The sequence below is a fragment of the Lentzea albida genome (assembly GCF_900111005.1).
Lineage (GTDB): Bacteria > Actinomycetota > Actinomycetes > Mycobacteriales > Pseudonocardiaceae > Lentzea > Lentzea albida.
Genome location: NZ_FOFV01000007.1, coordinates 172731 through 229542 on the forward strand (window position 1 = coordinate 172731; position 56812 = coordinate 229542).

General features: G+C 71.7%; 51 protein-coding genes (1 of these 51 running past the window's edge). 20 read left to right on the forward strand and 31 right to left on the reverse strand.

The window, feature by feature from the left end:
* Positions 1–3949: the 3' portion of a SpoIIE family protein phosphatase gene (locus tag BMY74_RS19610; protein ID WP_245786244.1), read on the forward strand. It extends 257 nt beyond the left edge of the window; 3949 of the gene's 4206 nt are visible here — the last part of the coding sequence; its start codon lies beyond the left edge, outside the window; the stop codon is at positions 3947–3949.
* Positions 3882–4172 carry an STAS domain-containing protein gene (locus BMY74_RS19615; RefSeq protein ID WP_089917977.1) on the forward strand — a complete coding sequence of 97 codons (291 nt, stop codon included), beginning with the start codon at positions 3882–3884 and terminating at the stop codon, positions 4170–4172. The genes BMY74_RS19610 and BMY74_RS19615 overlap by 68 nt, the downstream gene beginning before the upstream one ends.
* Here the strand turns inward: BMY74_RS19615 and BMY74_RS19620 are convergent.
* The gene (locus tag BMY74_RS19620) at positions 4128–5066 is read right to left on the reverse strand and encodes an alpha/beta hydrolase (protein ID WP_143091628.1); all 939 of its coding nucleotides are present in this window, start codon (positions 5064–5066) and stop codon (positions 4128–4130) included. The genes BMY74_RS19615 and BMY74_RS19620 overlap by 45 nt on opposite strands.
* Before the next feature lie 125 nt (positions 5067–5191).
* A complete protein-coding gene (locus BMY74_RS19625; protein WP_089917979.1) occupies positions 5192–6223 on the reverse strand; it encodes an AraC family transcriptional regulator in 1032 nt (343 codons plus the stop codon).
* Between the two features lie 72 nt (positions 6224–6295).
* On the opposite strand from BMY74_RS19625, the gene BMY74_RS19630 reads away from it, so the two are divergent.
* The 4 genes from BMY74_RS19630 to BMY74_RS19645 are packed head-to-tail and all read left to right on the forward strand — an operon-like array spanning position 6296 to position 11001.
* A complete protein-coding gene (locus BMY74_RS19630) occupies positions 6296–7741 on the forward strand; it encodes a flavin-containing monooxygenase (RefSeq protein WP_089917980.1) in 1446 nt (481 codons plus the stop codon).
* Positions 7742–7744: 3 nt separating this feature from the next.
* Positions 7745–9457: an FAD-dependent oxidoreductase gene (locus tag BMY74_RS19635; protein ID WP_089917981.1), complete on the forward strand. Its 1713-nt coding sequence runs from the start codon at positions 7745–7747 to the stop codon at positions 9455–9457.
* Complete coding sequence (locus BMY74_RS19640) at positions 9447–10052, forward strand: acetoacetate decarboxylase family protein (RefSeq protein WP_089917982.1); 606 nt, start codon at positions 9447–9449, stop codon at positions 10050–10052. The genes BMY74_RS19635 and BMY74_RS19640 overlap by 11 nt, the downstream gene beginning before the upstream one ends.
* A gap of 52 nt (positions 10053–10104) precedes the next feature.
* On the forward strand, positions 10105–11001 hold the full coding sequence (locus BMY74_RS19645; RefSeq protein ID WP_089917983.1) for an alpha/beta hydrolase family protein: 897 nt from the start codon (positions 10105–10107) through the stop codon (positions 10999–11001).
* 51 nt (positions 11002–11052) lie between these two features.
* Here BMY74_RS19645 and BMY74_RS19650 read toward each other — a convergent pair whose 3' ends face one another.
* The 5 genes from BMY74_RS19650 to BMY74_RS19670 form a co-directional block, all read right to left on the reverse strand.
* Positions 11053–13062: a sigma-70 family RNA polymerase sigma factor gene (locus BMY74_RS19650; RefSeq protein ID WP_089917984.1), complete on the reverse strand. Its 2010-nt coding sequence runs from the start codon at positions 13060–13062 to the stop codon at positions 11053–11055.
* Positions 13059–13817 carry a trypsin-like peptidase domain-containing protein gene (locus BMY74_RS19655; RefSeq protein ID WP_089917985.1) on the reverse strand — a complete coding sequence of 253 codons (759 nt, stop codon included), beginning with the start codon at positions 13815–13817 and terminating at the stop codon, positions 13059–13061. The genes BMY74_RS19650 and BMY74_RS19655 overlap by 4 nt, the downstream gene beginning before the upstream one ends.
* Before the next feature lie 7 nt (positions 13818–13824).
* Positions 13825–14139: a CU044_2847 family protein gene (locus BMY74_RS19660; RefSeq protein ID WP_089917986.1), complete on the reverse strand. Its 315-nt coding sequence runs from the start codon at positions 14137–14139 to the stop codon at positions 13825–13827.
* Positions 14140–14443: 304 nt separating this feature from the next.
* Entirely contained in the window at positions 14444–15550 is a 1107-nt protein-coding gene (locus BMY74_RS19665; RefSeq protein ID WP_089917987.1) for a DNA alkylation repair protein, read from the reverse strand.
* Positions 15551–15590: 40 nt separating this feature from the next.
* The gene (locus BMY74_RS19670) at positions 15591–16619 is read right to left on the reverse strand and encodes an aldo/keto reductase (protein ID WP_089918295.1); all 1029 of its coding nucleotides are present in this window, start codon (positions 16617–16619) and stop codon (positions 15591–15593) included.
* Between the two features lie 86 nt (positions 16620–16705).
* Between BMY74_RS19670 and BMY74_RS19675 the strand changes: the two genes are divergently transcribed.
* A complete protein-coding gene (locus BMY74_RS19675) occupies positions 16706–17614 on the forward strand; it encodes an AraC family transcriptional regulator (protein WP_089917988.1) in 909 nt (302 codons plus the stop codon).
* A 52-nt stretch (positions 17615–17666) separates the two neighbouring features.
* Here BMY74_RS19675 and BMY74_RS19680 read toward each other — a convergent pair whose 3' ends face one another.
* Positions 17667–19007 carry a cryptochrome/photolyase family protein gene (locus BMY74_RS19680; RefSeq protein ID WP_089917989.1) on the reverse strand — a complete coding sequence of 447 codons (1341 nt, stop codon included), beginning with the start codon at positions 19005–19007 and terminating at the stop codon, positions 17667–17669.
* 63 nt (positions 19008–19070) lie between these two features.
* Between BMY74_RS19680 and BMY74_RS45120 the strand changes: the two genes are divergently transcribed.
* The 3 genes from BMY74_RS45120 to BMY74_RS19700 are packed head-to-tail and all read left to right on the forward strand — an operon-like array spanning position 19071 to position 21719.
* The gene (locus BMY74_RS45120; RefSeq protein ID WP_177229825.1) at positions 19071–19676 is read left to right on the forward strand and encodes a hypothetical protein; all 606 of its coding nucleotides are present in this window, start codon (positions 19071–19073) and stop codon (positions 19674–19676) included.
* Positions 19677–19684: 8 nt separating this feature from the next.
* Positions 19685–21040: a DUF2867 domain-containing protein gene (locus tag BMY74_RS44250; RefSeq protein ID WP_177229826.1), complete on the forward strand. Its 1356-nt coding sequence runs from the start codon at positions 19685–19687 to the stop codon at positions 21038–21040.
* Positions 21041–21047: 7 nt separating this feature from the next.
* Positions 21048–21719 carry an AIM24 family protein gene (locus BMY74_RS19700; protein WP_089917991.1) on the forward strand — a complete coding sequence of 224 codons (672 nt, stop codon included), beginning with the start codon at positions 21048–21050 and terminating at the stop codon, positions 21717–21719.
* Positions 21720–21762: 43 nt separating this feature from the next.
* Here the strand turns inward: BMY74_RS19700 and BMY74_RS19705 are convergent, their stop codons facing one another.
* Complete coding sequence (locus BMY74_RS19705; protein ID WP_245786245.1) at positions 21763–23784, reverse strand: MGH1-like glycoside hydrolase domain-containing protein; 2022 nt, start codon at positions 23782–23784, stop codon at positions 21763–21765.
* A gap of 232 nt (positions 23785–24016) precedes the next feature.
* Between BMY74_RS19705 and BMY74_RS19710 the strand changes: the two genes are divergently transcribed.
* Positions 24017–24661, forward strand: a complete 645-nt coding sequence (locus BMY74_RS19710; RefSeq protein ID WP_089917992.1) for a dihydrofolate reductase family protein — start codon at positions 24017–24019, stop codon at positions 24659–24661.
* A gap of 7 nt (positions 24662–24668) precedes the next feature.
* On the opposite strand, the gene BMY74_RS19715 is transcribed toward BMY74_RS19710, so the two are convergent.
* From BMY74_RS19715 to BMY74_RS19725, 3 genes are all read right to left on the reverse strand, one after another.
* The gene (locus tag BMY74_RS19715; RefSeq protein ID WP_089917993.1) at positions 24669–25169 is read right to left on the reverse strand and encodes a methylated-DNA--[protein]-cysteine S-methyltransferase; all 501 of its coding nucleotides are present in this window, start codon (positions 25167–25169) and stop codon (positions 24669–24671) included.
* A gap of 101 nt (positions 25170–25270) precedes the next feature.
* Positions 25271–25573: a hypothetical protein gene (locus tag BMY74_RS19720; RefSeq protein WP_143091630.1), complete on the reverse strand. Its 303-nt coding sequence runs from the start codon at positions 25571–25573 to the stop codon at positions 25271–25273.
* A 133-nt stretch (positions 25574–25706) separates the two neighbouring features.
* Positions 25707–25943 (reverse strand): hypothetical protein, encoded by a 237-nt coding sequence (locus BMY74_RS19725; RefSeq protein ID WP_089917997.1) that lies wholly within the window; start codon positions 25941–25943, stop codon positions 25707–25709.
* Positions 25944–26555: 612 nt separating this feature from the next.
* On the opposite strand from BMY74_RS19725, the gene BMY74_RS19730 reads away from it, so the two are divergent.
* Entirely contained in the window at positions 26556–27623 is a 1068-nt protein-coding gene (locus BMY74_RS19730) for a glycosyltransferase (RefSeq protein ID WP_245786246.1), read from the forward strand.
* A 40-nt stretch (positions 27624–27663) separates the two neighbouring features.
* Here the strand turns inward: BMY74_RS19730 and BMY74_RS19735 are convergent, their stop codons facing one another.
* The 4 genes from BMY74_RS19735 to BMY74_RS19750 are packed head-to-tail and all read right to left on the reverse strand — an operon-like array spanning position 27664 to position 31293.
* A complete protein-coding gene (locus BMY74_RS19735) occupies positions 27664–28890 on the reverse strand; it encodes a glycosyltransferase (RefSeq protein ID WP_089918302.1) in 1227 nt (408 codons plus the stop codon).
* A complete protein-coding gene (locus BMY74_RS19740) occupies positions 28887–29756 on the reverse strand; it encodes a DUF3152 domain-containing protein (protein WP_089918304.1) in 870 nt (289 codons plus the stop codon). The genes BMY74_RS19735 and BMY74_RS19740 overlap by 4 nt, the downstream gene beginning before the upstream one ends.
* Before the next feature lie 14 nt (positions 29757–29770).
* Complete coding sequence (locus BMY74_RS19745; protein ID WP_089918000.1) at positions 29771–30502, reverse strand: hypothetical protein; 732 nt, start codon at positions 30500–30502, stop codon at positions 29771–29773.
* Complete coding sequence (locus BMY74_RS19750) at positions 30499–31293, reverse strand: DivIVA domain-containing protein (RefSeq protein WP_089918003.1); 795 nt, start codon at positions 31291–31293, stop codon at positions 30499–30501. Before BMY74_RS19750 ends, BMY74_RS19745 begins: the two co-directional genes overlap by 4 nt.
* Before the next feature lie 171 nt (positions 31294–31464).
* On the opposite strand from BMY74_RS19750, the gene BMY74_RS19755 reads away from it, so the two are divergent.
* Complete coding sequence (locus tag BMY74_RS19755; RefSeq protein ID WP_089918005.1) at positions 31465–31824, forward strand: hypothetical protein; 360 nt, start codon at positions 31465–31467, stop codon at positions 31822–31824.
* 39 nt (positions 31825–31863) lie between these two features.
* Here the strand turns inward: BMY74_RS19755 and BMY74_RS19760 are convergent, their stop codons facing one another.
* The 3 genes from BMY74_RS19760 to BMY74_RS19770 form a co-directional block, all read right to left on the reverse strand.
* A complete protein-coding gene (locus tag BMY74_RS19760; RefSeq protein ID WP_089918007.1) occupies positions 31864–32388 on the reverse strand; it encodes a hypothetical protein in 525 nt (174 codons plus the stop codon).
* A gap of 115 nt (positions 32389–32503) precedes the next feature.
* Entirely contained in the window at positions 32504–33682 is a 1179-nt protein-coding gene (locus BMY74_RS19765; protein WP_089918009.1) for a putative glycoside hydrolase, read from the reverse strand.
* Between the two features lie 3 nt (positions 33683–33685).
* Positions 33686–34501: a lysozyme gene (locus BMY74_RS19770; RefSeq protein ID WP_089918011.1), complete on the reverse strand. Its 816-nt coding sequence runs from the start codon at positions 34499–34501 to the stop codon at positions 33686–33688.
* Between the two features lie 216 nt (positions 34502–34717).
* Between BMY74_RS19770 and BMY74_RS19775 the strand changes: the two genes are divergently transcribed.
* Positions 34718–37465 carry a penicillin-binding protein gene (locus tag BMY74_RS19775; RefSeq protein ID WP_089918012.1) on the forward strand — a complete coding sequence of 916 codons (2748 nt, stop codon included), beginning with the start codon at positions 34718–34720 and terminating at the stop codon, positions 37463–37465.
* A 46-nt stretch (positions 37466–37511) separates the two neighbouring features.
* Here the strand turns inward: BMY74_RS19775 and BMY74_RS19780 are convergent, their stop codons facing one another.
* The 8 genes from BMY74_RS19780 to BMY74_RS19815 all read right to left on the reverse strand — a co-directional run bounded on the left by BMY74_RS19780 (position 37512) and on the right by BMY74_RS19815 (position 47094).
* Positions 37512–38276: an SDR family NAD(P)-dependent oxidoreductase gene (locus BMY74_RS19780; RefSeq protein ID WP_177229827.1), complete on the reverse strand. Its 765-nt coding sequence runs from the start codon at positions 38274–38276 to the stop codon at positions 37512–37514.
* Positions 38277–38289: 13 nt separating this feature from the next.
* Entirely contained in the window at positions 38290–40110 is a 1821-nt protein-coding gene (locus BMY74_RS19785) for a glycoside hydrolase family 3 protein (protein WP_089918014.1), read from the reverse strand.
* A 14-nt stretch (positions 40111–40124) separates the two neighbouring features.
* Positions 40125–41705: a glucoamylase family protein gene (locus BMY74_RS19790; RefSeq protein ID WP_089918016.1), complete on the reverse strand. Its 1581-nt coding sequence runs from the start codon at positions 41703–41705 to the stop codon at positions 40125–40127.
* Between the two features lie 20 nt (positions 41706–41725).
* Positions 41726–42544: a carbohydrate ABC transporter permease gene (locus tag BMY74_RS19795; RefSeq protein ID WP_089918018.1), complete on the reverse strand. Its 819-nt coding sequence runs from the start codon at positions 42542–42544 to the stop codon at positions 41726–41728.
* Between the two features lies 1 nt (position 42545).
* On the reverse strand, positions 42546–43442 hold the full coding sequence (locus BMY74_RS19800) for a carbohydrate ABC transporter permease (protein ID WP_218159676.1): 897 nt from the start codon (positions 43440–43442) through the stop codon (positions 42546–42548).
* A complete protein-coding gene (locus BMY74_RS19805; RefSeq protein WP_089918020.1) occupies positions 43439–44716 on the reverse strand; it encodes a sugar ABC transporter substrate-binding protein in 1278 nt (425 codons plus the stop codon). Before BMY74_RS19805 ends, BMY74_RS19800 begins: the two co-directional genes overlap by 4 nt.
* A 37-nt stretch (positions 44717–44753) precedes the next feature.
* On the reverse strand, positions 44754–45782 hold the full coding sequence (locus BMY74_RS19810; protein ID WP_089918021.1) for a LacI family DNA-binding transcriptional regulator: 1029 nt from the start codon (positions 45780–45782) through the stop codon (positions 44754–44756).
* Positions 45783–46209: 427 nt separating this feature from the next.
* The gene (locus tag BMY74_RS19815) at positions 46210–47094 is read right to left on the reverse strand and encodes a LysR substrate-binding domain-containing protein (RefSeq protein WP_089918023.1); all 885 of its coding nucleotides are present in this window, start codon (positions 47092–47094) and stop codon (positions 46210–46212) included.
* A gap of 79 nt (positions 47095–47173) precedes the next feature.
* Here BMY74_RS19815 and BMY74_RS19820 point away from each other — a divergent pair, with 79 nt between their 5' ends.
* From BMY74_RS19820 to BMY74_RS19835, 4 genes are read left to right on the forward strand one after another with little or no spacing between them, the layout of a single operon-like run.
* On the forward strand, positions 47174–48388 hold the full coding sequence (locus tag BMY74_RS19820) for an acetyl-CoA C-acetyltransferase (protein WP_089918025.1): 1215 nt from the start codon (positions 47174–47176) through the stop codon (positions 48386–48388).
* Positions 48388–49143, forward strand: a complete 756-nt coding sequence (pcaD, locus tag BMY74_RS19825) for a 3-oxoadipate enol-lactonase (RefSeq protein WP_089918027.1) — start codon at positions 48388–48390, stop codon at positions 49141–49143. The genes BMY74_RS19820 and pcaD overlap by 1 nt, the downstream gene beginning before the upstream one ends.
* Positions 49140–49916 carry a CoA transferase subunit A gene (locus BMY74_RS19830; protein ID WP_089918029.1) on the forward strand — a complete coding sequence of 259 codons (777 nt, stop codon included), beginning with the start codon at positions 49140–49142 and terminating at the stop codon, positions 49914–49916. Before pcaD ends, BMY74_RS19830 begins: the two co-directional genes overlap by 4 nt.
* A 1-nt stretch (position 49917) precedes the next feature.
* Positions 49918–50571, forward strand: coding sequence for a CoA transferase subunit B (locus tag BMY74_RS19835; protein ID WP_089918030.1), 654 nt, complete (start codon positions 49918–49920; stop codon positions 50569–50571).
* Here BMY74_RS19835 and BMY74_RS19840 read toward each other — a convergent pair.
* The 4 genes from BMY74_RS19840 to BMY74_RS19855 all read right to left on the reverse strand — a co-directional run bounded on the left by BMY74_RS19840 (position 50552) and on the right by BMY74_RS19855 (position 55139).
* A complete protein-coding gene (locus BMY74_RS19840) occupies positions 50552–52081 on the reverse strand; it encodes a sensor histidine kinase (protein WP_177229828.1) in 1530 nt (509 codons plus the stop codon). The two genes, BMY74_RS19835 and BMY74_RS19840, sit on opposite strands and share 20 nt — an antisense overlap.
* A gap of 82 nt (positions 52082–52163) precedes the next feature.
* A complete protein-coding gene (locus BMY74_RS19845; protein WP_089918035.1) occupies positions 52164–52502 on the reverse strand; it encodes a DUF4387 domain-containing protein in 339 nt (112 codons plus the stop codon).
* Positions 52495–53865: an acyclic terpene utilization AtuA family protein gene (locus tag BMY74_RS19850; protein WP_089918037.1), complete on the reverse strand. Its 1371-nt coding sequence runs from the start codon at positions 53863–53865 to the stop codon at positions 52495–52497. The genes BMY74_RS19845 and BMY74_RS19850 overlap by 8 nt, the downstream gene beginning before the upstream one ends.
* A 23-nt stretch (positions 53866–53888) precedes the next feature.
* Positions 53889–55139, reverse strand: coding sequence for an MFS transporter (locus BMY74_RS19855; protein WP_089918038.1), 1251 nt, complete (start codon positions 55137–55139; stop codon positions 53889–53891).
* A 99-nt stretch (positions 55140–55238) separates the two neighbouring features.
* On the opposite strand from BMY74_RS19855, the gene BMY74_RS19860 reads away from it, so the two are divergent.
* Positions 55239–55961: a GntR family transcriptional regulator gene (locus tag BMY74_RS19860; protein ID WP_089918040.1), complete on the forward strand. Its 723-nt coding sequence runs from the start codon at positions 55239–55241 to the stop codon at positions 55959–55961.
* Between the two features lie 120 nt (positions 55962–56081).
* Positions 56082–56795, forward strand: a complete 714-nt coding sequence (locus BMY74_RS19865; protein ID WP_143091644.1) for an anti-sigma factor — start codon at positions 56082–56084, stop codon at positions 56793–56795.
* Positions 56796–56812 lie beyond the last annotated feature (17 nt).

Below are 56812 nucleotides of genomic sequence, written 5' to 3' on the forward strand. Positions count from 1 at the left end.
CCGCAAGTACCCCTGGGCGCTCGGCCGGCCCGCCGAACAGGTGTGGGCGGAGATCTGGGACGACATCGGGCCGAGGGTCGACACCGTGCTCACCACCGGACGGGCGACCTGGGACGAGGCCCTGCTGCTGTTCGTCGAACGCTCCGGTTACAGCGAGGAGAGCTACCACACGTTCTCCTACAGCCCGCTGCGCGACGAGAGCGGCGCGGTGGCGGGGATGTTGTGCGTGGTCAGCGAGGAGACCGAACGCGTCATCGGCGAACGGCGGATGGCGACGTTGCGCGACCTCGGCTCCGACCCCAGCGTGGCGCGCGAGGAGCAGGAGGTCCTGTCCTACGCCTGCGCCCAGCTCGACGGCAACCAGCGGGACCTCCCGTTCACCCTCACCTACCTCTTCGACGACGGGCACGCGCGCCTGGCCTGCGCCACCGGGACCATGGCGGAGCACCCCGCTGCTCCCCCGCTCATCCCGCTCGCGGACGAGTCGCTGTGGCCGGTCGCGGCGGCGCGGCGGGGCGAGTCCTCCGTGGTCGACCTGGAGGGGATCACCGGACTGCCGGGCGGGGCCTGGGAACGGCCGCCCACCAGCGCTCTCGTGGTGCCGTTGCAGCGGCCGGGCGGCGTGCCGCACGGCTTCCTGGTGGCGGGCCTGAACCGGCACCGCCCGCTCGACGACGGCTACCGCGGTTTCGTCGAACTGGTCGCGGGCCACCTCGCCGCCGGCGTGGCGGGGGCGCGGGACTTCCGCGCCCAGCAACGACGTGCGGAGGAGCTCGCCGAGCTCGACCGCGCCAAGACCGCGTTCTTCTCCAACATCAGCCACGAGTTCCGGACCCCGCTGACGCTCATCATGGGCCCGGTGCAGGACCTGCGGGACCGGCTCTCCCAGGGCGACCCGCAGGCGGGCCAGGAGCTCGAGGTCATCCACCGCAACGGGTTGCGGCTCGGCAAGCTCGTCAACACGCTGCTCGACTTCTCCCGGCTCGAGGCGGGCCGCATGCAGGCGGTGTTCCAACCCGTCGACCTCGCCGCGGCCACCGCCGAGCTCGCCAGCGTGTTCCGCTCGGCCGTCGAGAGGGCGGGACTGGACTTCGAGATCGACTGCCCGCCCCTGCCCCGGCCGGTGCACGTCGACCTCGGCCTGTGGGAGAAGGTCGTGCTCAACCTGCTGAGCAACGCCCTCAAGTTCACGATCGACGGTTCGGTGCGCGTGTCCGTCCGGGAGGCGGGCGGCAAGGCGGTCGTGACGGTCGCCGACACCGGGGTCGGGGTGGCGCCCAACGAGATCAGCCGGCTGTTCGAGCGCTTCCACCGCATCGAGCACACCTGGTCGCGGTCGCAGGAGGGCAGCGGCATCGGGCTCGCGCTCGTGCAGGAGCTCGTGCACCTGCACGGCGGCACCATCCGCGCCGACAGCACCGTGGACGAGGGCACCACCTTCACCGTCGAGCTGCCGTTCGGCACCGAGCACCTGCCCGCCGGGACGCTGTCGCAGGAGACCGGCCTCACGGCGGTGTCCGACATCTCCACGCCGTACGTGCAGGAGGCACTGCGCTGGCTGCCGGACGCGAGTGCCGCCGCCGAGGACCTGCTGCCGGGCACCGCCGCGGCCACCGCGCCGGAGGTCCCGGCCACGGTGCTGGTGGCCGACGACAACGCGGACATGAGGGAGTACCTGACCCGGTTGCTGCTCAGGGCGGGGTACGACGTGCGCGCCGTCAACGACGGCGTGGCCGCGCTGGAGTCGGCTCGTGCCCACCCGCCGGACCTCGTCGTCAGCGACGTGATGATGCCGCGGATGGACGGCCTGTCGCTGGTCACCGCCCTGCGTGCCGACCAGCGCACGATGGCGGTCCCGGTGCTGCTGCTGTCCGCCCGCGCGGGGCAGGAGGCCTCGGGCGAAGGCCTGCGGGCGGGCGCGGACGACTACCTCGTCAAGCCGTTCGCGGCGGCCGACCTGCTCGCGAGGGTGCGGGCGAACGTCGACCTGGCCCGGTTGCGCGGACGGCACGCCCGCTGGCGCGACGCGTTGATCGACTCGCTGCAGGAGGCGTTCTTCGTCTGCGACGAGGACGGCGCCGTCGTGGAGGTCAACGCGGCGTTCACCGAGATCCTCGGCTACGGGCCGGAGGGCCTGCCGTACGCCGTGCCGCACCCGTGGTGGCCCGACGAGCGCACGGACGCGGAGGCGCGCAGGCAGTTCGCGGAGGCGCTCGAGGCGAAGGCGGGCCGCGACCAGCGCGGGCGGACCCTGCCCGTCACCCACCGCGACGGCAGGCGGGTGTGGATCAGCGCCCTCATGAACCCCGCCCGCGACCCCGACACCGGCCGGACGGTGACCGTCGGCACGTTCCGCGACGCCACCGCGGAACACCACGTCCGCAGGCGAGAGACCGCGCTGGCCGAGATGAGCATGCGGCTGTCCCGCGCGACCAGCGCCGCCGACGCGCTGACCGGTGCGCTGGAGCAGCTCCAGGCCCTGTGGCGGATCGAGCAGGTCCTGGCCGTCGTCTTCGGCAGGGACTCGGCTCCCCGCGTCAGCGGCGCCGATCTCGGCTGGGCCGACCTGCCCGGGCCACAACGCGACATCCTCGCCGCGCTGACCGAGCACTCGGCGCTGATGCCGGTGTTCACCGGGGACGGCAGCATCGCCGTCACCGTCGAGCACCCGGACGGGCCGATGGTGCTCCTGCTGCGCCTGGACCCCGGCCACCAGTTCACGGAGCAGGACGAACTGCTGCTCTCGCTGCTCGCGGGTCACCTCACGCAGGGCCTGGCCCGCGCCCGCCAGATCGACCAGCAACGGGAGACGGCGCTCGCGTTGCAGCGCGCGATCCTCGGCCCGTCGCACCTGCCCGGCGGATTCGCCGTGCGCTACGAACCGGCCGCACGCCCGTTGGAGGTCGGCGGCGACTGGTACGACACCTTCGCCCTGCCGGACGGGCGGATCGGCATCGTCGTCGGGGACTGCGTGGGTCGCGGGCTCTCCGCCGCCGCGGTGATGGGCCAGCTGCGCAGCGCGTGCCGGGCCCTGCTCCTGCAGGAGATCGGACCGGCCCGCGCGCTGATGGCCCTCGACCAGTTCGCGGCTGGTGTGCCCGGTGCCCTGTGCACCACGGTGTTCTGCGGCGTCCTCGACCCCGACACCGGACACCTCGTCTACTCGAGCGCCGGGCACCCGCCCGCGATCCTCGCGCTGGTGGACGGCACCACCGAACTGCTCGAAGGCGGACGCTCCATCCCACTGGCGGTGAAGCTCGACGTGTTGCGCACGGAGGCGGAGTGCGTGCTGCCGCCCCGGTCCACGTTGCTCACCTACACCGACGGGCTCGTCGAACGCCGCAGCAGCTCGCTGAACGAGGGCATCGACAAGGCCGCGCACGCCGTCCAGGAGGGCCGCGTGAACGGCCTGGAGGACCTGGCCGGCCAGATCATGGCGGCCCTCGCCCCGTCAGGTGGCTACGACGACGACGTCGCCCTGCTGCTGTACCGGCACCCCGCGCCGCTGGAGGTCACGTTCCCGGCGGAACCCGGCGAGCTGCAGAGCGCCCGCGGCAAGCTGCGGACGTGGCTGCGCCAGTGCGGCTTCTCCACCGGCCACGCCCAGCGCGTCCTCGTCGCCGTCGGCGAGGCGTCCGCGAACGCCATCGAGCACGCGTACCGGGACGCGGCGCGTCAGGCCGTCCAGCTGCGCCTGGAGACCGTCGGCGACAGCGACCTGCACGTGACCGTGGTGGACACCGGCACGTGGAAGACGCCGAACTCCCCGCCGGACGCGAGTCGCGGCCGCGGTACGACGATCATGCACACCATGATGGACGAAGTCGCCATCCTCCCCGACCCGACCGGCACCACCGTGACGATGCAGGTGAAGATTCCCCATGACGCCACTGACCCTGACCACCACCACCGACCCGCAGGGCAGGCCCGTCCTCAAGGTGGCGGGTGAGATCGACCTGAGCAACACCGAGTCCTTCGAGAAGGCCCTCGCGGGCACGAAGGGACCTGTCGTCATCGACCTCACCGAGGTGCACTACATCGACAGCGCCGGCATGAGCGTGCTGTTCGCGCACGCCGAGCGCGTCGAGGTGGTCGCGACGTCGCTGCTCACGCCGTTGCTGGAGATGTCAGGGCTCACGTCCATGGCCACCGTTCGCGGTGTGGACCGCTAGGTCGCCGAGTGCCGCCGCCGTGAGTTCGACGATCTTCTCCTGGGCGTCGTCGCGGGAGGCGGACGGCACACCGTCCCCCGGCTGGTCGCCGTAGTCGCCGAAGAACGCGTGCACGGCCCCCGGCACCAGCTCGAACCGCGTGTCCGCCGGCAGCAGGCCCTTCGAGTCCTCGACGTCCTGCCGGGTCGTGAAGCCGTCCCGTTCGCCGCGGATCGACCACGCGCGGAGCCCGCCGCGGCCGGACAGGTCGTCGACCGGGTAGGACGCCCACAGCACCAGGCCCCGAACGGCCGGGTCAGCCGCGACGTCCCGTGCCGCCGCGACCCCGCCGAGGGAGTGCCCGCCGACCGCCCACACCGGCACCTCGGGGTGCTCGGCGCGCAGTGGTGCCGTGTCCCCGCTCAGCAGCGCGATGTTCAGCGGTTCCTTCACCACGACGACGAGGAACCCTTGCGCGGCAACGCGTCGCAGCAGCGGGAGGTACGCGCGGTAGTCGACCCTGGCGCCGGGGTGGAAGACGAGTCCCGCGCGCACCGGGCCGTCCGGCCTGAGCACCGTCGCGTCGTCACCGTCCTGAGTGGACGCGAACGGCTGGAGGTACAGCAGCGGGGCGACGAGGACGACGGTGAGTGCCAGGGCCGGCCACGGCGGGACCCGTCGCCAGACGGCCGCGGCCGTGCCGATGACGGCGACCGCGGCCAGCAGGAGCAGGTGGGCCGGGTGACCGGCGGTGAGCGGTCCCCAGGCGGTGGCGAGGAGGACCAGCGGGACGCCGACGCTGGCGACGGCGGCCAGACGACGGGTCCAGGTGGCGACAGGCGACCGGCTGGGCGAGGTGCCGGAGGACTGCCGGCGAGGCGAACGGCCGAGTGGCCACCGACGTGACCGGTTCACGACCCCACCGGGAGCTTCCGCACGCACCGCACGACCCGGCCGATCCACAAAACGTTCAGCATGCTGATCATTATGCGCGTGCCCGGCGCGACCGGCACGATGGCGTCACGTTCCGAAGAGGACGGTCAGACCCCGCGCGTCCGGGCGAAGTTCGCCGGCGTCGTGCCGTACCAGCGGCGGAACGCGTGGATGAAGCTCGCGGCCTCCGCGAACCCGAGCTCGGCCGCCGCCTGGTCCACCGACGCTCCCCCACGAGCGAGCAGCACGGCGGCGCGTTCGGACCTGACCTCGTCGAGCAACGCCTGATAGCTGGTGCCGGACTCGCTCAACCGGCGGCGCAGCGTGCGCGAGCTGAGGCCGAGGGCGCGGGCCACGACCGGCATCGTCTCCTCGAAGCGCGCGGACCGTTCGAGCAGGCGGCGCACCTCGTCCGCGACGCCCGGCTTCCGGCGGCGGCGCGCGGCGATGTCCTGGCACTGGAGCTCGCACAGCGCGGTCGCCTCCGGGCTCGCCAGCGGCAGCGCCCGTGCCAGCAGGGACGCGTCCACGACGGACCGGGTGCGGGACGCGGCGAACCGGGGGCCCACGCCGAAGACCTCCTCGTGCGCGCGGACGTCGGCCGGTGCGGCGTGGGCGAAGTCGACGGAGACCACCGGCACGTCGCCGCCGACCAGCTCACCGATCACCGTGTGGATGGCGGCGAGGTCCCGTTCGACGAGGAACGGCACCACGTCCGCGGGCAGGGCGCCGGGGTCGAGCGAGAGGACGAGCAGGTCGCCGTCCAGCACCGCGGTGGGCGCGGTGAAGGTGAAGCTGAGGTCCACGTAGCGCAACGCCACGTCGATCGCGTCCTGCATGGTGGCGGCACTGAGGAAGGCGTGGCCGAGCACGCCGAACGTGGTGGCGTGGTAGTGGCGGCCGGCGTCCACGCCCGCGTCGGGGAGGAGCGCGGCCAGGTTGCGCACGACGGCCAGCTCCTGACGGGCGTTGATCTCGGCCACCGGGTCGGCGAGCTGGTCTTCGGTGAGGCCGCTGCCCTCCAGGAGCACGTCCCGGGACAGTCCGCGTTCGGCGCCGAAGCGCAGCAGGAGTGCGACGCTCGCGATGCCGCGCGGGAAGTCCCAGTGCCGGGTCGCCGGTTCGGCCAACGTCCTCATGGCCGCGATTGTCAATCGCGCGGCCGCTGTTGTCCTGGTGCGAACGGGTGGTTCCTTCCTAGTTTCGATCTCGTGCCAGCAAATCCCGAAGTGATCGTCATCGGTGCCGGGTTCGGAGGTCTGGGCGTCGCGTTGTCCCTGCGCAGAGCCGGTTTCGACCGCTTCACCGTGCTCGAGCGCGCGGACGGCGTGGGCGGGGTGTGGAGGGAGAACACCTACCCCGGCGCCGCGTGCGACGTGCCGTCGTCGCTCTACTCGTACTCCTTCGCGCCGCACCACTCGTGGCCGCGCCGGTACTCGGCCCAGCCGGACATCCTCGCCTACCTGCGCCGCAGCGCCGAGGAGGTGCGGGACCGGATCAGGTTCGGCGCGACGGTCGTCGCCGCGTCGTTCGACGGTGGCCGGTGGCGGGTCGAGCTGGCCGGTGGCGAGGTCCTGGAGACCGACGTGCTGGTGTCGGCGGTCGGGCAGCTGAACCGGCCGTCGGTCCCGGCCCTTCCCGGTCTGGACGGCTTCGAGGGACCGGTGTTCCACAGCGCCCGCTGGCGGCACGACGTCGACCTCGACGGCAAGCGGGTCGCGGTGGTGGGCACGGGTGCGAGCGCGGTGCAGTTCGTGCCGCGGATCCAGCCGCTGGCCGGCCACCTCACCGTGTTCCAGCGGTCCGCGCCGCACGTGTTGCCGAAACCCGACGCGCGGCTGCGCGGCCGTGCGCACCCCTGGACCGCACGGGCGGCCCGCGGCGGGGTGTGGCTCGCCGGCGAGGCGCTGACCGGGCTCCTCACGGCGGGACGGTTCTCGCGCGGCCTGGTCGCGGGTGTCGCGGCGGCCCACCGGCGGCTCCGGGTGCGCGACCGCGACCTGCGCGAACGGCTGCGGCCGCGGGAGCAGGCCGGGTGCAAGCGGGTGCTGTTCAGCAACGACTGGTACCCGGCGCTCGCCGCGCCGAACGTCGACGTCGTGACCGAGACGATCACCGGGATCACCGCGCGGGGCGTGCGGACCGCCGACGGCCGCGAGCACGCCGCGGACGTGCTGATCTGGGGCACCGGTTTCGAGGTCGCCGACTTCCGGCTCCCGATGACCGTCACCGGTGTGGACGGCCGTGAGCTGGCCGACGTGTGGGCCGGTCGGCCACGGGCACACCTCGGCATGTCCGTGCCCGGCTTCCCCAGCTTCTTCCTCGTGTACGGCCCGAACACCAACCTCGGCGGCAACTCGATCGTCACGATGATCGAGGCGCAGTGCCGGTACGTCGTCGCCGCGGTGCGCCACCTCGCCGCGTCCGGCGCGAACGCCCTGGACGTGCGGCCCGACGTCGCCGAGGCGTTCGACGCGGAGATGCGCTCCCGCCTCGCGAACGGCGTGTGGAGCGGCTGCGGCTCCTGGTACCGCGCCGACGACGGGTCCGTCACGACCAACTGGCCCGGCAGCACCCGGGAGTACCTCCGCAGGACCGCGCGCCTGCGGGCCGAGGACCACGTGCTGACGCGCGACCTGACCTCGGAAGGGGTGTGAGACGTGGACTACGACGTGCTCGTCGTCGGGTCGGGGTTCGGCGGCGCGGTGACCGCCCTGCGGCTCACCGAGAAGGGGTACCGGGTGGGCGTGCTGGAGGCCGGGCGGCGGTTCGCCGACCACGAGCTGCCGCGCACGTCCTGGCAGTTGCGCGACTACCTGTTCGCGCCGGCCATCGGCTGCACCGGCATCCAGCGGATCACCCCGCTGCGGGACGTGATGGTCCTGAGCGGCGCGGGCGTCGGCGGCGGTTCGCTCGTGTACGCCAACACCCTCTACGAGCCGCCGGAGCCGTTCTTCCGCGACCGGCACTGGGGTCACATCACGGACTGGCGCGCGGAGCTCGCGCCGCACTACGACCAGGCGAGCCGCATGCTCGGAGTCGTGGAGAACCCGCTGCCCACCGAGGCCGACCGGCTGCTGCGCGAGGTGTCCGCCGAACTCGGCGTGGAGGCGACGTTCCGCCCCACCCGAGTCGGTGTCCACTTCGGACGCGACGGCGAGGACCCGTTCTTCGGCGGCGCCGGCCCGAAGCGCAACGGCTGCATCGCGTGCGGCGCGTGCATGACCGGCTGCCGGCACAACGCGAAGAACACGCTGCCGAAGAACTACCTCCACCTCGCCGAACAGGCGGGCACCGAGGTGTGGCCGCTGACGACGGTGACCGACGTGCGGCCGGGACGCGAGGGCGGCTACGCCGTGCGGACCCGGCGCACCGGCGGCCGCGCGGAACGCGTGTTCACCGCGGACCAGGTGGTGTTCGCCGCCGCGTCCCTGGGCACGCAGCGCTTGCTGCACCAGATCCGCGACAACGGCGGCCTGCCCGGCCTGTCCGACCGCCTCGGCACGTTGTGCCGCACCAACTCCGAGGCCGTGATCGCGGTCCGCTCGACCGACGGACGCGCCGACCACTCGCGCGGCATCGCGATCACGTCGTCGATCCACCCGGACGCGGACACGCACGTCGAGGTCGTCCGCTACGGCCGCGGCAGCAACCTCCTGGGCCTGCTCATGACCACGCTCGTCGACGGCGGCCCCTCCCGCACGCGCCGCGGCCTGGCCCAGTTGCGCTCCGAGATCCGCACCGCCCTGCGGCTGCACACGCCGCGCCGGTGGTCGGAGGAGACGATCGCGTTGCTGGTCATGCAGAGCCTGGACAACTCGCTCACCACCAGGACCAGGCGGGGCCGCCTGACGACGACCCAGGGCGAGGGCGAGCCCAACCCGACGTGGATCCCGGCGGGCCACGACGTGGCGAGGCGGATGGCCGCGCTGTCCGGCGGGGTGGCGCGGGGCGCGTGGACCGACATGGCGGACATCCCGCTGACCGGGCACCTCATCGGCGGGTGCGTGATCGGCGACTCCCCCGCCACCGGGGTGGTCGACCCGTACCACCGCGTGCACGGGCACCCCGGGCTGCACGTCGTGGACGGCTCCACGATCCCGGCCAACCTGGGGGTCAACCCGGCGCTGACGATCACGGCGCTGGCGGAGCGCGCGATGTCGTTGTGGCCGTGCAAGGGCGAGCCGGATCCCCGGCCGCCGCTCGGGTCGCGGTACGCGCGGGTGGCGGCGGTGGTGCCGCGGCGGCCCGCGGTGCCGGTCGGTGCGCCGGGAGCGCTGCGGCCTCCAGCGCCTCAGGAATCGACACCGCACAACGGAAAAGCACCAGCATCAACCCCGCCACGCACCCGGAAGGCCACCGATGCCCGCTGACTTCCCTCCCGAACCCTGGGACCTCCGCGGCCGGGGCTGGCTCACCGTCTGGACCGCGCCCCGCTCCGCCGTCCCCCCGCCACCACCGGGCGTGACCCCGCTGACCCTGTTCGGCAAGGTGGTCGTGGTGTCGGCGTTCGTCGACTACACCCCACCGGGCCTGCTCTCGTACCACGAACTGATGACCGCGGTCCTGGTGCGGCAAGGCCTCCGGCCGGGCCTCACCATCACCGACATCTGGGTCGACGACGAGACGTCCAAGCGAGGCGCGCGGGCCATGTGGGGCATCCCCAAGGAGATGGCGGACTTCACGTTCACCGCGAACCCGAACCTGACCGCTGCCATCAACGGCATCGCCGGTGCCGACGAGAACCCCCGCAACGCACCCGGACTGCCCGCGTTGCTCACCACCTCCGTCTGGCAGTCGCTGGGAGACAAGGCACACCGCACGAAGCTGCGCACGTCCGCCCGCGTCCGCCCCACCCGGCTGCGCTGGCGGACCACCCCCGACGGCGCGCTCGGCTGGCTCGCGAAGGCCCGGCCGCGCCTGCACCTCGCGGTCACGAACCTGCGCATGCGGTTCGGCTCGTCCTGACTTCGCGGCACCACCAGTGCCGCGGATCCACCCATCTCACGAGGAGTGGTACATGCGAGTTCTCCTTGCCGTGCTCACCCTGGCGGCCTCCGTCCTGGCCGCCCCCGGCGCGTTAGCCGCGCCACCGGACTACGGCCTGCCCGGCGCGTACCCGGTGGCGTACAGCGATGTCACCGCCGTCGCGGGCGGCAGGTCCGTGCCCGCCCGCGTCCACTACCCCGCCACGGCCGCCGGGGCGAACCAGCCGGTGGCGACCGGCAGGTTCCCCGCGATCGCGTTCGGCCACGGCTTCTTCCAGGCCACGTCGAAGTACACGAGCACCAGCAACCACCTGGCGTCGTGGGGCTTCGTCGTCGTGGTGCCGACCACGCAGGGCGGCCTCAGCCCGAACCACGGCACGTTCGCCGACGACCTCAACACCGGCCTGACCTGGCTGGTCGCCCAGGACACCACGACGGGCTCGCGGTTCCGCGACCACATCACCACCACGTCGCTCGGCGTCGCGGGCCACTCCATGGGCGGCGGCGCGGCGGTTCTCGCGGCCGCCCGCAACCCCCGGATCACCGCGGTGTCCACCTATGCGGCCGCGGAGACGACCCCGTCGGCCAAGGCGGCGGCCGCCACCCTCGCGGCGCCGGCCCAGTTCCTGGCCGGGTCGCAGGACACCATCACACCGGTCGCCGACCACCAGCGGCCGATGTTCGCCGCGAAACCGCCGCCGAGGCAGCTGCGCACCATCACCGGCGGGTTCCACTGCGGCTTCATGGACTCCTCAGGCCTGTTCTGCGACAACGGTTCCATCACCCGCACCGCCCAGCTCACCGCGGCGAAGCGGGTCATGACGTCGTGGTTCCGCCACCACCTCGGCAACGACCCGGCCGCGCGTGACTTCGTGTGGGGGCAGCCCGCCCGCACCGATCCGGCCGTCACGTTCGAGGGCACCGAGTAGCGCATGACGAGCGGCTGTCTCCTGTGGACACACACAGGAGACAGCCCGTTCCTACTCCTCGAGACGCGGTTCGACGCCGGCGCCGAGGTCCTTCCTCAACCGCGCCAGCGCCTGGCGGTTCAGCTCCGAGACCTGCGTCGCGGACATGCCGAGTGCTTTGGCGGTATCGCGGATGCTGAAGCCCTCCAGGTACCGGAACAGGACGACCGCCCGCTGTTTCGGGGGCAACGCGGCGATCAGCTCCGCGACGCCGGTGCGTTCACCGCCCCTGGACGCGATCTCGCGCAGTTCGGCCAGGTGGGTCTCTTCCAGCTCGGACAACCCCATGAGCTGTGCTTTCGACGGGCCGGGAAGCTCCCGCCCCGGTCTGTCCTGTTCGAAGAGGTCCAGGGTCGCCGCGACGTCCCGCGCCCAGAGCCTGCTGGTGTGCTCGGAGCGATGTCCCCCCGCGAGGACGCGACCGATGTGCCCGACCGCGTGCTCCTCGAACCCTTCGCCGCCCCGCGCGGGGTCGTAGCTCCCGATCGCCTCCGCCAGGCCGTACACGCCGGCCTGCGCGAGGTCGGTGAGTTTCACGTTCGCGAGCACACCACCCACGAATCGTCCGAGGACTCTCGCGACGACCGGCAGGTAGTGCGACACGAGTTCGCTGTGCGAGTGGCGGCTGCGCGTCGCGGCGTACCTGCGCCACACCGACGCGACCTTCGGATCGACCTCGGGCGTCCTCGCCGGCTTGGCGTCGAGCAGGTCGCGTGCCTGTTCGAAGGAGACGTACTCGTCGCCGAACAACGCGTCCGTGGCGACCCGTTGCAAGGTGCGGAGACCGCCACCACCACGATCGTCCGCGGTTTCGCTCCACTGACGGCACAACTGCAGCTCGTGCCGCAGGACGCGCGTGGTCGCGTGCCCGGCTCCGAGAACGGTCTCGGCACGCTGGCAGGCGGTCTCCAGGACCTCCAGGGCCGCGGTGGGCTCGACGTGCGCGTCCGCGGACCGGGCGAGCTCGAACGACGCGGTCGCCAGGTTCGCGAACGCGGACATCGTGTGGGGGTGGTTCTCCCCCAGCTCCCGCGAGGTGGTCTCGGCGACCTCCCGCATCACGACGAGGGCGGACGACGCCGCCGTCACCGACTTCGCCAGCCGGGCGCACTCGAACCGCGCCGACGCCTCGTTCCCCGCGGCGACGAGCGCCAGGGGGTGCAGGCGGCCCAGCACCTGGCGGATCCTGCCGGCCACGGAGGAGAGGAAGGACAGGGCCTGGCCGGCGTCCCCGGAAGAACGGGACGCGCGGGCGAGGGCGAAGTCCGCCGTCGACAGGTTCAGCCGGACGGCCAGGGTGTCCAGGTGGTCGGCCCCGAGCGAGGAGGCGATCCGCTGCCTGAGGAGTTCCAGCTGCTCGGCGAGTTCCTCGGCGCGCTCGGTCGCTCCCTGGGCCATCGCCAGGTCGAACTGCGTCGCGACGCTGGTCGCCGCGGCCACCAATGCCGTCGGCGCGGACGACCCGGCCGAGGCCCGGTAGGCGGACTCGGCCGCACCGAGGCGGGACATCGCGCGCAGCAACGAGAACCTGTCCGCGTGCAGCCGCGACTCCGCCGTGTGCACCGCCGCCGCGGCGACCTCCGCGACGTCCGCGGAGATGCCGGCTCGATCGGCCTGGGCGAGCCACCGCCGTGTCGCGCCCACGTCACCGCCGGCGAACGCGACCGACGCGAGGTTCACGCGGATCGTCTCGGCCACCGGGGAGCCGGCCCGGCCGGCGTCGATGTGCACGTCGTCGAGAACGGCCCGCGCCGCGGCGAAGTCGCCGCTGCGGGCGGCGACGACACCCAGTTGGTTGCGCAGCCGGAAAGCCTCGTCCGATCCGGCGTCCAGCACGTGGATCGACGCCGCCAGCAGGCGTTCGGCCTGGTCGCGTCGCAAGCTCGTCGTGACGCGGAGGAGCAGGTCGAGGTGCGTCCTCATCGAGGCCGCCGTCACGTGCTCGACCGCGGCACGTTCGCGCTCGGGGCTCCAGCCGTGCTCGGTGAGCGCCCGCAGGGCCTCCTCCCAGCGGGTGCTCACGCGGACCCCTTCGAGAGGAACTGCTCGACCATCGCCCTGGCGATCTCCAGCTGGATCGTGTTCACCGCGCTCGGCCCGACCAGACCGTGGGCCTCCCAGTCGGCGAGTTGTTCGAGCGCCGAGGTGTGGCGGCGGACGTCCGTCGCGGGGTCGGCCGGGGCGTGGTCGTCGAAGTAGTCGGCGAAAGCCGCGAACGCCTCGCGCATCGTCACGGCCCACAACACGTTCGTCGCACCCAGCTTCTCGTCGAAGCGGTTCTGGTACTGCTCCTGGAGCACGCCCGCGAGCGTCGCCTCCTCACCGACCCGTTCGACGGCGCTGCCGGAATACCCCTCGTAGTTGCCGAGAACGACCTCGGTGCTCAACTGCAGCGCTTCCAGCTGCGTACCGCTGACACAGTCGTACTTCACGTTCGGCTCGTCGACGGCGCCGTTGAGGTGCGGATCGGACGGCGACGGCCGGTTGGGGGTGCGCCACCTGTCGTTCTTCTTGCAGACCTGTGGGACCGGCGGCCGCACGAACGACCTGCCCACCAACCTGATCAACGCCAGATCGACGTCCTCGCGCCTTTCGCAGACGACACCCGGTGCCTCGGTCCCGTCCGCGTGCACCAGCACCACGTCGCTCTCGGACTCGGCCAGCGGTCTCAGGCAGTGGTCCGCGGTCATGACGAACCGGCGTGTGACGTAGAAGCCCGCGCCGAGGACCCCTCCGTCGGGCCGCCGCGCCTCGACCCAGTATTCCGTCCGGTACATGGTCGGGTCAGGCGCGCTCGATCGTCATCGTCACCTCGAGCGACGCCTCCGCGGACGCCTTCGTGATGATGACGCCCGCCTCCGCCGAGACCGTGAGCCCGAAGGTCGCCTCGACGCTCGACACGCGCCAGCCGTCCTTCTCCTGCGCGGTGGCCATCGACGCGCGCACGATGTCGGCGGCCGTCGCGATGCCCGCTTCGATCTCGGCCCTGCGTTCCTGAAGGGCCGACGCCGTCCGCTCGGAACTGGAGATCTGCCGTCCGCCTCGGTTGCCGAACCGGACGGTCTCGATCCGGACGACCGGCTCGGAGAATTCACTCATGTCTGCCGTGTCGGGCAGCCTGAGAAAGACGTTACCGATTTCCACGGAAGTGCAACTATTCCAGACGCGCAAGAAAGTAATTCCGGAAAGCGTGGAGAATCGCCGACGAATGCCGCTGGCTACTTCTTCGTGCTGCCGCTGCCGGCTGCGGGCGCTCGCGCACACTGCGCGTCAGCTCGGCGAAGCCGGGGCACCGGGCGAGGCCGATCACGTGGTCCCGCAGTTGCGCGGCCTGCTCCTCGCCGGGCCTGGACGAGCCCCACCCACCTGCTGGTCATCGATGTCCGTGAAGGAGTGACGCGCGTCAGGCGCCGTCCACCAGGACGAACTCGGCGCGGCCGGACCGCACCCCGTTGACCTGCAACTCCACGGCGTGCTCACCGGGGTGGTAGCGACGGGTGGTGATCACCCGGAACGAGTGCTCGCGGCTCAGCTCGTAGGTCTCCCCCGGTTCGACGGTCCGGGTCGTGAGCTTGAACGTCTTGCCGGTGAGCGTGCCGTTGGCCTTGCGGTGGTGGACCACGTAGTCGATCACCAGCCGGGCGGGCTCCCGGTCGAGGTTGCGCACGGACCCGGTGAAGGACAGCGCCTCTCCGATCGTCACGGTGTCGGTGGCGAGCACCGGGCCGACCACGTCGAGGCGCGCCGAGGTGAAGCCCAGCAACGCCAGCGCTCCCGGATGTCCTTGTTTCACAAGGGTTCGCAGGCCGTGGCGCACCACGCGCGCGGTGTTGCCGTCGGGTGCGGCCGTCCAGGCGGTCGCGGTCGCGACGACCAGGTCCGGGTGCCGGCGGCTGATGTCGTTGAGGTGGTTGGCGACCGACCGCCGGACGTACTCGCTGTCGTCGCGGTACAGCGCGTCGAGGATCGGCAGGGTGGCCTCGGGGACGGAGAGGACGCCGGGCACGCGGACCGCCCAGGGCAGCAGCGGCCGCGTGCCCTCCGACGCGAGCCGGCGCACGTGCTCGTCCTCCGACCGCGTCCAGGCAAGGATCGTGCCGAGCGCCCGTTCCAGGTCGTGGTTCAGCAGGGAACGCAGCGCGAACTCGGCGCTCAGCTGCGGTGTCAGCTCCGCCAGCAGGGCGAGCGCGTCGTCGAACGCGTCGGTGCCGCCCTCGCTGATCGCCTTGGCCGCCACGGCGCTGGTGACCGGCCAGATCAGCCACCCGGTGAACGACGGCGCCTGGTCCGCCGCGGCGCGCACGGTCGCGGCGAACGACGCGTAGTCGCCCGGCAGGTCGTCGAGCAACGCGTCGCGCAGGAGATCGCTGCGCTCCCTGAGTGCCAGTGGTGCCAACGCCTTCTCGGCGTCGCGGAGCCGGGCCAGGCGCGCACGCGGCCGCGCCGTGCGCAAAGCGGTGACGAGGGCGCGCACGGTCTGGGCACCGATCAGCTCATCGGCGAAGGGCATGCGCGCGATGCTACCCAGTGGCCCGGCGGCACCGTCCGGGTCAGGCGGGGACGCGGCCGCCGCCCGCGAAGTCCCACACCCAGTCCGGGTAAGGAGTCCTGTCCCGGCTCACCGCGTCGAGGCGGGCGAGGTCCTCGGTGGTGAGCTCCAGTTCGGCCGCGGCCGCGCTGTCCGCGATCTGCTCCGGGCGCTTCGCCCCGACGACGACGCTGGTGACGCCCGGCCGCGACAGGACCCACGCCAGGGAGACCCGCGCCGCGCTCACCTCGTGCTCGCCGGCGATCGCGCGCACGACGTCGACGACGTCCCACGCGGTCGAGCGGTCGACGGGCGGGAAGTCCGGGTAGTCCTCCGCCGAGCGGCGCGCCCCCGCCTCGCTCGACCCGGTCCTGCCGTACTTGCCGGACAGGATCCCGCCCGCGAGCGGCGCCCACACGAGCAGCGACACGCCCTGGTCGACGGCGAGTGGTGCGATCTCCCGTTCGACGTCCCGGCCGAGCAGCGAGTAGTAGGACTGCGACGACGCGAACCGCGCCCAGCCGTTCCGATCGGACAGTCCCAGCGCCTTCATCAGCTGCCAGGCGGCCAGGTTCGAGCACCCGACGTAGCGGACCTTGCCCTGCCGGACGACGTCGTCGAGCGCCGCGAGCGTCTCGTGGACCGGCGTCACCGGGTCGAAGCTGTGCAGCTGGTAGAGGTCGACGTGATCGGTGCCGAGGCGGCGCAGGCTGTCCTCCAGCGCGCGGACGAGGTGCAGCCGGGAGGCGCCGACTCGGTTCGGGCCCTCCCCCACGCGCGCGCTGAACTTGGTGGCGAGCACGACGTCGTCGCGGCGGCCCTTCAGCGCCCGGCCGAGCAGCACCTCGGACTCACCGGCGGAGTAGACGTCCGCGGTGTCCACGAGGGTGATGCCGTCGTCGAGCGCGCGGCCCACGACCGCGTCCGCGGCGGCCTGGTCGAGGCCGCCGAGAGCGTCGCCGAGGGCGGTGCCCGCCCCGCCGAAGGTCATCGTGCCGAGGCTGACGGTGGAGACGTGGACGCCGGTGTTGCCGAGCATGCGGTATTTCATGAACACCACGCTAAGCCGCCTCCGCTGGCTTATCTGTATCAGAAGCGCCGTCATTTGTGCTTGATGCTCTGAGCTACGATCGGCTGGTGGATCCCCTCTCCGACGTCCTGTCGATGGTCGCCGTCGAGGCGGCGGTCACGTCCCGCCTGGACGCGTCGGGCCGGTGGGGGCTGCGGTTCTCCGGCAGCGCGCACGCCAAGTTCGGCGTGGTGCACCGCGGCGAGTGCTGGATCGCCACCGCGTCCTCGGAACCGGAGCGTCTGACGGCGGGCGACTGCTACCTGCTCCTCGCGGGCGGCCCGTACACCATGGCGAGCGCGCCCGACCTCGCCGCGCACGAGTTCGCCGCGGCGGACGTCAGGTTCGCCGCCGACGCCGTGGGCGGGAACCTCCGCCTCGGCGACGGCGAGCCGGAGTCCGTCGTCACCGGTGGCCGGTTCGTCCTCGACCCCGACCACGCGACCCTGCTCCTCGACCTCCTGCCGCCGGTGCTGCCGATCGCGTCCGCGGACGTCCCGTCGCCCGCGCTGCTGGCCGCGATGGACCTGCTGGTCGCCGAGACGGGCTGCCCGGGGCTGCCAGGCGCCGACCTCGTGCGGAACCACTTGGCGCACATCGTCCTCGTGCAGGCGTTCCGGTCCTATGTGGACTCCGCGGACCGTCCCGCCGGGTGGCTCGCCGCGCTGGGCGACCCCCGGCTCGCGCCGGCGTTGCGGGCGGTCCACGCCGAACCGGGCCACCCCTGGACGGTTCCCGAACTCGCGCAACGGGTCCACCTGGCGCGGTCGACCTTCGCCGCCCGCTTCCGCGACGTGGTGGGCGTTCCCCCGCTGGAGTACCTGCTGCGCCTGCGCATGCGGCACGCCGTGCGGTGGCTGCGCGACGACGTACCGGTGACGGAGGTCGGGCAGCGTCTCGGGTACGCGTCGCACAGCTCGTTCTCGCACGCGTTCACCCGCGTGGTGGGCGTGCCACCGGGCCGGTTCCGGCCGTGAACCCGGTCGGGCCGGCCCCGGGATCACCTGGCCGGCGCCGGAGAGCTCGGGTTCACCGCTTGCGGCGGGCCTCCGCGAACCTGTCCGCCGCCTCGCCGAGGTCCACGATCGGCGGCGGGTAGTCGAGCGCGGCCCGTTCGTCCTCGGGCAGCTTCCACGGTTCGTGGACGTACCGGGGGTCCACTTCGGCCAGTTCGGGCAGGTAGCGCTTGACGTACCGGCCTTCCGCGTCGTACCGGCCGGCCTGGGCGATCGGGTTGTGCACGCGGTTCGGCCGCGTGTCGGTGCCCGTGCCGGCGACCCACTGCCAGTTCATCTGGTTGTTCGCGAGGTCGCAGTCCACCAGCAGGTCGACGAAGTGCTGCGCGCCGCGCCGCCAGTCGAGGTACAGGGTCTTGCACAGGAAGCTCGCCGCGACCAGGCGGGCCCTGTTGTGCATCCAGCCCTCCCGGGCGAGCTGGCGCATCGCCGCGTCCACGAACGGGTAGCCCGTGCGGCCGTCCCGCCAGGCCGCGAAGTCGCGCTCCGAACGGCGCCAGCGGTCGTTGCGGGTGCGGTAGTCCTCGGTGGAGGACCGGGGACGGGCCGCGAGCACCTGGTGGTGGAAGTCGCGCCACGCCAGCTGGCGGGTGTAGGCGCGGGCGCCCTCGGACGCCGTGCCGACGCGGTCGAGCAGCTCGGTCACCGACACCGTGCCGAAGTGCAGGTGCGGGGACAGGTGGGAGGTGGCGTCCTCGGCCAGCGCGTCGTGGACGTCGGCGTAGTCGTCCACACCGGAGCGAGCCCACCTCGCCATCAGCTCGCGGCCGACGGTCTCCCCGCCGGCGGCCAGGTCCGGTGACGGGGTGCCGTGGCGCAGGTCGGGCAGGTCGCCGCCGAGGTCGGGCACGGTCACCCGCCGCGGTGCGCGCAGGACTCCCCGGCGGGGCACGGTCTCCCACTTGCGGAAGTACGGGGTGAACACCGCGAAGTGGTCGCCCCCGCCGGTCGGGGTGAGGGAGAGCGGCGGGACGGCGTTGATCGACGCGTCGTGCACGTGCAGGTCGACGTCCAGTGCCCGCAGGGCTTCCTCGCGGCGGCGGGCGTACCGGCTGACGTCGGCGGCGACGTGGACCTCGGTGACGTCGTGCGCGCGGGCGAGCCTGGCGACCTCTTCGACGACCTTCCCCCGGCGCACGACCAGCCTGCCGCCGCGCTCCCGCAGCGACGCGTCCAGGTCGGCCAGGCTCTCGGTGAGGAACGCGGCCCGGTTGGCGTTGAAGAACGAGGACGAGACGATCGCGTCGTCGACCACGAACAGGGGGATGCACCGCTCGGCGGCCGCCGCGGCGTGCAGCACCGGGTTGTCGTGGACCCGCAGGTCACGGGTGAAGAGCGCGATCGACGTGGTCATCGGTGAGCCTTACCCGTTGCCGCGACTCGTCAACCCCGTCGTCCCCCGTTCGTGGAAGGACGGTTGCGAGTACCCGAAACCGGGCACATCATGCGCGTGACGACCGACCACGACGACTTGCTCCCCGCGCAGCTCGGCCGCGAGGCGCAGGAGTTACTCGATCCCCACCACCACCGCGCGAGCGTCCACCTCGGAGACCGGCTCGTCGTCGACCCCGGCCAGGTGCTCGACAACGTCGCCATGGCGATGGAACGCCTCGACCTCGACATCGGCACACCGGTCAGCATCGAGGAGGACGTCGCGACCCTCGAGGAGCTGGTCGCGATGATCGACCACTTCGACCGGGGCGCGGAGCTGATCGCGCACACGCTCAACACGGCGGCGCGCGTCATGAACGCGCGTTACCCCGCCGAGCTAGTGCACCACCCGCTGCCGCCCGACTGCGACCTGCGGCGGCTGTTCCACGCGGACGTCGACGACCGCAGCCAGGACGTCGCGCGGGCGGTGTTCAACCACAGGCTCGCGCAGGACGCGGACGTGCGGGAGTCGGAGGTCGCGATCGACCTCGACGGACTCTCGTCCCAGCAGCGGATCGAGGTGTTCATGGCGGTGTTCTTCCTGTACGGCACGAAGATCGGTGCCCTGCAGAACCGGACGGGCATCAGGTGAGGTGCCTGGTGCTGGGCGCGACCGGCTACCTGGGGTCGCAGCTCGTGCCGGAGCTCCTCGCCCGCGACCACGACGTCTCGGTGCTCGTCCGCGACCGCACGCAGGCGACGCGCTTCCCCACCCAGGTCATGGTGCACAGCGGTGACGCCACGGATCCGCACGAGGTGCGGCAGGCGGTGGCGGACAAGGACGTCGTGTACTTCCTCGTGCACTCGCTGGACCGGCCGGACTTCGCCGCCGTCGACCGCGAGGCCGCCGCCGTGCTGGCCGCCGCGGCGGCCGGGGCGGGCGTGCGGCAGGTCGTCTACGTCGGCGGGCCCCGCCCCGACTCCCCCGGCCTGTCCGCGCACCTCGGCTCACGGGCCGAGGTCGGTGACGTCCTGGCCGCCGGAGCGGTGCCCGCGCTCGTGCTGCAGGCGTCGATGATCATCGGTGCCGGTTCGGCGAGCTTCGAGCTGTTGCGGTCGTCGGCGCGGCTCACGCCGTGGGTACCGGTGCCGTCGTGGATGCGCAACACGAGCAGTCCGGTCGCGGCGGCCGACGTCGTGCACTTCCTGGTGGCCGCCGCGGAGCTCGCGGAACCGGTCGACGGCGTCTTCGACGTCCCCGGCCCGGAGCGGCTGTCCTATCTGGACCTGCTGCAGCGGTGCGCGCGGGTGCTGCGGCTGCCGGTCAGGATGCCGGTGCCCGCCCCGTTGTGGTCCCACAAGCTCGCCGCGCGGGTCGCCGGCCTGGTGACACCGGTCCCGGCGACCGTGGCGGAACCCCTCTTCGCCTCGCTCGACCACGACCTCACGGCGGACGGCCCGCTCGTCACCGACGTGCTGCCGGCCCCGCCCGGCGGCACGACGAGCGTCGACAACGCCATCCGCGCCGCTACCGCACCGCAGGCCGGGGCGGGCGACGGCGAGGTGTTCACCGAGGAACGCACCGTGCTGACCGACGCCTCCCCCGGCGACGTCTGGCACGCGGTCACCGCGCTGGGCGGTGACAACGGCTGGCACACCGTCCCTCTCGTGTGGACGGTCCGGGGCGCGGTCGACCACCTGCTCGGCGGCATCGGCCTGTTCCGCGGCAGGGCGCCCGACGTCGGGGAGGGCGACGTGGTCGACTTCTGGACCGTCGTGCACCGCGACGACGACGCGAGGCGCCTGGTGTTGCGGGCGGACATGAAGATGCCCGGTCACACACTGCTCGACATGCGCGTCGACCGCCACGGCGACCGCACCCGCTACCGGCAGAAGGTCACGTTCACCGCCGACGGCCTGCTCGGGCAGCTGTACTGGGTCGTGCAGAAACCCTTGCACGACGTCGTGTTCGCAACGATGGCGCGCGGGATCGTCCGGACGGCGGCTGAGGCATGATCTGCGCATGCGCAGCTCACTGTTCAACAACCAGGAACGTGCCGTCGAGCCCGGTAGTTTCCAGCTGCAGAACGAACGCATGCTCAAGGTGGACCTCACCGGCAGCGGCGGGTTCTTCTTCGCGAAGCAGGGCTCGATGGTCGCCTACCAGGGCGACGTCGACTTCGCCTACGAGGGCGCCGGCGGCATCGGCAAGCTGTTCAAGAAGGCCTTCACCGGCGAGGGCATGTCGCTGATGAAGGTGTCGGGCAGCGGTGACGTGTTCCTCGCCCAGGACGCCGACGAGATCTTCGTGCTGCACCTGGAGAACGAGAGCGTCACCGTCAACGGCAAGAACGTGCTCGCGTTCGACAGCACCCTCCAGTGGGACATCAACCGCACCGAGGGCGCGTCGATGCTCAGCGGCGGCCTGTTCAACACCACGTTCACCGGTACCGGCGCGCTGGCCGTCACCGCGTACGGCACGCCGGTCGTGCTGAACGTGGACGTGCCGACGTACGTCGACATGCAGTCCGCCGTGCTGTGGTCGACGTCGCTGCAGTCCTCGATCCGCAAGACGGCCAAGCTCGGCGCCGTAATCGGGCGCGGCTCCGGCGAGGCGTACCAGCTCGCGTTGCAGGGCAACGGCATCGTCGTCGTGCAGGCTTCGGAGGGCCATCCGATCCCGACCGCGCAGTAGTGCGCGCCCCGGCTCGGGTCCGCCCCGAGCCGGGGAAGCCGCGTCACGGTCCGCGGTACTCGAGCCAGTCGAGGTTGATCGCACCGGAGTCGCCGCTGCCGCAGGACAGAGTCACCACCGGGTCGCGCCCGCTCACCGGCACGCCGTCGAAGGTCACCGTGCCCCAGGCGTCCCAGCTGTCGGAGACCTTCGGGAAGCTCACCTGCCGCACGGCACGTCCGTCCACCGACAACGTCATGGTGCGCGCATCGCCGTGGGCGTTCGCGTACCTCAACGTGATCGCTCCCGAACCCGCCGCCGTCGTCGGGCGGTGCAGCGTGAACGACGACGCGGCGCCTTGCGCCCAGAGTCCGTCGAGGAACGCCCTGCCGGAGTAACCGGTGTGGTTGACGTTCGTCTTGACGCCACCGGTGTTGCGCGCGTCCTCCGCTTCCAGGCGACCGGGCGCGGGGCAACCGGAGACCGTGCCCGCGGTGTCGGCGCACCGGTCCTGCGCGTCGGCGACGCCGTCACCGTCGCGGTCGCCGGCGGCCGCTCCCGTCAGCGTGATCTCGACGGTGTGCGCGCCCCGCAGCGTGGCGGGGACCTCGGCGCGTGCCGGCCTGCCGTCGATCCTGACCGAGCTGATCGTCGTACCGGCCCCGCGCAGCCTGATCGTCAGGTCGGCGTCGCGGTAGCGCAGGTTCCGCAGGGTCACGTCACCCCAGCCGGCGGGCAGGGTCGGCGCGAACGACAGGCCCGCCTCGGTGTGCCGCAACCCGAACAGTCCTGTGTGGACCATGTCGAGGAACGCCGTGGCCGACCAGGTCTGGGCGGGCTCGGAACCCCAGTGGAACTTCACCGTGTCGCCGAGTCGCTGGTAGCCGCCGTCCACCACACCCGTGGTGCCGTTGTAGATCTCCCAGAACCCGCTGTTGTTGTTCGCGAGCTTCGCGAGCCTGGCCGTCTCCGCCGCGAACGTCCTCGGATCTCCCGCCTTCGCCGCCGCCTTGGCCCACAGCCCCTGCACGAGCGGCCAGACGATCGCGTTGTGGCGGCCGGGCTGCGCCTCGGAGTAGCGGTCCCAGTGCGGGTAGGTGTCGGGCATGCCCCACGTCATCGAGCGCGCGTTCGCGAGGATCGAGCGCGCCTGGGCCGGGCTCGCGACGTCGAACAGGATCGCGAACGCGAGGCCGGTGCCCTCCTGGTGGGCGCCGCGCGTGCCGTCGGCGAGCAGCTGGTAGTCGTACAGGCCCGTCGCCGGGTTCCAGAAGTGCCGGTTGATCGCGGCCTTCAGCGCGGCGGCCTTCGCGCGGTGGCGGGTGGCGTCCTGCGGCCGGCCCAGCCGTTCGGCCATGTTCGCCGCGCTGAGGTAGGCGGCGTGGTAGACCTCGTTGGTGCTCAGGTACATCCCGCTCGCGATGCCCGGCCACGGCATGCTGCCGGTGCTGACCGACTCGGTCGCGTCGGCGGGCGGCGCGGGGTAGCCGGCGATGCCGTCGTTGAAGAACGACGCGCCGGTGAACAGCCCGTAGGTGGCGTTGAACCCGGCCGTGGTGGCGTTCTCGCGGATCGTCAGGGTGTTCGCGGCGGTGCGGTACGCGTTGCCGAGGAACTCCTGGTCGCCGGTGACGAGGTAGTGGTGCCACGCGGCCGTGAGCCACACGACCTGGTCCCACTGCTGGTCGTCCTGCTGCACCCGCAAGGCGCCCGCCGAGTCCTTGTCGACGACGGCCCAGAGCGTGTTCTCCGCGAGCGCCGGGGACAGCAGGCTGGTCGCGTTCCAGCTGTTGACCGACGCGTCGCGCGTCCACGGCTGCTGGTAGCCGCCGCCCGCGCGGACGAAGCCGACGGACGGGTCCTGCAGGCCGCTCCTGTTGTGGCGCGGGTCGTAGCCCATCGTGTTGATCCGCAGCAGGTTGTCCAGCGCGGCTGTGTAGGCGGAGCCGTACAGCGCCTGGCTCGGCGGGCTCGCGAACTCCAATGACGGCGTGGTGGCCGCGTGCGCCGGTGGGACACCGGTGAGCAGGCCGAACACCGTCGTCAGGGCCAGCAGGACATGTCCGATCCGCCGCCGGGGACTCATCCCTCGCACCTTTCCCGGCGCCGGGATCCGACCGGAGCCGAACCGGCAGTGCACCATGAAAGCGCTCCCACGGTCCCGGATCGGCGGTGATCCTGTCCGCTTCTGTCAGCACTCGCGATCATGTCGGCGCAACGGCATGATCCTTCCGGCCCAGCACCCGATGGCCCAGGACCGATGAGTTCGCGCGACCACCGCGGTCTGCACCGTCGACCAGGAACGGAAAGGACACCCGATGACCCAGCTGGTGAAGGTCCAGAACTTCGTCGTGTCGCGAGACGGCTTCGGCGCCGGTGAGGACCAGACCCTCGACAGGCCGTTCGGCCACGCCGATCCCGGCACCATGTTCGCGTGGGCGGGCGCGACGGCGAGCTGGCCGAACCGCACCGACCCCGGCGGCACCCGCGGCCTCGACGACTACCTGACCCGCGACTTCGCGAACAACATCGGCGCGGAGATCATGGGCGCGCACAAGTTCAGCCCGCACCGCGGCCCGTGGGAGAGCCACGACTGGCAGGGCTGGTGGGGCGACGAGCCGCCGTTCCACACCCCGGTCTTCGTCCTGACCCACCACGAACGCCCGTCGTTCACGCTCTCCGACACGACCTTCCACTTCGTGAACGCCGGCCCGGCCGAGGTTCTGGAGCGCGCGAAGGAGGCCGCGCGGGGCAAGGACGTCCGGATCGGTGGCGGTGCCACCACGATCCGGTCCTTCCTCGACGCCGACCTGATCGACACGCTGCACGTCGCGGTGTCGCCGGTCGAGCTCGGCCACGGGGTGCCGCTGTGGAGGTCGCCCGACGAGCTGCGCGACCGGTTCCACCTCGACGTCGTGCCCAGCTCCAGCGGTGTGGTCCACCACCTGTTCTGGCGGAGGTGACGCCGGTTCAGAACAGGCGGCCGTCCAGCTCGGCCGGCGGTTGTTCGAGCTCGAGGAGGTACCGCTTGCGCTCCAGACCGCCCGCGTAGCCGGTGAGATTCCCGTGCGACCCGACCACGCGGTGGCACGGCACGATGATGCTGATCGGGTTCCACCCGTTGGCGTTGCCCACGGCCTGGGCCGCCCTCGGGTCGCCGAGCTCGGCGGCCAGTTGCCCGTACGTCCGGGTCTCGCCGTAGGGGATCTTCGCCAGCAGCGCCCACACGCTGAGCTCGAAGGCCGACCCGCGGGGTGCCAGGGGGAGGTCGAAGGTGCGTCGCCCGCCGTCGAAGTACTCGCCGAGCTGGCGGCGCGCCTCCTCGAACCCCGTGCTCGTGCGGGGACCGAGGTCGCCCCAGCGCGGGGTACGCAGGTGGCCGTCGAAGTAGAGCCCCAGCAGTGCGTCGCCCTCCCCGGCCAGGGTCAGCTGCCCGACCGGTGAGTCGACGACGGTGTGGTGGACGCGCATCCTGGGCTCTCCGGAGAAGTTCCTGTGCGCCCGCGACGATATCCGACGCAGAGAAGCGCCCGGCTGAACACAGCCGGACGCTTCTCTGATGGGGACCCGGGTCAGCGGTCCGAGTCGTCCTCGTGGGAGTGCTCGGCCTCGATGTCGGGGTTAACGCACGGTCCGCCGTCGTTGTTGGAGAAGAGCGGCACCGCGATGACGTTCACGTCGACGTGGCAGACGTTGATGTCGCTGAGGAGCTCGGAGTCCTCCATGTTGACCAGGCCGACCTGGTGGTCGTGGTCGTACTTCGACGCCATGTCCATCATGTCGTCCATCGCGTCACCCTGCGTCGCGAACGCGGGCGAGCCCATCATCAGGAAACCCGCGCCAACGGCAGCCGCGGCAAAAGCCTTCTTCAGCATGACGATTCTCCTCACGAACCAGTCGTTTGTGTTCTGCACCTGCGACGGGAGGAACGGAGCCGGCACCCCTGCCCGGAAACCCCGTTCCTCCGCTCTGCGGACGGCGCACCACCGCGGTGGGCGCCGCCTCACGTCACTTGTCGTCGGGGTTGGCGCAGAGGCCGCTGTCGTTGTCCGACAGCACCGGCACCGCGATGACGTTGACGTCGATGAAGCAGGCGTTCAGGTCGCTGGCGACCTCGGAGTCGTTCAGGTCGGCAACGCCCACCTGGTCCGTGATGTCGAGCTCAGGGGCATCGGCCAGAGCGGTGGAACCAATACCGAGGAAAGCGCCCGCGATAGCGACGGCCGCCCCTGCCTTCTTCAGCACAAAAATCTCCTAGTTCGATTTTTTCGAGAACGGATCGCGGTGGTCCTTCAAACCATCCGCAAGTCCGGGAGGACCGTATCCAAGCGGTTCGTCCGGACCAAATCGGAATCCGCCCGAAAGTACGGTTCAAACCGTCTTCACCACACTTTCGGGTGATGCATGGTTCCGGAGGTTTAGCAATCATCGGCCTCATGATCAGCCACGATCCGGATATTCCAGGTCGGCGTCTTGCTTTGGGGTGAACAATCAGGCGCGGACGCCACCCGCGGCCCCTTGCCTCCGTCGATGTCGTTCGGGACCGCACGTCGAAGTGATCGCCTCCTCGTTCCGCCTGCAGCCGGCGCCCGACCACAGGGCCGCCCGTGACCAGCGGTTTCAACAGAATCTCCCTGGTTCCGCCCGACAGAACGTCCTTTCCGAGTCGTGGCGAAGCGCCACGAGCAGCGTCCTGGCCGGCCGACACGCCGGTGCGGGCACGGCCGCGAAGCCCGGACGTCCGCGTTTGTCGGCGGCGCCGAAAACCAATACGGTCGCCTCATCCACCCCACCGGAACCGAACGAGTTGAGCCGGCAGCTCGGAATCGCACCAGAGACCGAGGATGTGCCGGGCGAATGCGAATCGCGATGGTGTCCGCGCAGGCCAGTCCGCTCGTGGAAAGCACGGCACAGGGCGCCCACGTGGCGGAACTGTGCGCCGGGCTCAGCGCTTCGAGGTACGAGGTCGTGGTCTACACGCGGCGCGCCGATCCGGAGTCGCCCGACGAGGTCAGGACCGCCGAGGGCTACGACGTCGTGCACGTTCCCGCGGGGCCCGCCCACGAGCTTTCCGAGAAGGCGCTCGTGGAGCACCTCGCGGACTTCGCCACGTTCCTGGCCGAGCGGTGGCGGCTGCGGCCGCCGGACGTGGTGCACGCGCACCACTGGACGTCCGGGCTCGTCTCCCTGATCGGCGGTCACCGCCTGCAGGTCCCGGTGGTGCACTGCTGCCACGGGGCCGGGGAGGCCCACGTCGAGCAGCGCTCCGACGCCGAGACGCTCATCGCGCGCAGGGCGGCGTGGATCACCGCCACGAACTCGGAGGAGGCGACCCGGCTGTGGCGCTCCGGTGCGCGCCGCACCCAGGTGTCGGTCCTGCCGAGCGGTGTCGACTCCGCGCTGTTCACCCCGGACGGCCCTGCCGACGTCCACGACGGACGGGTCCGCGTCGTCGTGGCCGGGGAGCTGGATCCCGCCGAGGGCTCCGCGGCGATCGGCGCCGTGCTGTCCACGATGGACCACGTCGAACTGGTCGACGCCGCCGCCGTGCCGCGCGGGGACCGGCCGGCGGTGCTGCGGTCGGCGGACGTCGCGGTGTGCGCGCCGGCCACCGAGGCGTACGGCACCGCGGCGCTCGAGGTGATGGCCTGCGGCGTGCCGGTCGTGGCCACCGCGGTCGGCGCCCTGAACGACGTCGTGCTGCCGGACGTGACCGGCCTGCTGCTGCCCCCGCACGACGGACGGCGGCTGGCGCGGTCGCTGAGGTCGTTGCTCGCCGACGAGACGCTCGGGGAGCAGTTCAGCATCGCCGGGCGCGACCGCGTCCTGAGCCGGTACTCACGGCGCCGGCTCGCGAGGGAGGCGCTGGCCGTCTACGAGCGGGTGGCCACCCCACGCCGGGGACGGGCCGGCCGCGTGTGCTGACCGGCACCGCCGGTGAACTCGCAGGATCGGGCCCGGTCGTTCACCCCGCGGGTTCGTCACGCCCGAGCACGCGCCGCAGCCGGGCGTAGACCTGGGAGGGCCCGCGCTGCACCGTGATCACCTCGGGGCCGACCGCCCGCTCGTACGCCCGGAGCACGTCCTGCGCGACGCGGTCCCACGTGTAGCGGATGCTCACGCGGTCGTGGCCCGCGGCGCCGAGCTCCTGGCGGCGGACCTCGTCGCCCAGCAGCGCCCGCAGGGCCCGCGCCAGCTGCGCGGGGTTGTGGGGCGGCACGAGCAGGCCGGTCACCTGGTGCACGACCGAGTCGGCCAGACCGCCGACCGCCGACGCCACCACCGGCACACCGCACGCCATCGCCTCGAGCGCGACGACTCCGAACGACGCGTGCCGTTGCGGGCACACGACGACGTCCGCGGATCGGATCTGCGCGGGCATCTCCGAGTGCGGTATCCGGCCGATGAACGCGATCCGGTCGGCGACCGCGTGCCGGTCCGCCAGCGCGCAGAGGCGCCTGTACTCCGCGTTGCCCGCGAGGAAGCGCCGTTCGGGACCGCCCGCGACCACCAGTTCGGTGGCACTCACCGCGGTCAGCGCCACGACCAGGTCGTCGACACCGTCGTGCGGCGCCAGGCCGGTGGCCACGAGGACCCGCAGCCTGCTGGTGCGCGCGGTGGCCGGGCCGGTCGGCGTGAACGCGGCCGTGTCGACGCCCCAGGGCACGGTGGAGATCCGGGAACGGCGCACCCCGAGCCGGGCGAGTTCGTCCACCTCGCGGCCGGACGTCGCCACCACTCCCGCCGCGCCGCGGCCGACCAGCCGTTCCACGTCGAGCGAGTCGCCGCCCGCCAGCCCGTGGAAGCTCTGCACGATCGGGATCGAGGTGCGGCGCGCGCTGAGCACGGCGCACAGGCCGGACGTCCAGTGGTGGGCGTGCACGACGTCCGGGACGTCGTCGGCCCACCGGTCGTTCAGGTACCGCGCGAACTCCCCGATGTGCGGCACGACCTCGTCCTGGCGGAGCTGCCGCGCCGGTCCGGCCGGCACGTGCACGAGCTCCAGGCCCTCGGCCACCCGCACGCGGTCCGGCAGGCGTTCGTCCGCCCGGCGCGTGTAGATCGTCACCTCGTGCCCCAGCCGGTGCAGCTCCCGCGAGAGCGCGGCGACGTGGCCGCGCCGGCCGGGGGCGTCCGGGTCGTGCAGTGCGGTCGAGGGGTTGTCCCGCACCGAGATCATCGCGATCCTCACCGCGCCACCCCCTGGTTCGGCCACGGGTTGGGGGTGCACGTCCTGCCGTCGCGCGGGACCGCCAGGCCCTGCGGCACCTCGGCCGTGACGTCGGCCAGCCCGTCGTTGGAGACGGAGAACGTCTGCTGCATCATCACGGGCGCCGGAGCGCCGTCGGCGGGGCAGAACTCGTGGCCGTGCCCCAGGAAGTGACCGACCTCGTGGTTGACGACGTACCTGCGGTACCCCTCCAGGTCGCCGCCGAACGACTCGGCGCCCCGGAACCACCGCGGCGCGCTCACGTACACGACCCCCTCGCGGTAGCAGGAGGTGTCGTAGGGCAGGTCGAACCCGCAGATCGCCCGCGCGGTCTCGGTCGCGGTGAGCCGGATCCGCACGTCCGGTTCCGCCACGTCCACCCGGCGGAAGGAGACGTCACCGGACGCCGTCCAGCCGCGCGGGTCCGCGAGGGCCGAGTCCACGGTCTGTGCGAACGCCTGGTGGACGGCCGGCAGCACCGCTCCCTGCTCCACCTCGACCGAGTAGGTGTGCAGCTCGCCCGTGCCGACCTGCGCCGTCGTCCCGGCGACGGTCCGCCACCACCCCTCGCCCTGCGCGCGCACGGGGACACCCGGCGGCAGCTCCGGTCCGGGACGGCGAGGCACGTCCTTCACGACCGCGGCCGGTGGTGGGGACGATGACGAGGACGGAGGTGTCGTGGTCGTGGTCGTCGTGGGAACGGCCCTCACGGAGATGCTGGCCGCGGCGACCGGCGAGTGCGCCTCCTGGGGTGGTGACCCGGCCTGCGGCGGACTCTTGAGCAGACCGATCGTCACACCCGCGAGAGCCGCGGCGAGCACGTACAGGACGATCCTTCCGGCAGTCATGGTGAACTCCCCCGTCACGAACAGCTGAACAGCACGGGGCAGGACGCGTGGTGCAGCGCCGCCCTCGCATCGGGTTGCAGGCCCTCTCCCGGGCCGCGTTCCCGGCCGGACACCACGAGCAGGTCGCTCGGGAACAGTCGGGTCTCCTCGGCGACCGACCGGCCCTGGCGCACCAGTTCGACGATCACGCCGGGACAACACGCGTGCACGACGTCGGCTGCGTCGTCGAGCCAGCCGCCGGACAGGGGGCACGACGGCCGGGCCAGCACGCGCAACCGCGTCGCACCGCGGGCCCGGCACAGCGCCGTGGCGCGCTCCAGCACGCCCTCACCCCCGACGCGCTCCACCACGGCCGTCACCACACCGAACCGCCCCGCCAGCGCGGTGGCGGATCCGCCCACGACCACGACGTCGCGCCGGTCACGACAGGCGAGCGGCGGCGCGTCCAGAGCCCGCTGACGCGACAACACAACAAGTGCGCCCTCAGTCGCGGGCGGGTAGCGGTCCCCGTGTTCGACGTGGACGGTCAGCTCCGGCCGCTCGGCCAGCAGCGCCGCGACCTCGGTGTGCACCGGGTCGTCTTCCGCACCGGTGTGCACGACCAAGTCGACGCCGAGCGCCTCCGCGCAGCCGGCGGCCCAGCGCACACCGGTGACGCCCGAGTCGCGGACGTCCACCAGCACGCAGGTCGTGGCGGTAGGCGCGGACTCGCCGGTGAGCGCCGGTCCGCCGGTGACGGCGGTCATGCCGACACGCTCGGCATCTGGCTGGTGGAGGCGGGTTCCTCGTCGGGCTCGGCCTCGGACCCGGGTTCGACGTCGGGTTCGGGGCGGCGGGGCATCTCGATCAGCTCGGCCTCGGCGGTCGCGGGCGCGTCCTCCGGTACGGCTTCCAGCGCCACGGGTGCCGCCGCCACCGCGGACTCGGGGCTCTTCCACACCTCCGCTCCCCTGAGCACGCCGATCTCACCGGGCTCGGGGCCACGGGGCGACGGCATCTCCGGCGCGGCGCCGATCTCCGCGTACCACTGGTCGAGCAGCCGCTGCCGCTCCCCGAGGTCCGACAACAGCGAACGGGACCGCTCCAAGGCCTCACCGACGATCTCCCGCGCGCGCTGGCTCGCCTCCGCCAGCCGCCGCTGCGACTCCTGCTCCGCCTCGTCCAGCAGACGGGCGTGCCGGCCCGCCGCCTCCTCCGCGCGGTGCACCGCGTCCTCCGCTCGGGCGCGCGCCTCGGACTCGATCTCGTCCGCCTTGCGCCTGGCCACGTGCAGCAGGTAGCGGATGCAGCCGGACACGGCGTTGTCCTTGCTGTGTCCCGCGTGGAGCGTGCGGTACTCCGTGAGCTCCGACCGGGCCTCCTCGAGGTGGCGGGTCAGTTCGTCCGCCGTCTCCAGGGCCGCGTCGCGGTCGGCGCAGGCGAGTTCGAGCTGGCGCTCCAGGCGGGCGTACTCCTCGTCGACCTGGCTGCGGTTGTACCCGAACAGCTGCGTGTGGAAGGCCGTGCGGCCCTCGTCCAGGAGGTCGTCCATGGCCATGCCCGTGTCCTTTCCTGAACGGGGCGTTACCTCTGTCGAGGTGGCAGTACCCGGGAGAGGACCCTCCAGACATCTCCGACCGAGCATGCACCCTGTTCAGTGAATTCCTCACGGACCGTCATCGCCGCTCGCGCCGGGGGTATCCGCCGCAGACCTGATCGGAGGTGTCACGTGAACGACCACGAGCCCGCCGCCGGCGACGTCGCCTGGCAACCGTTCGTCGACGCGCTGTGCGCCGCCGCGTCCACGTGGGACGCGGACCTGGGGCGGTTCCCCGAGGAGGACCGCCCGGCACCGATCAGCCCGGAGCAGGCCGAGAACGTCATGCTGGCGCTCGCCGCGCTCGCGCAGCGGATGTCCAAGGCGACCGCGGCGGTCGTGCGCGCGATGGCGGACGAGGGGCTGGAGCCCGCAGCCGCGGGAGACGACCTGACCGATCAACTGGAGTCGTTGGCGCGCATGGCTTTGTGCGCCGAGGCCATGGAGCGCGCGGCCGAGCTCGCGCGTGGCGTGGTCAGCCACGACGTGTAGGCGCGCCGGATGTCCCGGCGCGCCCACGCGGATTTCCGGTCAGTTCTGGCGCAGGTACCCGATGTAGGCCTCGGCGGCGGCGCGGGCCCGGTCCCGCAACGCCTGCGGGTCCGTGCCCGCCGCGGCCTGCAGCCCCTCACAGCTCGTGGCGAGCACGTCCGGGCCGAGCGCGGTCATGGCCATGCCGGGCAGTTCGTCCTTCATGCAGCGCGTGGCCCGCCCGACGGCCTCGGGACTGCAGTAGTCCTGCGGCGAGTAGCACTTCTCCACCACGGCGTCGAGGACCGGCTTGCTGCGGTTGTAGATCATCTCCATGCTGCCCAGGCCCGCCACGGCCTCGGGGAGCACGACGTCCTTGAGCTCCTGGACGTCGCGGCGGTCTGTCCCGGGTTGGAGTTGCGCCTGGCACACAGGCGTCATGAACTCCTCTCGCACGATCTTCGTCAGTTTGCCGACCGTGTCGCTGAAGTCGCCGTAGCAGGCGATCGCGTTCGCGGCCGCGGGGGCGAGCACCAACGGGATCGTGGCGATCAGCGCGGCCAGTGCGGTGGTCCTGGTCCTCATGCCGTCCTCCTGGGTCTCCGGTCGATCCGTGCACCGACTGGTACCCGCGCGTCCGTGTGCCCCACGCGGGTCACACCGGGATCGACCGCATCGAGTGACACGTGGTCGCACCGCGTCATCGTCCAGAAGGGACGACGAAGTCCGCCTGCACCGCCTCCCCGTCCGCGGCCACGACTCCGAAGCACGCGCCGCCCGCGCGGACCGCGTCCCTCACCTCCGCGACGAAGTCCACATCGGACTCGACGCCGGCGTGGTCCAGGACCACGTCGTCGAAACCGAGCGACGCGGCCTCCCGCGCCAGGGCCACCACGTAACCGCGCACCTCGGGGTGGGCGGGGTTCGTCAGCGTCAGCCCGGCGGCGTCGCCGACGTGGTCGCGCAGGCCGGAGGCCGCGGACGCGCGGGCGAGCACGGGGTCCTGGAACGCGACGACCCGCGCGACCGCGCGCACTCCGGCGCGGTGCAGCTCCTCGACGGCGGCCCGCGGGTCGTACAGGTCCCTGACCGCGCCGATCTGGTGCGCCAGCGGCACTTCCGACAGGTAGGCGACCTGGCCCGTCTCGTCCTTGACGTCGAGCCGGACGGCGTCGATCTCCCCTCCGCGCGCCCTCGCGAGCACCCGTTCCCGTGACGGCGCGGCCGCCCAGTCGGTCGCGGTCACCCACTCCGCCCGCACGTCCGGCCGGGACACCGGCACCGGAACGTGCCGCCCGTACGAGTTGCCGGCCGCGTCGCGCGCCTCCACGAACACCGTCGCCGCCGCGGGCACCGTGGCGGCGAAGACCCCGTTCACCACCAGGGCGCGGGTCTGGCCGACCCGCACGAGCGCGGCGCTGCGGGCGACGCCCCTGACGGTCACCGGTGACCGGGGTCCTGCGGCGCGAACGTGCTGCACGGCAAGGGAGGGCGGGGTGTCGTCGATGGTGAACCGGTGGTCCACCACAGCGTCCATGACCAGAGGTGTGGCGCTGCGGACGCGCGCGATCAGCGTGTGCTCGCCCTCGGCGGGCGTGAAACCCCTGAGCGTCAACCGGTCCCGGTCGCGGCTCGTCGGGATGACGGTGTCGTCGACGAGGACCTCCACCCGGTCCAGGAGATCCGGCTCCCCCGTGCTGACGCTGACCTCGCGGAAGGCCGCGCCCCGCAGCACGGCGCCGTTCTCCACGCCGTGGACGGTGAGGCCGATCCTGTCGAGGTGGGCCACGGAGCCGACCACGAGGGTGGACGACACGGCGAATACCACGCCGAGGAAGACGAGGAGGAAGAGCTCGGACCTGCGGACCCGGGTGGACACGGCTCAGCCCGATGCCAGTGCGGCGAGGCGGTCGGCTCCGCCGTTGAAGACGTTCTGGTCGATCGGGGACGACGTGAACTGCCAGATCGTGTGGAACGGCCACTTGAAGGGCATCGGGCCGACCGCCGCCGCGTACCGCGCGAGCCACAACGGGTTGGTGGAACTGAAGTCGCCGGAACGGCCAGTGCACCTGTCCCACCACTGCGCCGACGTGTAGATGACGGGCCAGCGCTTGGTGAGCGCGTGGTAGGTGTCGCTGAAGCTGCGGATCCAGTTCACCATCGCGGCGTGGCTCAGGCCGTAGCAGGTGCCGCCGCCGTACGGGTTGTACTCGATGTCGAGCGTCCCCGGCAGCGTCCTGCCGTCACGCGACCACCCGCCGCCGTTCTGCACGAAGAAGCGGGCCTGAGTCGCGCCGTCGGAGCGGTTCGGCAGCGCGAAGTGGTACGACCCCCTCGTCATGCCCACGGCCGCGGAACCGTTGTACTGCTGGGTGAAGTTCGGGTTGGTGTAGTTCGTTCCCTCGGTCGCCTTGATGTAGACGAACCGCTTTCCCGAGCGCCACCAGTGTCCCCAGTCGACGTTGCCCTGGTGGCTGCTCACGTCGATCCCGTGCACGCTGCCCACGTTCTCCGGACCGAGTTCGGAGGGCGACCCGAGCATCTCACCGGTGCCCTCGTGCTTGGCGATCTGCGAGCCCGCCGTGTGGTCGTCGGCTCCTTCGGCCGCGTGGGCCTGCACGGGACTCAGAAAACTCGCGACCAACGCGATCGCGGTGGCGCGAACAAATCGGGAGCCGGCACTTGATTGCGGCGACATCGTTTCCTCCCCGTGCGTGAATGGTCTTGAACGGCAGCTACCCGTGGCAGCCGCCGAAAAACAAGACCCGCATTTGTTGGCACCACAGGGTGACCCCAGTGCTGTTCAGGCACGCACGGTGACGATTCTCGGGGCCCTGATTCATTCGATGTGGTCGCCTGATCGGTGATTCACCGGGTAACCGGCGAAAGCCGCTGTGAATGAGAGGAGTCCGATGTGAATCGCAAGCGGATCGGATCCGGCCTGGGCAAACTGGCCGGGCTCTGCGTGCTCGCCGGCGCACTGGTCGCCGGGCTCCTCTTCCCGGCCACCGCGACACTCGGGTTCGTGTCGAACAAGATCAGCGACCAGGTCCAGTCCACTGTGGCCGAGATGCTGAACACCGGCCCGCCGCTGATGACCACGGTGACCGACAAGGACGGTGCGCCGATCGCCCACCTGTACGACCAGTACCGGGTGCGCACGCCACCGGACAAGATCTCGCAGCACATGAAGGACGCGTTGCTCGCGATCGAGGACCGCCGCTTCTACGACCACCACGGCGTCGACTGGCTGGCCAGCCTGCGCGCCCTGGCCCGCAACAACGCGAGCGGCTCGGTGCAGCAGGGCGCGTCCACCCTGACGCAGCAGTACGTGAAGAACTACCTGGTGCACGTCGTGGCACGCAACAACAAGAACGCGCAACGCGAGGCCCAGGAGCAGAGCATCACGCGCAAACTCCGGGAGGCGCGCATCGCGATCGGCCTGGAGACGGCACTGGGCAAGGACGAGATCCTCCGCCGGTACCTCGACCTCGTGCCGTTCGGTTCGACGATCTTCGGCATCACCGCCGCCGCGCAGGCCTACTTCGACACGACGCCGGACAAGCTGACGATCCCCCAGGCCGCGACGCTCGCCGGCATGGTGAACAGCCCGACGTACCTCGACCCGGAGGCGCGGCCGGACAAGGCGATCGAGCGCAGGAACCTCGTGATCGACGCCATGGTCCACAGCGAGAAGCTGTCCAAGGAGGAGGCCGACCGGCACAAGGCCGTTCCGCTCGGTCTCCAGGATCCCGTGCGCCCGCTGCAGACCGGTTGCGTCGGAGCCGGGCCGTCCTACGGCTTCTTCTGCTCGTTCCTGGTGCAGCACCTCGTCGAGAAGGGCTTCGACCTGGAGGAGCTGAAGGTCGGCGGCTACCGGGTGGAGACCACGCTCGACCCGAAGATCACCGAGCACGCCAAGCAGGCCGTCGAGGCGCAGGCGCCGAAGACCACGCCCGGTGTGGCGAACACGATGGCGGTCGTCCGTCCGGGCAAGGACGCGCACGAGGTCGTCGCGCTGGTGGCCAACCGCGACTACGGCCTCGACAAGGACAAGTTCGAGACGCAGTTCGACCTGCCGAGCGGCGTGGAGAACAAGTTCGGCACGGGCTCTGTCTACAAGGTCTTCACCGCGGCCGCGGCGCTGGAGAAGGGGATCGGCGTCGACACCGTCGTCGACTCCCCCAACACCTACACCTCGCGGGTGTTCAAGGGCGGTGCCCCCTCCTGCCCCGCCACGGGCGAGCCGAACACCTACTGGTACTGCCTCTCCAACCACAACGACCGCTACCCGCCGAAGATGCCGCTGAAGCAGGCACTCGCGACCTCGCCCAACACGGCGTTCGTCATCCTCGAGGAGAAGGTCGGCCTGCAGGCCGTCGTGGACATGGCGTCCAAGCTCGGCATGCGCAGGACGATGGCCACCAACATCGCCGGTGTGCCGCCGGACCCGAAGGGCGCCAAGGACCTGAGGATGACGCAGGCGGAGTTCTACGCCTCCAACGGCAACGCCTCCTTCACCCTCGGCCCCGCTCCCTCCAGCACGCTCGAACTGGCGAACGTGGCCGCGACCGTCATGAGCGGCGGCACCTGGTGCGAGCCGACTCCCATCCGCCGGGTCCTCGACCGCGACGGCAAACCCGTCGAGCTCGCCAAGTCCCCGTGCGAGCAGGCCGTGCCCGAACCTCTCGCCAACGCGCTGGCCACGGGCCTCAGCGAGGACAGCAAGGGCCAGGGCACCGCGGCCGTCTCGGCGAAGAAGGCCGGCTGGAAGCGCCCGATGATGGGCAAGACCGGCACGACCGAGGAGTACAAGTCCGCCGCGTACCTCGGCGCGACGCCCGACTACGCGGGCGCCGTCCAGGTGTTCAACGACAGCACCTCACCGAAGGGGATCTGCGTCGGCGCGGGCGCTCCGACGCTCTGCCCCGAGGGCAACATCTACGGCGGCACCGTGCCCGCCGCCACCTGGTTCGACACGATGATGAAGGTGCACGACGGCCTGCCGGAGAAGCCCCTGCCGCAGGTGGAGGAGCGTTTCCTCAAGGGCGACACGCAGATGAAGGTCCCGGACGTCGTCGGCACGGAGCTCGGCAAGGCCAAGGCGCTGCTGCGCGACGCGGGCTACGAGGTGACGACGGTGTCCGTCGCCTCGGACAAGCCCGCCGGCGCCGTGGTCGACCAGTCGCCGCGCGGTATGGCGTTGCGGGGCACGCCGGTGACGCTGTCGGTGAGCAACGGGTCCGCGCCTCCGCCGAAGCCGGCGGCGCCTCCGGCGACCACCGCCGCGCCCGCGCCTCCGACTCCGGCCGTCACTCCTGCAGAGCCGGGGACGCCGTCACCGACTCCCGAACCGACGTCCACGGTCCCTGGACAGCCGTCGCCGCCGACTCCTGGGCCGACGCCGTCGCCCACTCCCGGACGATCGTCATCCCCTGCGCCCGAACCGACGTCGCCGGTTCCCGGCCGGCCGTCGTCCCCGGCTCCCGGTCAGTCGTCGTCCCCCGCCCCCGAACCGACGTCACCGGCTCCTGGACAGACGCCGACACCCACCTCCGGGCGATCGTCGTTCCCCTCCTCCAAGCCGCCGCCACCGATTCCCGGACCGGCGCCGTCACCCGCTCCCAAGGAGTCGTCTCCCGCTCCCCCGCCGACGAGCTGAGGCACGACCACGAAGCCACGGACCACCGTCCGTGGCTTCGTCCGTGTCAGGTGCGCAGGTGCGACGCCCCGTTGAGGTCCAGGACCGCCCCCGACGACCAGGCCGCCTCGCGCGAGGCCAGGTACACGATCGCCGAGGCGATCTCCTCCGGTGTGCCGACCCGGCCGAACGGGCTCTGGTCCCGCACCGCGTCCCCCTCGTCGCCGGCGAGCTTCCCGGCCTGCCGCTCGGTCGCCACGAACCCCGGCGCCACCGACGTCACGGAGATCCCGTGCGGTGCCAGTGCGACCGCGGCCGACTGCCCGAACGCGTGCAGCGCCGCCTTGCTCGCCCCGTAGGCCGGGTGGTCGGGTTCGCCGCGGAACGCCCCGCGCGAGCCGACGTTGACGATGCTGCCCGGTGCGCCGCGGTCGATGAGGTGCTGCGCCACGGCCCAGGTGACGTTGACGGCGCCGAGGAGGTTCACGTCGAACATGGACCGCCACGCGCTGGTCCACGTGTCCCACGAGGAGTCGCCGATGCGGTGCGGGTTGGCGGCGCTCGGGGCGACCGCCGCGTTGTTGACGAGCACGTCCACCGCGCCGAGCCGGTCCACCGCCTCGGCGACCAGGCCGCGCGCCACCTCCGGGTCGGACAGGTCGCCGCCGATCAGCACGTGGCCCTCGCCGGCCAGTCCGGCCAGGGTCTCCCGCGCGTCGTCGCGGCGGCTGCTGTAGTGCACGGCGACGCGGTGGCCCCGTTCGGCGAAGGCCGCGGCGGTCGCACGGCCGATCCCGCGCGACGCCCCGGTGATGATCACTCCACTCGACATCCCCCCACGGTACCTACAGGCCGTGTCCAAAAGGGAACAACGGATCGTCGTAGCCCGCAACGTCCTCGTGGTGCCGCCGCACCTGTTCCATCGAGCGCGGGAGGTCGAACGGCAGCTTGCCCTCGGGCGGGATGACGCCCGACAGGGCGTCGGCCAGTGCCTCGTCGGTGGAGCCGTAGCTGACCACCAGCGTCGAGGCGATGTCGAGCAACGGGGTCAGCACCGCCGCGCGGTCCAGCGTCACGTCGACCACCAGCGGGCACGCGGCCGCGACGCGGGCCAGGCGCGCGGGCAGACCGGGCTGGAACTCGAGCGAACCCTGGTGGAACCACGACTCCAGGAACAGGTCCGCCCGCGGGTCGAACGGGGCCATGAGGCGCACCAGCGCCAGGTCGGCCTCCTCCGGTGTGGCCACCACGGTTCCCAGGCGCGCCGCGACCTCGGGCGAGACGTTCTCCACGTACAGCTTCAGCCCGGGCTTCAACGGCAACGCGGCCGCGTCCGCACCCGCCTGCAGCACCGTGATCGACCGGGCCTGCGCGGCGTGGCCCTCGTCGCGGAAGTCCTGGCGTCCCACGACCTCCGCGGCCCTGTCCTCGTCGACGAACGGGTCGTCGAAGAGCCCGAGGCGGAACTTCACCGCGAGGAGCCTGCGGGCCGACTCGTCGATCCGTTCCTCCGTCACACGGCCCTGGGCGACCAGCTCCAGCAGGACGTCGACGCACTCCTCGCCACCGAACTGGTCGGCGCCCGCCTCCAGGATCAGCTCCATGCGCCCGTGCGCGTCGAGGTGTTCCACACCCCAGGCGCGGGCGGGCAGCACCTTGTCGCCGACGTGGTTGTCCATGACGAGTTCCCAGTCGGTGAGCACCACACCGTCGAAACCCAGGCCCTCGCGCAGCATGCCGGTGACGACCTGCCGGTTGTAGCCGAAGCCGACCTGGTCGATCTCCTCGCCGTCCACCTCCAGGCCGACGGGCATCCCGTAGTACGGCATGACCGCCGCCGTGCCCGCCTCGATCACCGCGCGGAACGGCGCCAGGTGGTCGTCGAAACGCCCGCCCGGGTACACCTGCTCGCGGCCGTACGGGAAGTGCGCGTCCTCGCCGTCCTTCTGCGGGCCGCCGCCGGGGAAGTGCTTGCTGCAACAGGCGACCGAATCGGGCCCCAGCGACGGCCCCTGGAACCCGCGCACGTACGCCACGGCCAGTTCGGCCGTCAGAGCGCTGTCCTGCCCGAACGTTCCCGCCTGCCGGGCCCACCGCGGTTCGGTCGCGAGGTCGATCGCCGGGTGCAGCGCACAGCGGATGCCCGCCGCCACGTACTCCTGCCGGGCGATGTCCGCGAAACGCTCCACGAGGGACGGATCGCGCAACGCGGCGAGACCCAGCGACTCCGGCCACTGCGAGAAGGCCTTGGCGCTGAACGAGACGCCCGCGTTCTCCAGGAACGCGTGCCGCGGGTCGGTCGAGATCGTCACCGGGATGCCGTGCGGCGTGGTTTCGGCGATGCGCTGGAGGTTGTTGTACCAGCGCGCCGCCATGCGGGCGTCGTGCAGGGCGTGGACGTTGAAGTGGGACAGGTGCTTCTGCGTCACCACGACGCTCGTCGGCGACTTGCTGATGTCGCCGGGAGCCTCCTTCACCGTGCCGTCCGCGCCCGCCTCGATGACGGTGTGGAACAGCAGTCCCGCCTTCTCCTCGAGCGACAGGCGTCCCAGCAGGTCCGCCACCCGCTCGGCGACGGGCAGGCGCGGGTCCTCGTAGGGGTCCATCACGCCGTTGCCGTTGAGGTCGCGGTACTCGACGCCGTCCTCGGAGACCAGCCGAACCATGTCAGGAACCTCCATCACACTCGGCTCGCGCCGAACTCCTCGACACCGATGACCGGGCGCAACGCGCGCTCCACGGCCGGTGTCGCGAACGACCGGCGGATCACGTCCCGGCACAGGACGTTGCCGATCGCTCCCATGACCATCGCCTGGTCCAGCGACAGGTAGCGGCGCGCGATCGTGCCCGACCGCACCGCGACCGCGTCGAAGAACCCGCCCCTGCCGTACGCGCGCAGGTCGTCCTGGATTCGCGCCAGGTTCGTGAACGCCTCGTCGCGCTCGTGCATCATCGCCAGGAACGCCGCGTGCGGGGTCACCACGCCGTCGCCGTAGGTCGGCGTCGGAGCGGTGGCGGGCCTGCACGAGCCGAACCCGACGTCGTAGTTCGTCATCTCCTGGTCGGAGAAGTAGCCGTTCGCCCCGTTGCCCGGCTCGTTGCCGGGTCCGAGGCCGAGCGCGTCGACGCCGTACTCGCGGTAGCCGCCGGCGGGGTTGCTGGACGGACTGAAACCCCAGAAGCCGTACTTCGCTTCCAGCAGGCCGTGTTCCCGCTGCGCGCGGACGTGCAGGGGGTGGTTGCGGCCCCACGAGTTCGGTGCCCATTTCGCCTCGGGCACGAACACGTCCGGCATGAGCTCCTCGAACATCGACCCGCCCCAGCCCGGCACGATCCGCATGCCGCGGTAGGTGTACGCGCCTTCGAAGACCTCGATGCCGTAGTAGGTGCGGTTCTCCCCCACCGGCTGCATCTCGTGCCACGACCAGTCGCACGACGCCGGGAACGTCCGCCACATCGCGAAGTACTGCTTCGGCGGGACCTGGCCGGTGATGATGCCGAGGTAGCTGGTGATCCGCGTTTCGGACACCGTGGTGTCGTAGTGGTGCGTGGTCAGCCAGACGGGGTCGCCGCCGATGTGCGTGCCCTGGTAGACCCCGCCGGGCCGGTCGTGGTCGAACGGGAAGAACCCGCCGTGCATCAGGCCGCCGGGCCGCACGGGGTGCGCGGGGTCGTCACCGGGGTTGTAGAAGGAGTCCCACCGCATGCGGGCGAACAGCTTCCTGGCCAGGCCCGCGGCCGCGCGGTCGGCACCCGCCACGGTGAGCAGGGCGGCGCCGAGCCAGCCGTTGTCCACACTGGAGCAGAACGGGTGCACGACGGCACCCGTGCCGGGCCACGAGCGCAGCGCGTCGCCCGTTTCCTCGTCGTACCAGTTGAAGTACATGCCGCTCGGGACGTGGTGTTCCATCCGGTCGAGCGTCGTGAGGGTGCGGACCAGCCGCGCCGACGCCTCGTCCTTCGAGATGACGCCGAGCTCGCGGGCCACGATCGTCGACCACAGGTAACCGCCGATGTTCGTCGGCGAGGTGTAGCCCGAGCGGTCGGACGCGGCGAGCGACTCGGGGATGTTGTCGGCGGGCAGGCCCGTGCTCGACGGGGTCATGGCGACGAGGCTGCGCCACGTGTCCCTGGCCCACCCGCGCACGCGGACCGGGTCGAACCGGTGACCGGGGGCGGCCGCGGCGGAGGCGGGAACGGCGAGCGCGGCGGCACTCGCGACGAGCAGGGTTCGGCGGGTGATCCTGACTGGCGGTTCCATGTGAGTCCCCTTCGGACTTCTCACTTGATGCCGGTGGTCGCGATGCCCTCGATGAAGCGCCGCTGGAAGACGAGGAACACGAGCAGCACCGGGACGACGACGATGGTGGCCCCGGCGAGGAGCAGGCCGTACTGGATCGAGTTCTGGCCGGTCGAGTACAGGGCGAGCGCGACCGGCAACGTGTACTCGCTCTCCTGCTGCGCGACGACCAGCGGCCACAGGAAGTTGTTCCAGCTGCCCAGGAACGTGAGGATGCCCAGGGTGGCGAGCGCGGGCCCGCACAGCGGCAGCACGATCCTCGCGAAGATCCGCAGCTCGCCCGCGCCGTCGACCCGCCCGGCGTCGAGCAGTTCGCCCGGCAGGCCCACGATGAACTGGCGCATCAGGAACACGCCGAACGGCGAGACGAGGAACGGCAGGATCAACGCGGGCAACGAGTTCGCCAGGCCGGCGTTGACGACGAGCACGTACAGCGGCACGAACGTCACCACGCCGGGGATCATCAGGGTCGCCATCACGATCACGAACAGCGTCCGCTTGCCCCGGAACTCGAGCTTGGCGAGCGCGTACCCGACCATCGAGCAGAAGAGCAGGTTCCCGGCCGTCACCAGCACGGCGACGACCGCCGAGTTGAGGAAGTACGTCCCGAACTGAAGGCGGGAGAACAGCTGCGTGTAGTTGTCGAGCGACGGCGCCTCGGGCACCCACGTGGGCGGGTTCCTGCGGATCTCGCCCTCGCCCTTGAAGCTGCCGAGCACCATCCAGGCGAACGGCGAGACCACGGCGACGAGCGCGACCGTGAGCGGGACGTAGATCCACCAGCGGTTCTTGGCGGTCATGTCAGCTCCTCTCCCGCAGCAGGCGGAACTGCAAGGCCGTGACGACCGCGATCACCACGAAGATCAGGTAGCTCATCGCGGAGGCGTAGCCGTAGTTGCCGAACCCGAACTGCCGGTAGGTGTACATCGACGCGGAGATCGTCGAGTTCAGCGGACCTCCGTTGGTCATGACGTACGGCTCCTCGAAGAACTGCAGGTAGCCGATCGCCGTCGTCACCGACACGAACAGGATCGTCGGGCGCAGCAGCGGCAGCGTGATGTGCCGGAACCGGCTGAACGCGCCGGCCCCGTCGATCGACGCGGCCTCGTGCAGCGACGCGGGGACGGCCTGCAGCCCGGCCAGGAAGATGATCATCGCCGTGCCGAAGTTGCGCCACGCCGCCATCAGGATGAGCGCCGGCATCGACCAGTCCGGGTCGCCGAGCCAGTTCGGGCCGGTGATCCCGAACCAGCCGAGCACGGTGTTGATCAGCCCGTACTCGTCCTGCAGCAGGAACCTCCACACCACCGCGACCGCGACGATCGACGTGATCACCGGGGTGTAGAAGCCCAGCCGGAAGAACGCGCGGAACCGCGAGATCCCCTTGTCCAGCACCACGGCGGCGGCGAGCGCGATGACGAGTGTGAGCGGCACGCCGACCACCACGAAGTACGCGGTGTTCGCCGCCGCCGTGCGGAACAGCGGGTCGGTGAACGCCTGCACGTAGTTCTCGAGCCCGACGAACTCCACCGCGAACGGCGTGCGCAGGTCGCGGTTGCGCGTGTCGGTGACGCTCATGAACAGCGACTGGATCACGGGCCACGCCGTGAACACGAGGAACAGCAGGCAGAACGGCAGGATCAGGCCCCAAGCCGCCCGCTCCACCCCGCGGCGGCGGGCCGGGGCGGGCAAGCTCACTTCCCGGTCCCGATGGAGTCGGCCGCGGACTGCGCCGCCTTGAGCGCGCCCGCCGCGTCGGCACCGGAGCGTGCCACCTTCTCGACCTCGGTGTCGAGCGCGGTGATCGCCTGTTCCCAGGTGGCGAAGGTGGGCGGCGACTGCGCGGTGTCGAGCTGCTTGCCGAACGTCGCGAGCTTCGTGTCCGCGGTCAGGGCCGGGTCCTGCCACGCGCTCTTCACCGACGGCAGGTCCGTCGACTGCTGGTACCACTTGACCTGCGTCTTCGGGTCCGTCAGCCACTTCGTGAACTTCCAGGCGGTGTCACGGTTCTTCGTCTCTTTGAACACGACGAAGTTCGACCCGCCGACGAAGCTCGACGACGTCTTCTTGACCGGCATCGGCATGACGTCGTACTTGTCCTTGAAGCCCTCACCGCCGAGCTTCTCGACCGCGGACATCATCCACGGGCCGGAGATGAACATCGGGACGCGACCGCTCACGAAGTCCGGCTCGGTCGTGGGCTGCGCGGGAGCCTCCTTGTCCGCGATGCCCTCGCTGAAGAAGGAGCCGTAGTAGTCGAGCGTCTCCTTCATCTCCGGGCTGTCGAAGTTGTAGGCGCCGCCGTTGTCCTTCGTCAGCTGCGCGCCGTTCGACCAGGCGAAGGGCAGCAGCGACTGCCACGACCCGGTGCCGCCCGCCTGCAGGCCGATGCCGAACTTGGCGCCCGCCTTGGTCTGCATGGCCTTGGCCATCTCCTTGAGGCCGGCCCAGTCCTTCGGCGGCGTCTCGTACCCGGCGGTCTTGGCGAGGTCCTTGCGGTAGTAGAGCAGGCGCGTCTCGACGTACCAGGGGATGCCGTAGGAGGTTCCGCCCACTTCGGTCGTGCGCTGCGCACCGTCGAAGAAGGCGCTCTTGTCGATGGACGACGGCGTCGGGTCGAGCGCGCCCATGCCCGCGAACTCGCCCATCCACGTCGAGCCCACCATGGCCGCGTCCGGCGCCTGCCCGGCGGTGATCGCCGAGGTGAACTTGTTGTGGGCGGCGTCCCACGGGATCGCCGTCACCTGGACCTTGGCGCCGGGGTTGGCGTCCTCGAACTCCTTGGCGAGCGCGGGGAGCTTCTCCCCCTCCGCACCCATGGCCCAGACGGTGATCGTGCCCGTGGCGGGCCCCTCGGCGACGTCGGCGCCCTGCTGGCCACCGGCCTGGTCGTCGCCGCGGCCACACGCTGCCAGCAGCAGCACCACGGCTGCCGACACTCCCGCGAGCGTCCTGGAAGTCTTGCGCACCATTGCTCCTAGCTTCCTCTCGTCTCAGGTGGACAGTGGGTCAGGCGGGCGGACAGCCGCAGGACGACCGCACGACGAGCTGCGTCGGCAGCACCCGCGCCTGCGCCTGCGGCGGTTCCCCGCTCACGAGCTCGTGCAGCCGGTTCGCGGCCAGCGCACCCAGTTCCTGCACCGGCTGGCGCACCGTCGTGAGGCCGGGTCGCACGTACCGCGAGGTCATGACGTCGTCCCAGCCGGTCACCGCGATCTCGCCCGGCACGTCCCTGCCCGCGTCCTGCAGCGTCGTCATGATCGACAACGCCAGCTCGTCGTTCGCGCAGATCAACGCGTCGGCGTGGTACTCGTTCCGGAGCAGCCGCTGCGCGAAGGCGGTGCCGTCGGCCTCGCTCAACGCGACGCGGACGGGCTCGGCGGGGACGAGCCCGCGTTCCTCGTGCGCGGCGACGAACCCCGCGTACCGGTGGCGGATGTCGGGACCGGTGTCCGGATCCCCGACGAACAACGCCCGCTCCCGCCCGTGGCCCAGCACGTGCCCGGCCAGCTCCCGCGCGCTCTCCAGGTTCTCGGCCGCGATCGTCTCGACGCCGTCGTGCGGCTCCCCGGCGATCACGACCACGGGCTTCTTGGCGCGCAACAACCGCACCACGTCGCCCGAGATGGCGGGCGACCCGAGCACCGCGATGGCGTCGACCCTCGTCGCGAGCTGCCGCACCGCCGCGGCCAGGTCGGTGCGGCTGTCGGTGAGCACGAGCACGATCGACTGCGCCAGCTCGGCGGCCCGCGCCTCGAACCCCATGAGCAGCTCGGCGTAGTAGGGACCGGACAGCTCCGGCAACACCAGCCCGTGCGCCTCATGGTGCCGCACCGCCAGACTCCGCGCCGCCCCGAGCGGCACGTACCCCAGCTCCTCGACGGCCGCGAGCACCTTCTGCCGGGTGGTCTCGGCGACGACCGTCGCACCCTGCAACACCCGCGAGACGGTGGCGATGCTGACGCCGGCGCGCCCGGCGACGTCGTAGATCGTCGCTCCCGCCGGCTTGGCCTCGGAAGAGGTCTGATGCTTGGCCATCGCGCTGCCTGCCACCTCGTTGTCGCAGTCTGTTGCATGTAAGCGCTTACATGTCACTTGTTGTTATGTAAGCGCTTACATGAGGGTGATGTGGCAAATATAGGCACGGATGGAGGAGCGGCACAAGGGGTGGACGGTGCCCGCGGCCACGACCGGGGCCGTAGATCAGGGCGTCGCTGGCGCTCTGACCAGTGGGATTCCACTCGGTAAAGAAATGTCCGGGTCTGCTGTCAGCTCGCACCGCTCGCTCGCGACGTCGAACCGGCCGGGTGGGCCGGCGGGCCGCACGCGCAGCCTCACGACCTTCGGTGCTTCGCCCCCATCACACCAAGCTCACCGCTTCCGCGACTCCACCCCACCACACCGGCTGCAGGCTCACCGCCTCTGCGGCTCCACCTCACCACCGCAGCCACACCGCGTTGCGGCTTCACCCCACCCGCCACCGCTCCAGCAACCCCAGAGCCCGCGCCAGCACCGGCGAGTCGTCGTCCGCCCGCACCGCCGCCACCAGGTCGACCCCCTGCTCCCCCGCCAGCGGCCGGTAGGTCGTCCCCGGCACCCCCAGCTCCGCGACCGGCGCCGGCACCACCGCCACGCCCAGCCCCGACGCCACGAACGTGACCAGCGTCGACGTCTCCGCCACCTCGTGCCTGATCCGCGCCTCGAACCCCGCCGACCGGCACAGGTCCGTGACGATGCCGTGCATGACGGACCGGCCCCGGGACGCGTGCACGATCAGGTCCTCCGCGCGCAGGTCCGACACCGCGAGCCGCTTGCGGCGCGCCAGCGGGTGGTCCTCCGGCAGGGCGACGATCAGCTTGTCGCGGCGGACCGTGGTCACGCGCACCGCGGTGTGCTCGACCGGTGGGCGCAGCAGTGCGAGGTCGATGCGGCGGCCCAGCAGGGAGTCGAGTTGGTCGGGTGCCAGCATCTCGCCGCGGAACGCGAAGTCGACGGCCGGGAGCGCGTCGCGAAGCGCTCGGGCGAAGGCGGGCAGGAGGCTGTAGGTCGCGGAGCCCACGCAGCCCACGACCAGGCGGCCCTGCAGTCCCTTGGCCACCCGCTGGGCCTCGGCGGCGGCCTCGTCGACGGCGGCGAGGACGGCTCGGGCCCGCTCCAGGTAGACCGCGCCGGCTCCGGTCAGCTCGACCTTGCGGGTCGTGCGGTGCAGCAGGGTGACGCCGAGGTCGGCTTCCAGCTGCTGGATCTGCTGGGACAGGGGTGGTTGCGCCATGTTGAGGCGGGCGGCGGCCCGGCCGAAGTGCCGTTCCTCGGCGACCGCGACGAAGTAGCGCAGGTGGCGGAGTTCCACCCGATTGATACTCCCAGAGTCTCACCGATCACGAAATGAGTATTTCTGTATATCGCCGCACAGGCCTAGCGTCAGGGGCATGACCGATGTCGTCATCTGCTCGCCCCTGCGGACCCCGGTCGGGCGGTTCGGCGGGGCTCTCGCCTCGCTCAGCGCCGCCGACCTCGCCACCGCCGTACTGAAAGAACTGGTCAGCCGGACAGGTCTCACCGAAGGCGACGTCGACGACGTCGTGCTCGGGCAGAGCTACGCGAACGGCGAGTCGCCCGCGATCGGCCGCGTCGCGGCGCTGGACGCGGGTCTCGGCACGCGGGTGCCGGGCGTTCAGATCGACCGGCGCTGCGGGTCCGGGCTGCAGGCCGTGCTGTACGCCGCCGGGCAGGTCGCGACCGGCGCGGCCAGGGTGGTCGTGGCGGGCGGCGCGGAGTCGATGTCGCAGGTCGAGCACTACGCGCTGAACCTGCGCACCGGTGTCCGCAGCGGCGGGATCCAGCTCGTCGATCGCCTCGACCGCGCCAGGGAGACCGCGGGCGGCCGGTTCCACCCGGTGCCCGGCGGCATGCTCGAGACCGCCGAGAACCTCCGCCGCGAGTACGGCATCTCGCGCGCCGAGCAGGACGAGCTGGCGGTGCGGTCGCAGCAGCGCTGGGGTGCCGCCGACCGGGCGGGGCACTTCCAGGACGAGCTCGTCCCCGTCACCGTCGCCGGACGGCGGGGCAGGCCCGACGTCGTCGTCGACCGCGACGAGCACCCCCGCCCGGACACGACGCTCGAGGACCTCGCCGCGCTGAAGCCGGTGCGGCTGAAGCTCGACCCCGAGTCCACGGTCACCGCGGGCAACGCCAGCGGCCAGAACGACGGCGCCGCGTTGTGCGTGGTCACGACCCGCGCGGAGGCCGAGAAGCGCGGCCTGCGCCCGTTGCTGGCGCTCAGGTCCTGGGCCGTGACCGGGGTCGGACCGGAGGTCATGGGCATCGGACCCGTGTCCGCCTCGGCCGCCGCGCTCGACCGGGCCGGGCTCACCCTCGACGACGTCGACGTCATCGAGCTCAACGAGGCCTTCGCCGCCCAGGTGCTCTCGGTGCTGCGCGAGTGGAAGCTCGACCCCGCAGACGAGCGCCTGAACCCCAACGGTTCCGGCATCTCGCTCGGCCACCCGGTGGGCGCGACCGGGGCGCGCATCCTCGCCACGCTCGCGCACGAGATGCGCCGCCGCGGCAGCCGCTACGGCCTGGAGACGATGTGCATCGGCGGCGGTCAGGGCCTCGCCGCGGTCTTCGAGGCGGTGCGCTGATGAGCCTCCACCACGTCGTCACCGGCAGGCACGACGGCCCGGCGGTCGTGCTCTCCGGTTCGCTCGGCTCGGCACTGGAGATGTGGGACGCCAACGTTCCCGCGCTCGAGGAGCACTTCCGGGTGGTCCGCTACGACACCCGTGGCCACGGACGCTCCCCCGTTCTCCCCGGCCCGACCACGATCGACGCGCTGGCCGACGACCTCGTCACCCTCCTCGACGAGGTGGGCGCCGACAGGGCCCACCTGGTCGGGCTGTCGCTCGGCGGCATGACCGCGTTGCGCGTCGCCGCCCGGAATCCCGAACGCGTCGACCGGCTCGCCGTGCTGTGCACGAGCGCCCACCTCGGCCCGGCCCGGAACTGGACCGACCGCGCCGCTCTCGTTCGCGCGGAGGGCACGCGGGCGGTCGCCGAGGCCGTCGTCCAACGGTGGTTCACCCCCGCGTACGGAGATCGCGCGCGGTGGGAGGCGATGGTCGCGGCGACCCCGGCCGAGGGGTACGCGGGCTGCTGCGAGGCGATCGCCGCCATGGACCAGCGCGCCGACCTGCACCGGATCACCGTGCCCACGCTGGCGATCGCGGGAGCCGACGACCCGGCGACACCACCGCACCACCTCGAGGAGATCGCCGATTCGGTCCAGGACGGCCGGCTCCTCGTCGTCCCGCAGGCCGCCCACCTGGCCAACGCCGAGCAGCCCGCCCGGATCAGCGCGGCGATCATCGACCACCTGACGAAGGAGAGCCGTTCATGAGCCTGGACAAGGTGGTCGGCGGACCGGCCGAAGCCGTGGCGGGCATCCGTTCCGGTGCCAGCGTCGCGGTCGGCGGCTTCGGCCTGGCGGGCATCCCGTGGTTCCTGATCGAGGCGTTGCTGGAGCAGGGCGCCGACGACCTCACGATCGTGTCCAACAACTGCGGTGTGGACGGCGCCGGGCTCGGCCTGCTGCTCGAAGCCCGCCGCATCAGCCGCGTCATCGCGTCCTACGTCGGCGAGAACAAGGAGTTCGCCCGCCAGTACCTCAACGGCGAGCTGACGGTCGAGCTCACTCCACAAGGGACACTCGCGGAACGGATGCGTGCCGGGGGGTCCGGCATCGGCGCCTTCTACACGCCGACCGGGGTCGGCACGCTCGTGTCCGAGGGCGGCCTGCCGTGGCGGTACAACCCCGACGGCACCGTCGCGCTCTCCTCACCTCCCAAGGAGGTCCGCACCTTCCACGGCAAGGACATGGTGCTGGAGGAGTCGATCGTCACCGACGTGGCGCTGATCCGGGCCGCCGTCGCCGACCGCGCGGGCAACTGCGTCTTCCGCGCCGCCGCCCGCAACTTCAACCCGGCCGCCGCGATGGCCGGCCGGTTCACCGTCGTCGAGGCCGAACGCGTCGTCGAGGTCGGTGAGATCGCCCCCGACCAGGTGCACCTGCCGGGCGTGTTCGTGCAGAACGTCGTCGCGCTCACGCCGGAACAGGCCTCGCGCAAGGACATCGAGAAGCGCACCACCCGCGCCCGCCAGGAGGCGAACTGACATGGCCTGGACCCGCGACCAGATGGCCGCCCGCGCCGCACTGGAACTGCGCGACGGCGAGTACGTGAACCTCGGCATCGGCCTGCCGACGCTGATCCCCGACCACCTGCCGGCGCGCTCGACCGTGACGCTGCACGCGGAGAACGGGATCCTCGGCGTCGGCCCGTTCCCCTACGAAGACGAGGTCGACCCCGACCTGATCAACGCGGGCAAGCAGACCGTGAGCGTGCTGCCCGGAGCGTCGTTCTTCGACTCCCCCACCAGCTTCGCGATGATCCGCGGCGGCCACATCGACACCGCCGTCCTGGGCGGCATGCAGGTCTCCGCGCGCGGTGACCTCGCCAACTGGATGGTGCCCGGCGCGATGGTCAAGGGCATGGGCGGCGCCATGGACCTCGTCAGCGGCGCCCGTCGCGTCATCGTCCTGATGGAGCACAACGCCCGCAACGGCGACGCCAAGCTCGTCGACACCTGCACCCTGCCGCTCACCGGACGCGGGGTCGTCTCGCGGGTCATCACCGACCTGGCCGTGCTCGACGTCGAGGACGGCGCGTTCCGCCTGGTCGAGCTCGCACCGGGCAGCACGGCCGAGGACGTCGTGGCCCGCACGGGCGCGCCCGTGCTCGTCGGGGAGCTCAGCCGACCGGCACCGTGACGTCCGCGTCCGCCCCGGGCAGGGTGAAGCGGAACGTGGTGCCGGCGGTGGTCGTGGTGTCGAGCCAGATGCGGCCACCGTGGTGTTCGACGATCTTGCGGCACATCGACAGCCCGATGCCGGTGCCGGGGTAGGTCTCCTTGGCGTGCAGCCGCTGGAAGATGACGAAGACCCGTTCGGCGTACTGCTCCTCGATGCCGATCCCGTTGTCCCGCACCGAGAACTCCCACATGCCGTCCTCACCGGGTTCGGCGCCGACCCACACGTGCGGGGGCTCGTCGCCGTGGAACTTCACGGCGTTGCCGATGAGGTTCTGGAACACCGCGGTCAGCAGGCGGGCCTCGCCCCGGACCTCCGGCAACGGGCCCACCTCGACCACGGCGCCGGACTCCTCCAGCACCTGGGAGAGGTTGCCGCGCGCCTCCTCCACGAGGTCGGCGGCCGCGACGACCACCTGCTCGTCGCGGTGGCGGCCGACCCGGCTGAAGGCGAGCAGGTCGTTGATGAGCCGCTGCATGCGCTTCGCGCCGTCCACGGCGAAGTCGACGTACTGGACGCCGCGCTCGTCGAGCTTGTCGCGGTAGCGCCGCTCCAGCAGCTGGCAGAAGCTCGCGACCTTGCGCAGCGGCTCCTGCAGGTCGTGGGAGGCGACGTAGGCGAACTGCTCCAGCTCCGTGTTGGAGCGGCGCAGGTCCTCCGTGGCCGCGTCCAGGGCGGCGTTGCGCTCCTGCGCCTGGTCCAGCTCGTCGACGATCCGGACGCGCATCTTGTCCACGTCGTGACCGAGCACCAGGAGTTCCTGAGGACCTGACGCGGTGACCACGTGCGCGAAGTCGCCCCCGGCCACCTGCCCGACGTGCTCGCGCAGCCTGCTCAACGGCCGCACGACGTAGACGAGCATCGCGGCGACACAGCCGAGCACGGCGATCAGCAGCACCGCCAGGGCGACGATGCAGGTGACCGCCATCCCGGTGGCCGAGTCGTTGAGCGCGGCCCGTCCCTCGGTGCGCTGCAGGGCCAGTTCCGCCTGCAACGTCGACAGCGCGGCGCGGACGGCGTCGAACCGCTGCTTGCCCACCGCGTCGTCCGGCACCGGGGTGCCCGCGCGGACCGCCGCGATCGCGGGGTCGGCGTACTCGCTGCGCCAGGCCGCGAGCGCCGCGTCCACCGCGTTCACGCCCTCGGCCACCTTGGGGGTGTTCAGCGCGACGACGGTCGCGCGTGCGGCCGACTGGCGGTCGAGCCCGTTCTCGTAGGGTTCGAGGAAGTCGGCGCTGCCGCTGAGCACGTAGCCGCGGACCCCGTTCTCCTGGTCGACCAGGTCGGCCCCGAGCTGCTGCGCGCTGACGACCGCGGGACCCACCACGTCGAGCAACCGCGACCGCGCCTGGGAGAGGTCGCTGATGGCGAGCAGCACCGCCGTGGTCGCCGCGAGCAGCACGGCGACCAGCGCCACGGAGATCCACACCGACCACCGTCTCAGCGACGGACCACCGGAATCCGCGTGCACGGCACCTCCCCCTGCTCCGACGGGAGCTCCGCGCTCAACACGTGTTGAGTCGCGCAATCTTAGGGTCGCGCCGGCACCCGCCTCACACGGGCTCGGGCGAGACGGGGCGCAGTGCCGCCAGCGGGACGTGGTGCTGCCCCGCGTGCACGTCGCGGTCGTGCAGCCCGGCCTGGGACACCGGCCTGGGGAACGAGATCTTGACGACGTTCAGCGCCGGGATGCGGAAGATCTGGACGTCCTCGGCGCGCACGGCGTACAGCGCCGCGATGACGTCCTCGTTGACGTTCTCCGGCGCCGCGGCCAGGGCGTACCCCGCCTCGTCGCGCATGAACAGCTCCATCGTGACCCAGAACGGCCCGGCGTTCTTGGACCGGACCTCCAGCGCGAGGTCCCCGAAGGTCGGCGTGCTCTGGTCAGTCATGGGTGCGGGCCTTCCGGAGGTCGATGCGGAACATCTCGGTGGGGGTGCGGGTGTCGACGACGTGGTTGAGCACGAACTCGTAGACCGGTCCGCGTTCGGTCTCGGCGGGGGACGTCGCGAACGCCAGGCTCGGCAGGTAGTCCATGTCGGGCGTCGGCAGGTGCAGCATCAGGGGGTTCGCGACCTTGGCCGCGGCGGTCGCGAGCTCCTGGGTCGCGGCGCGGACGAGCAGCATCACGCCGATCTCGCGCGGCGGGCGGCTCGCGGGTTCGAGATCACCGAGGACCGCGTCGTAGCCGTAGCGGCGCAGGTCGTAGGTGTACTCGCTGCCGTCGAGCCCGAGCGTCTGGGCGACGCGTTCGGTGAAGATCTTGTCGAACAACTCGGTCCACGCCTCGATGTTCGCGAGGATGTGCTCGTCGCGGATGGCGGTGAACGACATGGTCTCGTAGCCGGTGACCCTGGCGCCCTCCAGCTTGACCGTGTGCTGGTCCGCGAGGTGGAACAGCGATCCCTCGACGCGGACGCGCCGGTCGTCGAGCGCCGTGTAGGTGGCGTGCTCGACGTCGAGCTCACCGGCGGGCTCGCGCATCCGGAACGGGTTCACCGTCTCGTAGAGCATGTGTGCCGCCACGGAGATCGGCGTGCACGCGGCGTCGGGGTCGAGCGGCTCGATGGTGAAGCCGTTCTCGTCGATCGTCGCGAGCACACCGCCCGTACGCGGGTTCGTCGTGCACTGACCGCCGCACTCGACGATCTTCGCCGCGTGCCACGTCGGCCCGGCGGGCATGCCCTTCATCAACGGGAACGCGGCCGCGACGGCGGTGTCGGTCGCGCGGCCCGCGAGCACGACGTCGGCTCCGGCGCGCAACGCCTCCTCGATGGGTTCGTGGCCCATCATGCCGACGACGTGGGTGCAACTGTCCACAGTGGCCTCGTCGAGTTCGCGGGCCGGCGCCAGCGGGTGCACGGCCCCGGCGCGCAGGCGAGCCTTGAGGAAGTCGGCGCGCTGTTCGCTGCGGATCGTCGCCACCGACAGGTCGAGGCCCTCCTCGCACAGGATGTCCTCGACCATCCCGGCCACCCAGTCGACACCCGAGTCGGTGCCGCTAGTGCCGCACGACCCGACGACAAGGGGGATGCCCGCCTTCGCGGCGGCGCGCAGCAGGACGCGCAGGTCCCTCGCGACCGCGGCGGCCGTCGTCTTGGGGGTGCCGGAGCCCAGGTAGTGCGGGCCGGAGTCGGTCGAGCCCGCGTCGACGGAGATCACGTCGGCACCGAGATCGAGTCCGCGGTCCACTGTGGACTGCGCGAACCCGGCGCCGAGCATGCCCGTGGGCGACAGGACGCGGACGGCTTTCATGAGCGAGGTCCTTTCGGGGGTGTTCAGAGGGAGGTCGCGTGCCGGCGCACGAGGACGCCGACGCGCAGGATCGCGGCGGTGGCCAGCGCGGTGACCAGCGCGATGTCGAGGAGCATGTACCGCCAGCCGGTGACGTCGACCATCGCGCCGACGATGCCGGGGCCGACGAACCCGCCCGCGGCCCAGCTGACGGTGTAGAGACCCGTGTAGACGCCGATCACGCGGGCCGACGGCGCCAGGTTCCACAGGACGACGGCGGCGTTGATCAGGAAGCCGGACGCCCCGGCGGCCGCCACGCAGAAGGCGACCACGGTGACGGTGGGGGTCGGCACGAGCGTGCCGAACGCGAGCGCGACACCGAACACCGTCATGCCGATGGTCATGGTGCGGACGCGCCCGATGCGTTCGGCGAGCAACGCGGCGGGGTAGGCGGAGACCAGGAACGCGATGCCGCTGGGGAACGTCAGCGAGCCGGCCTGGCCGCGGGTCAGGCCGAGCGCCTCCATGCCGTACGGCGTGAAGAGCGACCGCGAGGAGAACCAGGCCGACGCGAACAGCAGCACGGCGGTGACGACGAGGAGCCGGCTGCGGTCGCGGTCGCCGAAGATGTCCTTCACGACGTCGCGCAGCCGCGTGGCGGGCCCGTCCCCGGTGTCCTCGGTGAGCGAGAGCTGGTACGCCCTCGACGTGTTGTCCCGCACCCGCCACACGAGGACGGCCGTGCACACCAGCATCAGCAGGGCCGGCACGGTGAACGCGAGCTTCGGGTGGTCGTCCACCAGCAGGGCGCTCACGAGCGCGGACACGATGACGGTGAGCCCGGACGCGATCTTGACGACGGCGTTGGCCCTCCCCCGCCGCTCCGGCTCGATGAAGTCGGGCAGCAACGCCTGCGCGATCGGCTTGAAGCTGTTGCCCACCAACGCGTACACGAAGATCACCGCGATCAGCGACGGCAGCGCGGTCGCCAGCGGGATCAGCGTGAACAGCACCGCGGCGAGCGGCATGCCCACCGCGAGGTAGGGGATCCGGCGGCCCCACCGCGTGCGGGTGTTGTCCGACCGGTTGGCGATCCACGGCTGGACGAAGATGCCGAGCAGGTTGTCCATGCCCATGAGCAGGCCGACCAGTGCCGTGCTCGTGATGTGCTCGCGCAGCAGCGGCGGCACCTGCGCGTCGTAGAAGTCCCAGGTCGTCTCCTGCGCGAAGACGGCGAGCGCCACGAAGAACGTGATCCGCCGGGTGAGCCGCCTGTCCGCGGCGAGTGCTGGCACGAGAGCCTCCGTTGGCTCGGGAACGCGTCGCCACAAACTAGGATGCTATAGCAAAACCGTCAAGCAATAGCTTGTTCAGTTGACGTAGTATCGGCTCCCGTGACAGCCGACGAAGATCCGCGCGAGACGCTGGCCGACCGCGCCTACCGCACGGTCGGGGACGCCATCAGCGCGGGCGAGCTGGCACCCGGCGAGAAGATCACCGAACGCGGCCTCGCCGAACGGCTCTCGATGAGCCCGACCCCCGTCCGCGAGGCGATCCGCCGCCTGGAGCAGGACGGCCTGATCAGGCGGACCGGCCCGCGCACCGTCGTGGTCGCGGACATCGGCACCACCGCCGTCGAGGACCTGGCCGAGGTGGAGATCGCACTGCGCGGCCTCATCGCCCGCTTCGCCGCCCGCCACGCGACCACGGCCCAGGTGGACGAACTCGACGCGATCCTCGACGAGGCCGACGACCTGCTGATCGTCATCAAGCAGCGCGACGCCGAGGACCGCCCCGTCGAGAAGCACCTCAACACGCTGCTCGACACCATGCAGCGCTTCAACGACGCCGTGGCGGCCTGCGCGGGCAACGCGGTCCTGGTCAGGCTGCTCGAGCAGACCAGGGTCTTCACCAGGGCCGAGCGCCGCACCCGCACGCTCGAACGGGTGCGCGCCGACCACCGGTTCGGTCTCGACCGCTACACCACGCACCGCGCGCTCGTCCGCGCCCTGCGGGCCGGTGACTCCGCGGCGGCCGAGCAGATCGCGATCGACGACGTGCGGGGCGGTCTCGAGGACCTGCGGCACGTACCGGGGCAGGTCACGCGTCGGCGGTGACGGGACCGGCACCACCCGACCGCACCCGCCCGGGTGGTGTCCACTTCGGACTCCAACTTCACCGCTCCCGGCAGCAATCCGGTCATCGGACGGTTCCGAACCAGCACCGTGAACCCGGGAATGACGCGTGCGCTCGACCCGCACCTGCCGACCGGTGCTCACGCACTCGGTGCGCTGCCCGACGCCGAGCGGACGGAGTTCGAGGCCCACCTGAGCGGCTGCCCCAGCTGCACCGCCGAACTCGCCGGCCTGCAGCACACCGCCGCCCGGCTCGGCGCGGCGGTCGCCCAGGCCGTTCCCGGTGACCTCCGGCCGCGCGTGCTGGACGCCGTCCGGTTCGCACGCCAGATACCCGCGGTCACCGAGATCTCGGCGGTGTCCTCGCGGCGCCAGGGTCTGCGCCGCGCGGCCGCGCTCATCTCGGTGGCCTGCGTGGCCGCCGCGGTCGTGGCCGGCACGTACGGCGCGTTGTCGACGTCGACGGTCACGCCGGTGGCCACCGCTCCGCGCACCCGTGTCGGCGACCTGCTGGCGGCGCCAGACCTGCGACTCGTCGCCGGGCGGTCCCGGGGCACGGTGGCGATGTCGAGCAGCCGGGACGAGATGCTCTTCCTGGCGGAGCACCTGCCCCCGCTGCCGCGCGGCCGGGTCTACCAGCTGTGGCTGGTGGACGGCCACGGACCGCGGTCGGCGGGCACGAGTCAGGCCGGTGCCGTGATCTCGCTGCTGACCAGCGGTGTCAACGGTGCGACCGAGGCGCTTCTCACGGTCGAGCCGGTCGGTGGGTCACCCGGTCCGACGGGGTCACCGGTCGTGAGCGTCGACCTTCACTGAATCGGACGCCAATCCGT

Excerpts from the sequence above, each read along its gene's own strand:
- BMY74_RS19700 (WP_089917991.1), top strand. The coding sequence starts at position 21,048 with ATGCGCAGCTCACTGTTCAACAACCAGGAACGTGCCGTCGAGCCCGGT.
- BMY74_RS19625 (WP_089917979.1), bottom strand. The coding sequence starts at position 6,223 with ATGAGGACGTTGGCCGAACCGGCGACCCGGCACTGGGACTTCCCGCGC.
- BMY74_RS19640 (WP_089917982.1), top strand. The coding sequence starts at position 9,447 with ATGCCCGCTGACTTCCCTCCCGAACCCTGGGACCTCCGCGGCCGGGGC.
- BMY74_RS19645 (WP_089917983.1), top strand. The coding sequence starts at position 10,105 with ATGCGAGTTCTCCTTGCCGTGCTCACCCTGGCGGCCTCCGTCCTGGCC.
- BMY74_RS19820 (WP_089918025.1), top strand. The coding sequence starts at position 47,174 with ATGACCGATGTCGTCATCTGCTCGCCCCTGCGGACCCCGGTCGGGCGG.
- BMY74_RS19760 (WP_089918007.1), bottom strand. The coding sequence starts at position 32,388 with ATGAGGACCAGGACCACCGCACTGGCCGCGCTGATCGCCACGATCCCG.
- BMY74_RS19770 (WP_089918011.1), bottom strand. The coding sequence starts at position 34,501 with ATGTCGCCGCAATCAAGTGCCGGCTCCCGATTTGTTCGCGCCACCGCG.
- BMY74_RS19665 (WP_089917987.1), bottom strand. The coding sequence starts at position 15,550 with ATGCCCTTCGCCGATGAGCTGATCGGTGCCCAGACCGTGCGCGCCCTC.
- BMY74_RS19805 (WP_089918020.1), bottom strand. The coding sequence starts at position 44,716 with ATGGTGCGCAAGACTTCCAGGACGCTCGCGGGAGTGTCGGCAGCCGTG.
- BMY74_RS19715 (WP_089917993.1), bottom strand. The coding sequence starts at position 25,169 with ATGCGCGTCCACCACACCGTCGTCGACTCACCGGTCGGGCAGCTGACC.
- BMY74_RS19740 (WP_089918304.1), bottom strand. The coding sequence starts at position 29,756 with ATGACTGCCGGAAGGATCGTCCTGTACGTGCTCGCCGCGGCTCTCGCG.
- BMY74_RS19780 (WP_177229827.1), bottom strand. The coding sequence starts at position 38,276 with ATGTCGAGTGGAGTGATCATCACCGGGGCGTCGCGCGGGATCGGCCGT.
- BMY74_RS19710 (WP_089917992.1), top strand. The coding sequence starts at position 24,017 with ATGACCCAGCTGGTGAAGGTCCAGAACTTCGTCGTGTCGCGAGACGGC.
- BMY74_RS19660 (WP_089917986.1), bottom strand. The coding sequence starts at position 14,139 with ATGAGTGAATTCTCCGAGCCGGTCGTCCGGATCGAGACCGTCCGGTTC.
- BMY74_RS19790 (WP_089918016.1), bottom strand. The coding sequence starts at position 41,705 with ATGGAACCGCCAGTCAGGATCACCCGCCGAACCCTGCTCGTCGCGAGT.
- BMY74_RS19865 (WP_143091644.1), top strand. The coding sequence starts at position 56,082 with ATGACGCGTGCGCTCGACCCGCACCTGCCGACCGGTGCTCACGCACTC.
- BMY74_RS19670 (WP_089918295.1), bottom strand. The coding sequence starts at position 16,619 with ATGAAATACCGCATGCTCGGCAACACCGGCGTCCACGTCTCCACCGTC.
- BMY74_RS19750 (WP_089918003.1), bottom strand. The coding sequence starts at position 31,293 with ATGGCCATGGACGACCTCCTGGACGAGGGCCGCACGGCCTTCCACACG.
- BMY74_RS19655 (WP_089917985.1), bottom strand. The coding sequence starts at position 13,817 with ATGTACCGGACGGAATACTGGGTCGAGGCGCGGCGGCCCGACGGAGGG.
- BMY74_RS19835 (WP_089918030.1), top strand. The coding sequence starts at position 49,918 with ATGGCCTGGACCCGCGACCAGATGGCCGCCCGCGCCGCACTGGAACTG.
- BMY74_RS19845 (WP_089918035.1), bottom strand. The coding sequence starts at position 52,502 with ATGACTGACCAGAGCACGCCGACCTTCGGGGACCTCGCGCTGGAGGTC.
- BMY74_RS19720 (WP_143091630.1), bottom strand. The coding sequence starts at position 25,573 with ATGCTGAAGAAGGCTTTTGCCGCGGCTGCCGTTGGCGCGGGTTTCCTG.
- BMY74_RS19785 (WP_089918014.1), bottom strand. The coding sequence starts at position 40,110 with ATGGTTCGGCTGGTCTCCGAGGACGGCGTCGAGTACCGCGACCTCAAC.
- pcaD (WP_089918027.1), top strand. The coding sequence starts at position 48,388 with ATGAGCCTCCACCACGTCGTCACCGGCAGGCACGACGGCCCGGCGGTC.
- BMY74_RS19830 (WP_089918029.1), top strand. The coding sequence starts at position 49,140 with ATGAGCCTGGACAAGGTGGTCGGCGGACCGGCCGAAGCCGTGGCGGGC.
- BMY74_RS19745 (WP_089918000.1), bottom strand. The coding sequence starts at position 30,502 with ATGACCGCCGTCACCGGCGGACCGGCGCTCACCGGCGAGTCCGCGCCT.
- BMY74_RS19810 (WP_089918021.1), bottom strand. The coding sequence starts at position 45,782 with ATGGCCAAGCATCAGACCTCTTCCGAGGCCAAGCCGGCGGGAGCGACG.
- BMY74_RS19850 (WP_089918037.1), bottom strand. The coding sequence starts at position 53,865 with ATGAAAGCCGTCCGCGTCCTGTCGCCCACGGGCATGCTCGGCGCCGGG.
- BMY74_RS19795 (WP_089918018.1), bottom strand. The coding sequence starts at position 42,544 with ATGACCGCCAAGAACCGCTGGTGGATCTACGTCCCGCTCACGGTCGCG.
- BMY74_RS19680 (WP_089917989.1), bottom strand. The coding sequence starts at position 19,007 with ATGACCACGTCGATCGCGCTCTTCACCCGTGACCTGCGGGTCCACGAC.
- BMY74_RS19705 (WP_245786245.1), bottom strand. The coding sequence starts at position 23,784 with ATGAGTCCCCGGCGGCGGATCGGACATGTCCTGCTGGCCCTGACGACG.
- BMY74_RS19615 (WP_089917977.1), top strand. The coding sequence starts at position 3,882 with ATGACGCCACTGACCCTGACCACCACCACCGACCCGCAGGGCAGGCCC.
- BMY74_RS19730 (WP_245786246.1), top strand. The coding sequence starts at position 26,556 with ATGCGAATCGCGATGGTGTCCGCGCAGGCCAGTCCGCTCGTGGAAAGC.